We start from the raw sequence: 49,966 nt of genomic DNA, 5'->3' as shown, positions 1-49,966 counted from the left end.
TTTTTTTTGTATTTTCATTCACAGGATTTCCTCCTTGTCAATTAACGCTTCGATGATTGGGCATTCATGTATTGCCTTTTCATCCGGACAGCGGCCTTTTAAATCTTTCAGCATACATTCAATTCGCTCAAGGTCTCTAATTTTCAACCTAACATCTTCAAGTTTTTGAACAACAAAATCGTGCATATCCGCACATCTCACATCGTCTTTATCAACAACGCCAAGCAATTTATCAATTTCAGATAACGTAAAACCAAGCTCCTGAATGCGTTTAATGAACATGATTCGGTTTATTGTATCTTCCGGATACAGCCTGTAGCCAGTATCCGACCTTACAGGTTCAGCAATCAGACCTTTTCGTTCATAGTATCTAAGTGTTTCTTTATTCACATTACATAATTTGGATATGTCTCCCGAACGATACCTCATGATTCACCTCCCCGTTATAAGTGTAAACCCTGTACTATGATACATAGTCAAGCCATTTTTAATTATTTCCTTAAAGTTCCGATATTATTTCTGGCATTAGAACTTTGGAGTATTTTATTAGATTATTGCCTATTTTTCATAGGGGATATAAACTTAATCCAATAGTATTGTTCCGATACTGACCATTTTAGGAACTTTTCTCGGAGGGGATCATGTGAAGCGAAATTGGGAACTGGACGAGTTAATTGAGCATTTTACGTTTCTTCCAAACGAAATGCAGCAAGTCGGGAACAAATCGGGGGAGACTCGGTTGGGGTTTGCCGTATTGTTTAAGTTTTTCCAATACGAAGCGCGATTCCCCTCACATAAATTCGAAGTGCCCAAAGCCGTCATTCATTACATTGCAAAGCAGATCGAAACCCCAGCAGAGCTGTACGCACAATATGATTGGGCTGGGCGTTCCATTACCTACCATCGAACGCAAATCAGAGAGTTTTTCGGCTTTCGGGAGGATACTGTCCAAGATGCCGAAGAGGTGATCGATTGGCTATGCAAAAACGTACTGTTCCATGATCACGATTTCGAACACTTAGTCGAGACCGTATACCAACGATTCCGGGAAATGAAAATTGTACCGCCGACGGCAGATCGCATCGAGCGACTTATCAAAACCGCAATCCACACATACGAGGAACAATTTTTTCAAACTACTCTTGAAAAATTACCTACGGCATCTTTGTCTCAATTGGATACACTCGTGGAAAGTATCGCTTTTCTTGATGAAGACCAAGACGGCTCAAATGGCGATGATGGGCTTCTTTCATTTCAGGAATTAAAGGCTGATCCCGGCAAACCAGGTGTCGAGAGTGTACTAAGAGAAGCAAGCAAGCTGCGAACGATCCGAAATCTGGAGCTTCCGGATCATCTGTTTCGTGACATTCCTCTTAAAGTAATAACCAAGTACCGGCAGCGGACCGCGACAGAGGATCTCCGGGAACTGCGCCGCCATCCCGATCCGATTCGCTACACACTGTTATCTGCTTTCTTCTGGCTGCGAAGCATGGAGATAACGGACAATTTGATCGAGCTGCTTATTCAAATCGTTCATCGAATAGGGGTGCGGGCGGAACGCAAAGTCGAGAAGGAAATTCTGAATGACTTACGCAGGGTAAGCAATAAGTACGGGATTTTATTCAACTTGGCGCAATCTGCCGTCAATAATCCAGAAGGAATTATTCGTGATGTCATTTTCCCGGTCGTCAATGAGCAAACGTTACGGGATTTGGTAAAAGAATTTAAACACACAGGGCCGGCTTATCGAGAGAAAATACACACCATTATTCGGGCTTCCTATGGGAGCCATTACCGCCGTATGGTTCCCGAAATATTAGGCATACTGGATTTCCGATCAAACAATGAAGTTCATCAGCCAGTGATACGTGCGCTGGAACTGGTAAAGAAATATTCGGATACTGGCAATCACTATCTGCCGCTCTCTGAAGATATCCCGGTCGATGGAGTAATTCGGACCGTTAACAAAGAAATCATTGTCGAGAAAGACGAGAAAGGCCAAGAGCGGATTAATCGCATGAATTATGAGATAAGCGTCCTGCAAGCTTTACGGGACAAGCTTCGCTGCAAGGAAATATGGGTGATCGGTGCGAACCGGTACCGGAATCCAGACGATGACTTGCCGACAGATTTTGAGGAACGGCGGGAAGAAAACTACAAGGCTCTAAAGCAGCCGCTCGATGCGGAAGCATTCATTGCAACATTGAAGCAATCCATGAAAGAAGGATTGGAAAAGCTCGATACCGGACTCCCGAAAAGCCCCAAAGTTCGGATCACGGAGAAGGGGAATGGTTGGATAAGCTTGTCGCCGTTAGAACCACAAGCAGAGCCGGTCAATCTATCACGTGTAAAGTCAGAGATGCTTCGACGTTGGCCGATGACGAGCCTCTTGGATATTTTAAAAGAGACCGATCTCCGTGTCGGTTTTACGGATAAATTCAAGACCGTTGCTGTTCGCGAGGCGTTAGGACGGGATACGCTGCAAAAGAGACTCATCCTGTCCCTATATGGCCTCGGGACGAATACCGGCTTAAAACGTGTGAGTGCTGGTGAGCATGGAGAAAGCTACAAGGATTTGCTCTACGTCCGGAGGAAATTCATTCATAAAGACAATCTTCGAAACGCGATTTCCGAAGTGGTGAATACGATTTTTCGCGTTCGGATGCAAGATATTTGGGGCGACGCTACGACATCCTGCGCATCGGATTCTAAAAAGTTTGGCGCATGGGATCAAAATCTTATGACGGAATGGCACATCCGGTACCGCGGCCGCGGCGTTATGATTTATTGGCACGTTGAGAAGAACTCAACATGCATCTACTCGCAGCTCAAATCGTGCTCCTCATCCGAAGTCGCTGCCATGATGGAGGGATTACTCCGTCATTGTACCGAAATGGAAGTCGAGAAGAATTACGTGGATTCACACGGCCAGAGCGAGGTTGCGTTTGCATTTTGTTACCTTTTGGGCTATCAGCTCATGCCACGGCTCAAAGCGATTCATTCGCAAAAGCTTTACAGGCCAGAGCCAGGCATGACGGAGGCCTACCCGAATTTGCAGCCGGTTTTGACCCGCCCGATCAATTGGGAGTTGATTCGGCAGCAGTACGATCAAATGATGAAGTACGCTACGGCCTTGCGACTCGGAACCGCTGAAACGGAAGCAATCCTGAAACGTTTTACCCGCAATAATTTAAAGCATCCGACCTATCAAGCATTGGGTGAACTCGGCAAAGCGGTAAAAACGATATTCCTATGCGATTACCTTCACTCGGAGGAGCTGCGTCGCGAGATCAATGAAGGCTTAAATGTCGTGGAAAACTGGAACTCGGCCAATAGCTTTATTTTTTACGGCAAAGGCGGAGAAATAGCCACTAACCGGTTAGAGGATCAAGAGCTGGCCGTATTGTCTCTTCACCTCCTGCAAAACTGCTTGGTTTACATCAATACCATTATGCTGCAAAGCATTTTATCCGACCGGAAATGGTTCGATATAATGACCCCAGAAGACTTACGGGCACTTACACCGCTGATTTATACGCACGTAAACCCTTACGGCACATTCAGGTTGAATATGAGCGAACGCCTTCCGCTGGAAGAAGGTGTAATCGCATGAGTGAGAGGCGCATATCACCGAAACGTAAAGCTAAGGAGCTGGCCAAGTATCTCCGGGGAGAACGGCCAGATTATGCCTATCTCAAGAGTCTGTTCCAGCATCTTAGAGCGGAGCTGGAAGTCGAGATTCCAAAAGCAGCAAAAAAACTCCCTTATGTACCTACAGAAGAGGATCTTAAACGCTACTACAACGTGGTTTGGCAGGCGAAAAACTTTCAAGACATGATGATTGTCAAGGCACTGCTTTACACCGGCGTTCGGGTTAGCGAGCTTATCAATATCAAATTGTCCGATGTTGACTTTCATTACTGCCAAATCCGGATTAATAAGGGCAAAGGAAGCAAAGATCGTATTGTCCCTTTCCCTCAATCGTTCAAGGAAATGTTGGCCATGCATGCCGATTCAATGAGAAAAAAGCAGGCGGTCTATCTGTTTGAATCGTCCTGGAAAAAGAAATACACGGATCGGGGAATACGAAAGATTCTGGCTAAGTATTCTGAGGAAGCCGGTCTAGCACAAAACCTGTCGCCGCACAAGTTGCGACATTTCCTACTGACCTGGCTCAAAAAGCAAGGCATCGATGACGCGCTCATACAACCGTATTCCGGTCACGAGAGCCGAAAGTCGTTGGAAGTCTATTCAAAGCTTGCAATCACCGATGCCCAGCAGGAATATAACGAGGTCATCAATAAATTTCCCATTTAATTACTTCTACTTTGCGGGTGGTGTCAGCTTCGCTGGTACTACCCCGGTTTGGAAGGCATCGTTTTGAAAAAACGGGACAGCAAATATGAGTCACGAAGTCGTCCATGTGAGCCAGGCGGCAGGGCGACCCGTTCGGGGTCATGGCAGAAAGTTATCAATTACGCGCATTCCGATGTGATGATCACTGGTTATTCAAAAAAAGACCACAATTGGTTGATTGGAGTGCAGGAAGGAGAGCGTATCAAGCCACTAGGTACGATGGAGCTCGGTATCTCATCACAGCACCGGAAATCCGTTTGGCCGCGTCTTGGCGGATCCATCATTGGAGAGAACAAGCATTTCGTTTTTGTCGATCCGCTTGTTACCTGCAGGGTGAAGCACCGCGGCTACTATAAGTCAGGGCTTATGCGACTGCCGGTATTGGAAGAAGTAAATAGTTAAACCGCAGAGGGCACCCCTGCGGTTTTTTATCTAGAAACTTTTGAAATACTTCTGAACGAGATCACCGCCTACAACGGCGTATGGAATACAGAGTATCGCAAGCGCAGTCAAGGCGCCGTCATTATCCTCATTTCCGGTTACGGCAGCAAGGCTAAAGAATGCGATAATTTAGACTATAACTGGCCAGAATCACATAAAAAGCTTTCTTCTTGATACAGAACCAAGCGATTAACAGCGGCGCAATACAATTGCTGCAATATGAAGAAGAGGTGCGGAATATCTTGTTTTTATGTCTCCGAAAAGCTATACTATAGGGTATTCGGAGCGCACGAAGGAAGAAGAAGTCCTACAGTCGGTCTTTTTTTTGCGACTCTCTTAATTACGCATAACTCTAGTTAGACGAAATCATATAATAGGATCATACGTTCGTTTACTGTAAATCTTAATGCGTTAGATCGTTAATGGTATTAAATAATTACATAGTCATCTGATTATGCGTAATTATTATTATCTCTTCTTTCGGAGGTTCTTATGCACGTTGATGAACGGAAAAAATTATTCAAGAAAGTTGAATGTAAAATGATTGAATTGCCATGGTACGCCCAGGAATATATAGAGCGGAGCCGGAGGAAATTATCTCCCAATACGCTCCTGAATTACTGTCTTGATTATATCGCATTTTTCGACTGGTTGGTAGTTGAAGGATTCTTCAGAGGCACCCGCATTGACCTCCCAATCAGCGTCCTAGAGAATCTTCGGCCCGATGATATTCAGCGCTTTGGTGATTTTTTGGCGATCGAGAACACCAACTCTATCGATACAGTCGCCAGGAAGCTATCAGCAATCAAGTCATTGTTTCATTATCTATCTCAGGTGGCCGAAGATGAGTATAATTACCCCTATCTGAAGCGAAACGTCATGGTCAAGGTTGAAATCGAAAAAGAAAAAATAACGATCGAGAAAAAAGCGGCACGTATTGAGCAAAAAATATTGTTGGATGATGAGATTTTCGAATTTCGTCTATTCGTCGCTGAAGGATTCCAGGGTACTTGTTCCGGAAATAAACGAATCCTTCACTCTCATATGAAGAACCGGGAACGCGACTTGGCGCTTGTAAGCTTGATTCTCGGATCCGGGGTTCGTGTATCAGAAGCCTTGTCGCTGGATCTCGATGAAATCGACTCGCTGAAAGCAAAGATATCGGTTACACGAAAAGGAAATAAGAAAGACAGTGTGACGATCAGCGATATTGCCCTCCAGGATCTCCAAGCATATCTACAGGTCAGGAAAGAGCGTTATCGGGTTGGAGACTCGCAGCCGGCCGTCTTCCTTTCGCTCCCAACAGGTCCGCTAGGAACCGTCGGGCGGTTGACCGTGCGTGGCGCTCAAAAAATGCTCGATCGCTACGTCGATTCGTTTGGTAAGCCGGCGCTTACGATCCACAAGCTGCGGCATACTTTCGCCACGAAATTCCATAAGGAAAACAACGACTTAGCCATGTTGAAGGAACAATTGGGTCACGAAGACATGAATACGACAATGATATATACGCATATCGGTTCGGAGGATCGGAGAAATTCTGTCAATAAGGCCGACAGCTGATTCCATGATGATAAGTTCACAAATGTGGGATTAATTGTGTTCTGTTTTATATTGGGCATATTGCTGTTATAGGTGCATGGCGTACCGCGCATACTCCCCACTTACACAAAGCCCGCGGAATCACCTACTGGCAATCCCGAGGACTCAAAAGTTTATCCAAAAGATATTTCTATTTCGAATTTCGTCAAGGTTGGCGAACCGCCTGGTGTGTAGCGACACGAACTTACTTGAATATTGGACAAGAACTTACTGGAATAAATTTTGCGACATGAACATACTTGAATTGTACTCATATCTGACTGTTATTCTGACTGTTATCTTAATGACTGCCGAGGTCAAGCGAAAATTCTAATGAACAAGGCAACTCGTTCTTTGGCAACATCATAAATCTAATACTTTATTTTCACTGAAAGTTGTTATGTATAGCTGATCTATTTCCGACGAGGAGCTGCGCCGGCTTCCGGGAGTATAGCCTTAACGATCCGCTTCGTACTATCTGCATAGGCTTGATCGATAAAGGTTTTCATGACCCTAGAGGCAATGATCTCTGGTGTAAATACATATTCATCTTGTACTTCATTTAAATCATCAGCAATCATCTGTAACTTCTGAAAATCATTCCTCTTTAATCCAATAACAAGTGATCGATAACGCAAATAAGGATCAATGAAATTTCGAATTAAGCTCATTTCTCCTTCACCCTCCCCCTCTTACTTGAAAATACTCCACACGTCTGAATTTGAATTGTTTTTGCTAACTGGTAACGTTTTCTGGTAGTCAGAAAAAACAATACCTGGAGCAACCTTCTGCACAATTATCGGCTCTTTAAGTGCATATTCAAGCAATGCTTTAACCGCATGTGCGAAAAAATTAACTCCTAGTGCAATTTGGAATTCGGTTAGTCGCTCGGCCATATTTCGTGAAAATTTCAGCTTAAAGCGCCCGTGTCGATCGGTGCCCATATCCAGAAAAGAATATATGTTAGCCGGCTCAAACAATGGATACATGACGTGGTTTTCCTGAATCTGATAAGCCCGGCGGAAATACGTTCTAAAAAACGAAATACATTTCTCATCCTCCAGCGCAGCTATAACGAGTCGAGATCCTACTATACCTTCAGGTATTTCCAATCGGCGTGCAATTCGGTGAATCCATACTCGGTATTCATCACTTATGTTTGGGGCTACTGCCACCTTCTTATCTGATCTGGTCTTTCGATCTCGCTCGGCCCCTCCTCTGCTCTGCTTCAAATTCACAACCTCCCCCAACATTAGCCTAGGCACGGAGTGCCTGCGTCCCAATAATAAAATATGTGACGGAAGGGGTATAATATGCTTTATGTTTGTCCATACTAAGCACATAATCTTTGTTCTAGAAAGGGTGTATAGCCTTGCTATTTGCAAAATCGTTTGAAAAGTGGACTACTGAGGAAAAAAAGAATTTCGCTAAGGATGCTATTTCTTATGCGAAAGAGGCTGGATTACCACTTAAAAAGAAAAAAAAGAGCAAACAAAAATAAAAGCCCTCTCCGGTGAAGGAAGGCTTGCGATCAATTAATTGCCCATAACATTCAGATCTAATTCGTATCCTGTATCTATTCACCAATAAATTTAACGTTGCTTTATCGACTTCGACTTTTTCAGTGAAGTCTTTTTGGTTTTAAACGGTTAGGGTCACAAAAAAGTTCAAAATTTCTCCAAAAATTGATGAATAAAAATCAAAACAATCCACAAAATAACTTCACATCCAGCTAAGGAGTGAACATACATGAGCAGAAAAAGTTTAGTAGTTCCACAGGCACAAGCAGCACTTGACCAAATGAAATATGAGGTAGCACAACAGTTTGGAATTCAATGGTCTCCAGATGGTTACAATGGGAATATGACTACTCATGATGCAGGTATTATTGGTGGAAACATCACAAGAGCATTAATTCAAATTGCAGAACAATCCCTTGGCTCAGGAGCAAGAAGATTCTAAATTTAAAATAAGAAAAATAGCCCTCCAATCTCATAAAGAGACTAGGAGGGCTATTTTAATTTTCGATAGTCACCGAAAGGTGGCTTCTTTCATTGATCCAAAAGAGCCATGATACAATCAGCGATCGATACGCCGTTAGCAGGCGTAGGCTGTCGTTGCGTTCTAGGACACCGACCTGCCCAAGTCGCCTTTGCGCCAATTCTAGACCGTTTCCGAGCGCGTCAAATCTTCCCAAAAACCCATTACTTCTTCAATATACTCTACATCTAAAAAAGCATCGTATTTATTGATCGACACAGTAAGTTTTACTTCCCCATTTGAAATCTCATCTGTTTGCTTTGAGTCCAGTTCTTGCAGCAGGTCGTGTACCTGTTTGCAAATTTCTATTACAATCGATCTCCTGTCCCGCAAGCCCGCTTCGGGAAATACACCACCCGAAAGATTATTGGCCTCCTGAATAATGCTACGGATCCCCCAGTGTTCTCCTTCGAGCAATACCGCTTCAGCCTTTTTGTTGCCATTATTACTAGCCAATGCTAATAAAGCGTATGCCTTTGCCCCTGTATGACCCAGCCACAAGAATTCAGTATATTTCGTTCGGGTCGCAGATCCAAGTACATTACACGTAACTTCTACTGCAGAATCAATTAGCAAAGGGTACTTGCCCGCCGCCTCTTTCATATTCAACCACACCACTTCACAAGATCCGGTAACTTTCTCTACGTATTTCATCTTCATCTTCTCCTTTTGCCGGAAACAAAAAAGCACCGTGCCGAAAAAAAGGGATAACTCCCTAATTATTCGGACGGTGCTTCCGCCGGTCATGTTATTTGATTACTTTAATCTTATCAGATTCCGAAAGCGTTAGCTAGGGGTCCCTTCTTCTTCATCTGTTTTTGGCTTTCGCGCTTCCTGGAGTAGTCGTTCAAAATCCTTGCGTTGCGCCTCCATTCGTTCAAACAACTCTCTCACTTCCGCAGCCCCCCGAGTGCTCGCTTCGGTCAATTGATTCTGCAGCTCAGTCCGCATCCGTAACACTTCGCGTTCATGCTCCAAGTCTTTTCGGTCAGACACACGCTGAATCTCTTCTTCATGCCTTTTTTCTGCACTTTCCCTGGCTTTCTGTTTCAATGTCAGCTCCCGATCCAATTCAGCTATCCGTTGCCCGGCAGCCATCAACTCTGAACGCAGCTGATTGCTCACCTCATAACCTTCTTTATACTGGTTCACAAGACCAGTAAGCGTGTCGTTCTTCTCTCGATAGGACTCAACCAGCTTTTTATTCGTTTCGCTCGTCTCTTGCGCCTGTTGAGCGTATTTTTCGGATTCAAGTCGGAGTTCTCTCTCACGCTGCACATCTTCCTGTGCTGCTTTCAGATCGCGCGCAGCCGCCTGCAGTTCAAGGCTCTGTTTTGAAATTTGTAGGTTCAATTCCTCGATCTCTTCCACATGCTTACGCCGAACATCGTCCTTATCGAAATGAGTCCGTTGAGCGAGATTAACTAAGACGCTTCTGATGCGGTTTGTAAGGCCTTCTACTTCTTCTATCTCCAAACGGTATTCGGGAATTGTGGACTTCATTTCATGTAGAAGCCATACATCCGTTGCTCGATCAATCCACTCCTTATCGGTTAATCCCGACGCTGCAATCGCATTGTTAATCTTGGCTTTTGTTTCATCATCAATATTGTTAAAACCTTTTGCCCCCATGCCCTCGCCGCCCCTCTGCTAAACTACTAATAAAATGATGTTAACAAATAAACCCTTATAAATCAATGTGTTAACAGTGTTAATAGTGTTAACAATGTTAACACAATATAAACCCCTGATTTTGCGACAGGGGTCGGGAATGGGATCAAGTTCTTGTCATCATGCTCTGAGGTCACATCTACCGGGCTACATTCCTCTTTTTTTCGCCTCCAAAACAGCAGAAGGATCAACCATCTTTGTAATTGATCGGTATTTTCTCTTGGCAGCCTCACCGTTTTTCGCAGCGATCCGAGATCGTGATTTCAGGCCCTTCTCGCCCACCTCATATATGTATGATGTAAGTGGTTCGTCTCGGTATGTGCGCATAATTTCATCAGCGCTCTGAATATCTGTATAAATTCGCTCATTTCCTGCAATGTCGGTGAGTTTGACGCCTCCGTGATTTGGTAATTTTCTAATTGTAAAACCATAGCGGGCCGCGTACTCCCGAATTTCACTTTCCTTTCTCAAAACACATCGCTCCTTATTGATGGTTTCATATTCATTCCTCTATTTTCAGAGTTATTCACTTTGTTTCCTCGCGCAATTTGCGCATCTGTTCATTGCTACACGATAACCCCCCCGAAATATTTCAGTGAATTTTTGATTTAACTGGCTTCGTGCTGCCCCTCCCGTATGTTCTCGTAGGAAACAACCTTGTTCTTTCCCGTTTTTTTCGCATTGTACATGGCGTTATCAGAGTTCTTGATTATTTGATCGGTCGTTAAGCCTTCTTCATACGAGGCATAGCCAATACTGGCCGTGACGATCGTTTCGCTTTCTATCCGGTACCGGACTTTTTCCGCAACTTCCGCAACGTCTACATCCGGATCCTCGATCATCATCACCATCTCTTCGCCACCATATCGCCCGGCTATGCCGATTTCTTCCCCTTCCTCCTTCAGGATCGAGGCAACCGACTTGAGCGCTTTGTCACCCTCTTCATGACCACGAGTATCATTCAATTTCTTGAAGTTATCCAGATCAAAGAAAATTATAGATATGGGTGTCTTTTCACTCACCATGAATGATACCGTGGTGTAAAAATAGAATCTGTTGTAGAGACCTGTCAGGGCATCCCGAGTTGACTTCCGGTATATGTTTTCCATAAGCTCAATCACTCGATCAAACAGGATTACAAAAAGAACTGCGTAGAATCCTACCCGGAAGAGATTATCAATAGCATGAAGAAAAACTACCGGCTCCACTAGCACACTATTAATTAAGTGTGCTATCGTGGCTACTGTATAAAAGCTCAATCCGAAGAGGTACTTCCGACTCGGATTCAGTAGAGGATATACCACGTAGAAGGCAAGGCCCCCCAGTAGCAGCTGATAGATGCTCCCAACGATCGGAATAAGTGACAACAATACAGCAAGCCCCAGGAGCCAATAAACGCTTCTCGTGAGCTTTTTGCTTGTCTCTGCATAAAGCTGATAAACCCCCATGTTTGCCAATATGAATGAGGCCGCATTAAACAGGTTCCTGATGAAATCAAATCCAGGACTCTCACCGCTCCCAAGCAAACCTGCTCCGAGAAAAACAAATTGTTCAACCAGCATAATTGCCATACAAAGCCCGAGCGTCAAATACGCCCGCTTCTTCCTATGTATAAGTAGTTGGACGGCCAATAATAGCATGAGGGTCAAAACAAGGATGTTCAAGGATGCGTAGTAAACATCCCCCTGGTTGCCGATAAATATATTTGTCACTGTTACCTCTCCTTTTAGTTAGAACGGAAACGGGGATTCTCCATCCCATTCCATATAAGCATAACCTTTTTGTCCATAGGATTCCCGCTTCTCCTGCAGACGAGGAGACGTTGCCGTGTTGCGGCTGCCGGCGACTTCAATTATTGTTTTCGGATCCGTGTCATGAAGGACAATATCAGCGGCGAGCTCCGGGAATAGTTCTGTTATATTTCCGATCAATGGCTTTTCAAAATGACGCTTCTTATCATGCAAATTACGGATTATGGCCGCTTCATAAGACGATTCCACTGGTATCCTGGTCTTTTCTTCTGCCGGGATAAAGCATAGCTGACGATCCCAGATGTTTTTGTCTGATTTATTGGCCGGGCCACGAAACAGCATATAATAGCCATCATCGACATCGGTTTCGTTACTTACGCACTGATCGTAAATATTCTTAAGCACAGTCAAATCCGTCACTTTACGCGCCGGTTCGTCAATTGAATAGAGTGGCAGGCGAACGAATTTTGTGTTTGTGGGATATGGCGTTACGCCCTCTCTTCTTCTGCCCCATCCGATGATCAATTGGTGCTTGTCCTTGTTAGGCCAGCGTCCGGTCTTATCGGCTACATAGAGTATCTCGGACAACGGCATGCGGTTAACCTTGATGATTTCCGCTATTTTATAGAGACGACTCGCGATATTACGACGTCCACCCGGCCGGTACTCCGACACCTTATACTCCTGCAGCATGGTAAAAAAGAGTGAAGTCAGTTTTACCTTTCGTTCGGCCCGCTCCCGCTTCTCTTTAGGATCCGTAAATTTTGCGATAGCCGGTTGCTCCGGTTTCGATGGACGAGTAGGCCGCCGCCAGATCAACGTCAAGGGTGACATGAATTCCGTTCTCACCAACAACACGGATGCCCTTCTCTTCCAGAAGTGATCGATACCCATTTCGATTGTACCGGCACTTGAAAGTCGAATATCTTTTTTCGCATTGCTCGGATAGTTTGCCAAGAACAATCCATCATTTACTTGCTTGACGTACAATAACGGATTCACAGCATGCCTTTCGCCTTGACACAAGCACTCAACGGCAGCCGTTTGTGCCATTGTTTCAAAAGACCGTCTTGTATAGCATCATCCAGGTTGTCGAAGTCGTGAAGCGTTCCCTCCACCCTAAATTTCATACTTTCCACCCCATTTCGTTGAATCTGATTTAATTACGGTGATTCCATATTACACGGGCCGTATCCGGATGCTGATCCCAGAAGGCGACATCAACTGTGCTTCCTTCTTCGGGCTTTACTTCAAAATAAAATTCCCTGCCGTAACTGCTTCGATCTTCTTCCTTTCCCCTCCCACAAAATTTTCTTAGGCATAGTTCGTTCCTCCTTACAAAACTTATCCGTCTATCTTCCCATTAAAAATGAATTGAGAGATAATATACGTTGTCATAACTACGTTAAGTATCAGTAGGAGCGGGATTCCAATGACGAAAGACATATGCTTGGTTTTGTGACGATATACACGCATCCCTACCAATGTTCCAAGAGCACCGCCAACCGCGGCCATTGTAAACAACCGCTTTTCAGGAATTCGGCGACCGCCATTACGCGCTTGTGACTTGTCCGATCCCATCAAAACGAATGAAACTAGATTGATAATTAGGAGGTAAATAATTACTATATTCATTGGACGTTATTCCTCACTTTCATTGAAACGAGTCCATTCTTGGGGAAACACATACTTCCCATCCAAAACCGATATGTTTATTGCATCGTCATACATGACTTTAATCTCTTTATGTGAGTATTTGTTCAACTGGCAAAACTCGAAGATATCCTTTACTTCATCTAATTTAACCGGTGAACCATATTGTCCATGTTCGTCATAACAATAGATGTGAAACGTACCTTGCCTATCCCTTATTGAATCCACTGGATCTGTATTATCAATCGATCGATTTACTGTTCCTGTTATCGGCGGAAAGAGTATATTCGTTTTGGAATGATCCGGACCTTCCCAGTAATATTTGCACGAAGTACATTCACGTATTGCATACCAGCATCCAAGTTGTCTTTCGAAATGCCATTCCTCACTCTTCTCCAGACATGCGCAGTTTGTTTTCATGCTCGTTATCTCCTTCCTTGTTAACCCCCGAGTAATATTTGTATTTTCATTCGATTGCGTACGTCGGACTTCGCCAATTGGGTCTAAATGCTTTTCCAGTATTAAATCCGATCCTCCTTCTCTACAGCTTCGGAAACAGTGGATTCAAGCCATTCCTGAAGCGTTTTGTTGGCTTCTTCCGCTTTGCCGACCAATTTTGCCTTTTCCTTCTCAGGTAAATAGAACGTCACTGGCGATAGACCAGTATCGATGAGCGTTCCATCGAATTTAGGCGTGATCTCACCTGATCGTATGAATGTTTTTAGCTTGTCGATCATATCTGGATGCGTAGCTGGCAATATACCGGTTAGAACAGACTTCTTCACTTCAACCTGTATGAATTCACCGATCTGAATGCGAAGATTTGCAGGGCCAATCAGCTTAAAAAACTCATCAATAATCGCATAAATCACGGAATCCGGAGTAATCGGCAACGGAAATTCAAACACAGCATATCCGTAACTGGTAATGGCTTTACGATCCGTGATAGTGACGGCCGGCTTCCATCCTTCATCAATTGCTCGTTCGAGTGGAATTCGTTCATCCGTACTGACCTGGAGCATAACTTCTATCCGGTTTCGATTTAACCGCTTCATGCTGCAGACACGAGCCAGCCTATTACCCCAGCGGTAAGGTTGAAATAAATAGACCTTCGATTTTCGGTCGTAAATCGTATCATATTTGCCCGAATCCGGATTGTTAGTTGCAAATATTTCGAGATCGGACTTTTTGATAAAATAAGTTCGTTTCCCACGAAATTCTGCCTCATAATAAGGCAATCCCTTTTTAAATAGCTGATGGATATAGGTCGTAGATCGACCAATTCTTTTTGCTGCTTGTGCCGATGTTAAGTCTTCTTTCACGTATGCCGGTTTAATGCGCTCTATCTCTTCCCGCGTGAATCGGTAGCCGCCATCCCCTTTATGCGTCACCCGGTTTACGGGATCAAGGCGCTTTGCGGGATCCTCAAGGTTCACGATCTTATAGATCGATGCTACCGTTATATTCAATTCTTTTGCGGCCTGGGCCGTATCTAAATACTCGCTCATCATTCTCTGCCCTTTCTATGTAAACATCATTCATTTATCTTATTTATGCGAATGACAGTCGGGAAACGCTACAGATAATCCCCGTTGTCTTTCCATTCTCCGGTTTCATAGGGCTTCAAATTGCCATCAAGAACATCAATATTCATATGGTAGTAAATAGACAAGGCCCGGCTGCGGTCGAACCAAAAATCATGCACTCGCCGTATCGGATATCCAATAAAGGTTCTCTCCTCACGTGTGACGCGAAACTCCCAATCCATAGGATCTTCGGTATAAGCCCCCCTCCGTTCCTGTAACATTCCGGGCAAACACTTCACCTAAATAAATGCCATATGAAATAACCTTCCTCAACATGGGCTCATGACCAATCGGATAAACTCGGTTGATCGCTTTTTCTATTCGTCGAAGGCTGCCGGGAGAAAAATCTACTCGAACGTCCAGTGTCCCTTCCATTACTGTAGCCATCATTGGAGCCAGCTTTATCATCTGCTGAAGATTGTCCACCAACTGCTCGCCCTCCTGCGACTTTCAAATATATTCATATACTAATTAGTATATATACAACAATCATACCATAGGAAGCGATTTCTTCATATCATTTTGCTTAACAATACTTTTTGAATTCGCGGCTTGCCGGTTATCACTTTTCATGCTTATTCTTATATATTTAAGTGGATATGATAAACAGTTTATAGAAAAACTAATTATCTATTATTTTTTCTTCATATACATTATCGCAGATATTTTCAAGAACGACTATTTTTATAAATCTTCTTTGGTATACTATGTTTATGTGTTTTACTATAAAGGATGTGTATTATATGATTGCGTATTCACCATTACAGATATATACGAATACTGTCTTATCAAAACATGTATCTTTAACCGATCCACAACTCATACATACATTGACAGATGATCGCTTCTATTCAAATATTCATTCGACCATCATAGCTTCAGAAAATGAACGTGGCGATTATGACTACGAACCGCTATCAAATATCGGGATGGTCTACTTATATCTTCATCGGAGAAGTGGCAGCCGAAAACCAAGAACGAAAACTGAATATGCCCGAGAGCTAATTCAATTTTTGCGTCATCTCAATGAATACGATATATCCGATTTCCGCCATCTAAAGCGATCTCAGATCGAGGTATACCAGGAGTGGATTGAAAGTCAGTATCCGAAGAAAAAGACACAGGCAAAAAAGATCGCTATCCTCTCTTCCTTCCTCACATGGTGTTATGATGAGAAATACCTGAAGCGGGATTTGGCCCGTGGACTTGCTGGAATCATCCTAGACAAATCACAAATTCCCGATCGGGAAATATCGCCTGCTTCACTGCAGGCCGCTATTCATTATTATTCGAACGATCCCAAGTTCAAATGCCTGATGCTCCTTCTGGCCAGCACAGGATTGCGGATTAATGAGATCATTACACCGAAGTGGAAAGACCTCTACTTCGACTCCATCCGTAATAAATACTATGTCCAAACGAAGACAAAGAGGGATGGTGAACGGCATGCTCATATCAAGAAATATGTTCTGCAGGAGTTGTTGGAGTATCGCCGAAGACTTGGATTAAGCACAACGATCGACTCGCATGACGAGACCCCATTCTATCCAAACCGAAATGGGATGCATTACTTACTGACCAGCCTGTCCGCCATCGTTACGAAGAAGCTGGCTGCGGCCAATCTCAGGACGGAGCGGAATCAGAAAACGACCGCTCATTATTTCCGTCATTATTTCGCCCGCGCTGCCTATAACAGTGGTGCCCCCATCGATAAGATTGCCGAAACGCTTGATCACTCCACGAGCCGGACGACAGAGGACAATTATTTGTCACGTGACATTAAAAAAGAAAATGACGTCAGTGATTTCGTCGTGATTCCAGGTTTCGAGGTGCAAAATGACGATGGGATATGAATACGAGGATCGGGAGATAGTCATTCGCCATATAGTAGGCTCGACGCTGCCTTTGGTTCTAGCCCGTGATATCGAACCCATCAAGGAGGTTTGCTCCATGTGTCCGATATCTCGAAGGTATTCAAGAAAAACTTGAGGAAGAGCATAAACATGTACGCGCGCATTTGCGGCATCGACAAATCAAAATTCTTGAGCTTGTATTAAAGAACGGTATTCATTGCCGTTATGTCTCAAAAGGGTACGAACACCAGATAGATATGATGCCATCGGTCATTAAGTCCGCCTGTAATCGTCATCTGCAGGAGCTCAAGGGCTTGTCAGAGAAGTAACTAATAGGAAGGAATCGATACCATGCTTACAACTGTCTTTTTTACTTGCGCTGCCGCGATTGGATTCTGGGTGGGCGGTTGGATGAATTCATTCTCGATGCGCTATGCTCCAGAAGGAGTTCAAGTGGTAGCATCTGCCCTGACAGCCCGAGTCTCTACGGCGCTCGGTTTTGGCCTTATGGCGGCATCTATAGAATTATCTGAAGAATGGATTTTAGCCATCCCCTTCGTTGCGGCTCTGCTCACGATTTCCATTTGCGATTGGCGCCATATGATTATTCCGGATAAGATCACGATCCCTAGCATTATTTTGGCTGCCTCGCTCCGAGTATTTATTCACCCGCTTCCGTATTGGGATTATGTCGTTGCCGCACTACTTGGCGGTGGTGTTTTCTACTGCTTTAAGCTGATCGGCAAAGTTATCGCGAAGAGTGACGCTGTTGGAGATGGCGATATTAAACTCTTGCTTTTGACCGGCTTAGTACTGGGATTAAAGCTCACGCTTCTTTCATTCCTAGTTTTCTGTTTCGTTGGTACTCTCATGGGGATTTATCTCATAGTATCGCGCAGTGGGGGTCAGAACGTCACAGTACCATTCGGGCCGGTGATTGCCGGCGCTTCGTTTATCAGCTATATATATGGAAACGATATATTTAGGGGAGTTTACAGCCAGCTTCTATTGTGAGCAACAAGAGAGCGGATAAACCCTGTAAAGGATGGTTGATTTGGGGATTATTTATGGATTAATTATTCTAGTTGCCTTTACTATATTGCTTTGGAATATTGAAAACAAGATTTCTTCAAACAAACTACGTATTGGTTTAAAGATTTTGTTGATAGGAACGTGGCTTATCATAGTAATAGTAAATTATTTATATGAAGCTTTACTAATATTATATAGTAACAGGCGTGCGCTCTTGAACATTGTTCCACGGGAAATTGTTCCACGAAACATTATATTTTCACCTTATCATCACGCCTATTATTTAATTGTAACAATCACTATTAACAATTTTACTCAGCCGACTCAACATTCTCCACGCTTACTGTTTCCTCACTCAATCTATTCATCTCACTCACAACATCAGTTGTATACGGACTATGATTCAGAACCGATTCAATACTAATACCTTGAATCTCTCTCAACTTAGCAAGGTTATCTATAATATCCTTCTCAGATTGTGGCATAGCATATGAGAATACAATATCAAGCGTATCCCATTCATCATCCTTAAACGTTGTACCCTGCAACTGTAGCAATCCTCTAAACTTATTGAACCGTTGCTTCATGCCTTCTTTAATATGCTTCTCACCAATCATAGCCTTCAGATTAGCCATCGTATAAAGCAATTTAATACTAACCTCACTCAGATTCGAAATATCAACCTTACCCATAGCAACGCTTGGTGTCCCGCTAATATCCATCAATGACATCATCAAATGTTTATACAATGTTTCAAATGCTCTACATATTCATCACTCCAAAGTATTGAACCGGAAAGGGCCTTGATTCTCAAAGGAGAAAATCAAGACCCTTTCGGTTGTATCCTAATGCGTTAGATGCGTTTTCGTGACGTCCCAAATGCTGTCTTTAATCCGTACGGTTACGGTTGTCGTTTTCACGACGCCATTGGAATAGTAGGCCGTGAAGAGGAAATTGTAATTTCCGTCAGGCAGTTCATCGAAGTTGTTTCGCCACATCGTGCCTGTCCAGTTTATGCTACCGGATGGGGTATTAGAGAGATCGACCGTTACGCCCTGTCCTACCAACCCTACCGTTACCCGGTCGACCTTAACCAATGACGTTCCGGTATTCGTTGCATTTGATGCAAGGATGAATTCTTCACCTGCCCAGAACGTATCAACCGAGCGTGTTTTGGTCGGGTTCGCCGTATTGTATGCCACCCGGTTTTCCTCCCATTTCGTCGTATGCGTCACTGAACCGGTGATTCCCAGAGGCAGGACGTTGAAGCTGCCATTCGTGACAACCGGCGACGCCTTTCTGTCGCTCAATGTCTGCGTTACCATGTAGGTACCGACCTTCTGAGCAACGAGAGTCGGACCCCCGGCCGTCGGATAAGGGGTGTTCCAGACGTAATTCGTGTTTAGAACCACGACTCCATCAGGATCACGTACCGTATAATTTACATCCAGCGTATCGTTCTGATTATCGCCGATTCCGACTGGATCGATATGAACCGTGTCGCCTTCGAATTTGGGCATGGACGTATTGTTCGGGTCATAAGTGTACGTTTTAAATGTTCCGTATGGCGGTGTGTTATTGGTTACACGGAAAGCCACGTTTACGGATTCCGATTTCCCGCTCGGATTGGTCGAAGTAAAGCGAACGACATAGTTACCTACTGGCACATTTGGGAAAGATGAGTAAGAGTAGTTCCAAGTCTTTCCGGAAGCTGTGCTAGTCGGCGACAAACTTACGGTTCTTGCATACGCAGTTCCATAGAATAAGATGGCCGTCGTCGTCGATGGATACTTCGTGGTCGTAGCCGTCAGCGTAGCCGGGTACCCGACCACATACATGTCGTTTGCTATAGGTTTGGTCGGATTCAAATTGATCGGCGTAAATACATTAACGGAATATGAATGAGCTGCAGTTGATCCCGCAACTGAACCATTAGCTAATATCGAGAATGTATATAGGCCATCCGGCGTTGTGTTTGGAATGGTAAACTGTTCATCATTCCATGAAATATCGTTTCCGTTCTTTGTCCCCGTATAATAAGGAACCGATCGAGAAATGTAACTCCCCATTGAAAAGGCTAGTGAAATGGAATACGGGTACCTTGTCCATAAATCATGAGCAACTAAATTTTCACTTGCTGGTACACTTGCTAAAGAAAAACCACTGTCCTCCGTTTTTAGCTTGCTTTTAAACTGTACTGGAACCGTATCAGGCAAGACAAAAGTTCGTTGAATCGGATCGCTCCATACTCCTTCAATGTCCTGCGCTACATAATCTAGCACATAAGTACCGGGAGCCAATTCATTCGGTATTTTTGTAAATGCTTCGCCTGTTCCTTGATTAGTAAATTTGATGGAACGATCTTGAATGCCTCTATCGGTTGCAGCTCGGGTAATATTATGATCGAGATCGTAAGAGAGATCCACCCAAGTTGTCCGATAAGTATTTGATGCAGGCATGTAGTCAAAATCCAGTGTTACGTCTGCTATTGGTTTCCGATGAACAAAAACCTCTATCGCTGACTCATTTGACTTATAAGCATAATCAGCGAAATTAGGGTCTGTTGTCGGTAAATCTTTTACCCGACGGAAGAAAGTATATTTACCGGGCTTATTCAGAGTTAATGTCGATTGATATGCTGCCCAATTCGATTCGCTCTGTGTTGAGATTAATGTCTTCCCTGCAAAAGAATCATACCCAAGAGAATTATCATAATGATTTGGGTCTTGAACAATTTGCAATTGGTCCGCGCTTGAAGGAATAGGGTCACTTTCATAATCAAAAGTAGCCGTATGTGTCGTGATTTCTTCCCCAAGTAGTTTTAAGACCTTCGGTATCGCAGGATTGCTTTCTGCAATGTAATTAATGGTATCTGTTACGACTTGTTCAATAGCTTTGTTATTGGCAATGAATTTTTCATGTTCAATTTGTGCTTCAATTGCGCTTTGACCAACTAATAACAGCTTGGCAGAATGCTTACCCATAACGTACTGTAAGTCGGATAATTGGCTTACTGTATTATCAGATACATAGATGACATACTTGTTTTGAACCGAACGCATAAATGAAGTGTCATACGGCTGCCGCACATCCTTGTAAATGGTGCCGCTATAGTAGCCTGTATAGCTGTCATACCATACTATTTTCGGCTCCCAAACATCATGCGTCCAATAAACAGTACCGGAATAACTCGCAGTCCATGTATTCGAACAAGAACCGTTTTTTGGTCCTCCTGTAGTTGGACAACTTCCACTCGATGATTCTCCAGTCCGATATAATGTTCCGGAATATTGACCATCACTATATGATTTGCTAGAAGGACATACGCTAGTTGATGTTTGACTAGTCATATTACCTGTTGGACCATAATATGTTGTAACAGTGTTTGAACAAGAATCTGTTGCTGTTTTACTCTCCGTTACCGACTTATAAGATCCTTCGTCCCTTGAATAAGGAGAATTGGATACGCTTGTCCGAGATAACGTTCCTGAATATCCTTCGCTAGTATATGTCGTTGTGCTTGGTGGATAGGATGATCCGGTACTTTTACTTGTACTTGCCGATTGAGAATAGGTGTAAGTTTTCATATCCCATATTCCTACATTCGCAAGCATATTAGCCGTAGTAAAAGCGTTAGTGAGTGTAACTTTGTTGTTTTTGACGTAATCAGTAGATACCTGTGTTAAGTTGGAATCTAGCATGAAAAAGACATCCATATCCGGTTTAACGTTGGGTACTTCAAGATATAAATCGCTTGACGGTGCATAATTATCTACAAAGAAGTAACTGGTCATCGTATGTGTTTTATCGTCATCAGGAGAAATGAACTCCATTAATCGTTCTTCATTTGTTCCTTCTTTTGCATCAACTATGATCTGATACTGACCGAGTTTTGTAAATTCTGGCAACTCTTTTAGGTCATCTGTACTTTCAAATACTTTTGTCTCGAATGAATCGTTATTATCTGAATCATAGAATACTTTCAGATTCTTTGAAGCAATAAAATCTCCGTCCGTACTTTGTACATCGTAGAACAGTTGCAGTTTGTCTAAACGGCTCACTTCTGCCCCATAAGCATGAGCAATGATTGCAGGCTTGTGATCTGGCATAATCTCGTAATCTACAACATATGGATCGGAATACCGTGTGATAGAGTTGCCGTTCCCATAAGGAATAACACGCTTGGCTGCAATGCTCATTTGGTAGTTCCCTATATCCTTATACATGAACATTTTTTGTGAAAGATTTATTTCGCAGTACCCAGTTCGGCATTTCAAACTTGGATCATCTGCATTCACATAGCTAAAACTTGTTATTTCTAATGGGGCATTTTGTTCGACCCATTGATCATTACTAGCTGCCGAACGGTCGTAAGCGTTCATTGTTCGATTCTGCTTAAATGTTCCTTCGATTTGCAAGGAAACACGCGGCTTAGTTTCGTGAATGACTGCATGTTGAATCATGAAAGATTCAGTACCATCCGGAGCAGTCCATACTACTTTGACTTCACGCAATCCAATTTGATCTTCACCGAATATATATTCTCCGGCAAAAAACTGATCTACATCGATTTCGTTGCCATCAATAAAAGCACGTTTCGTAAATTCATCATACCCCGGTGGATCTTCACAGCTTGCAGCCGGAATATAATTAGGAACACCATCTGTCACAGGGAATGGTACTACATCATACCAATCTTGCGGCCAGCTTGATTCAGGCTGTATATACTGTGGTGGTTTTGGTCGTAATTTTACATCAGGATTTTCACATCCACCGATAATGTGAGCCGGAACGTCTTGAACGACAACAACCGTCTTCATTGCAATTGATTCGTTATTGGTAGCCGCGTCTCGATCTACGATTGTTTGTTTAATCTGAAATGTTTTCACTACGCGATCTGTTGAGGATTCCGAAAATTTACTCCCCATAAAATCATAAAGATATTTCCTAACAGCATCTTGATCCAAATACCCTGCCTTCGGTTTCTTCACTTCGGGAATCGCGGGATCAAAGGTTTTCGATATTTTCGTTCCGTCTTCATCGTTAGTAATCTCAAAACGGTAATAATCAACATCTTTACCGTAAGATAAGTCTTTATAACCCAACATCGAGGAAGTAAATTCAGATTTCTTTTCAAACATGATTTGTGGTATTGCATTGAAATCTGACAACATCGTTCCTTTTCCGTTTGATTGGAAAGTTATATCCAACTTACATGTAGGACTTGTCGATCTGGAGACATCCGAAGAAGCATCATTGACATATACAGCAGTTGCATTTGCGTTTGTAGAGTATTTCAACACTTTTGGATCTGATGTCTTGGTTAGTCTATCAGTATCAATAACTAAAGTGAAAATACCCTCACCATTATTGTCTTTTACAACAACACCTTGCGATTTATTGCTGGACGATAATTTAATATCAGAATTTTTTTGTATATCTGTCAATTCAAGATTCCAATAGTTGACTTCCCGTCTTGTATAAAAGATTGCTTCGGCAGCTAAATTACCAAAATAAGCGGTGTCTTGTAATGTCCCTTTTACTTTGACTTGTACCTTAATAGTACGTTCTTTGTTGATCTGTAGCGGTTGTTTTGACACAGGAGTTGCTACGCAAGCAGCAGGTGGTGGTGTTTTTTCCGGTCCTTTTACCTTCAACAGTGGGACTGTTTGATACCATAGAGAATGAGAATCCCAACTATAGTGGAACATGGTTCCAAATCCAGCTTCCCGCGCTGTAGCAGGCTGATTGACAGCCATATAGTTGCGCGGATCACGATTTTCAGTAGTATTTGTTAAAACTTTATAACGATTGCTGTACGAAACACCCTGCGTAATAGTAGTAAAGCCTAGCGAACGTTGAATGTTTCTTAATAAATTATTGAACTTGGGTAACGTTGTTCTGTCTTCATCACCTTGATATACAAACCCCGGACTTGACGGTTTATGTCGCCACGAACTGGGTAGATTATCCCACGGTTTGAACACCCAATGCTTTTTATCTAAGCTATTTCCCACATCATCATCAACAATAAAGTAATTATTGTGGTACAAAGATCCGTCTATTGTAAAACCAAGATAGCGGAATTCTCCATACGTATAACCACCGTACTTAATATCATAGGCATAGAAATGGCCCTCACCGTTTGGTTCCGGATCAATGATAACTCCTTGCTCATTTTGCCACCCTCGTTTATAATCTTGGCTTTTTGCTGGAACCGAATAATGATCTCCATAGACTATCATTTGAAGCGGAGCTGATACCTTCCCTGCCGCGTTCATTGTTATTGCCGTAGAGTATAGTCTGGAATTGAATTTGTACCCGTCTGAGTTACACGGGCGCACTCCACTAGGGATGGGACCATCAGATTGAACATTGTAACCACACGGGTTATCAAACCCATTAATTTTTTCTGCAGCATACGCAGTTTCTACGAATGATGTAGGCACAACGATAAGTTGCAAGAGTTGCAAGATCATCATAGCGGCAAGCCAAGTTGAAACATTCCGCTTTAAACGCTGCATACAATTCTCCTTCTAATTTTGATTTTAGTACAAGTAATCTACATTGAATGTATCGCCAACTTTTACCACTTTGTATTTCTTGTTGTTCAATGTAAATTGCATTTCTTTCCCGCTATAATTCTTCACAGTAGCGACAACTTTGTTCTTCAACTCAACTCCCTTACCGCTACCGGTAAGCAATTCGTATGCTGCATCAACAAAGTTTTTAGAATTCGCAAAAGTTTCGCCGTTTGGAAAGAACATCCGGATATATTTAGCTGATCCTTCTGCTACAGTTACACTAATTTCAGGAAGTGGAAGATTATCCCACTCACCAAAACGAATCAAAAAATCTCGCTTATCATGTGTATCTTTGCTATCAAAAACGGCAACACCTAGACTACCAACAGCCTTATATCCTTTTTGAACATGTTTATTAGCCAACTCAACGATTTTCTTATAAGTGTCAAGCTTATATTGGTCGCTGAACATGTAGGTTTTTCCGTCCAACTCGATATAATGCTGCCCTGTTAAATCAGGCTTATACGGATCTCTAAGCGAAGAATCACGCAAGCGTTGGATCATTGTAAGTGCTTCCGCTCGGGTAACGTAACGTTGAGGATAAAAATGATTATTCCAACCTCGAATTAAGCCCGCGATTAAGACTACGCTTCGATATTGTCGTACATCGGTATTGGAGAAACTATTCATATCAACCAATCCGCTTTTCGAAACAACATAATCTTTGTACGCACTATCGAAATCATCCTCGTAATTCGTAAACCATCTTCCGATCAGGTACGATGCCTTTTCCCTAGTAATCTGCTTCTTATAGACATCATACTTCTCAGGGAAAACCGAATCGAACGAATGTAGAAACTCCATATCGTACAAAATGTCGATAAATGGAGTCGCCCAATAACCCGATCTAGCATTATTGAATGTGAAATTCGTTTCTTTTACCGCCGAAAGAATGGTCGCTAAATGACCCGGTTGATAGGTTATTAAAGAATCCAACCAAGCTTGATCAAATTTCGTATTGCCATCGGAGAAAGCTCGGAGCATCATCGAAACAAACTGATCCCCCTTTACGACATCATCCGGTCTGAAAGTCCCATCCGGAAATCCGTCAATTAGCCCACTCTTCTTCGCCTTCATAATGTTATCCTTCGCCCAATGTGTCTGAATGTCGGTAAAAGGTACATCAGACGATGTAGCTGCTGCCGATCCTTTAGTCGAACCAACCATAGAAACCGATCCAATAAAGAAAGTAAATACAAGTACGTAGCTGATCATTTTTTTAAACATTGTTACTCCCCCTCAAATTTTGCCTTTTTATTATTTCAAGAATTCGATTAATCTCGATAGAACAATAACAGCCTCAGCCCTTGACACTTGATTCTCAGGCTTGAATGTGCCATCAGGATAACCACTAAAAACGCTGTAGTTGCTAACAAGATCAATCGCTTCCTGATACTGATCCGGTAAACTTTTTGTGTCCTGGAACATTGATGGTTTGAGTGAGCTAACCTTAACCATATTCATCACGTTAGCTACTAAAAGCGCGACATCCTTTCGCTTAAACGGAATAGCAAAACCTTCATCCTTCCAATTGGTGGTTATCCCTAGATCCCCAGCTGCCGTTAAATACGGCTTAGCCCAAGGCACCGATTTATCAGCGATGAAGCTGTATTCCAAGAAACCTAATTCCCTGCTCTTTTCCTCGTTCGCTACCTTCCATCGGAAAGTTTTCATCCACTGACGCTTGCCGTTAGGTTGTTCTTCTGTTAATCCCAGTACAGCCATCTTTATAAGAGCTTCGCCGGTCACAAGATCATTCGGACCAAATCGACCGTCGCCGTAACCGGAAATAATACCTTTTTCCACGAACGTATTGATCGAGTTCTGCGCCCAATGATTCGGAATATCCGAGAACAAGGGAACGTTTACTTTGAGGTTGTAGTAAGCCTGTTTCGGGGCATTGATCTTAAAGGTGTACTTCCCCTTTGGCGCAGACTTTACGGAATATGCATTTGTCCAATACGGCTTAGTCGAATCATTGATTTTCGTACTTTTGGTCATGGTAATGACTCGTCCGTTCGGCATGGTCATTGAAGATGTATAAGCACCGTCATATCCCTCCAGAATGAATTCCACGAATTCTTCTTCCTCAGTGAGCTCGTAGTTTTTTATTACCGTCGATGGCGCCTCCATAGCTGAAACAACCGAAGCTGTCATCACTATCATTAAGACTGCTACTAATGTGCATATTGATTTCTTCATATTAATTCTTCCCTTTCCTCTCCCCCAGCTGTAATTTTCGTAACGAAGTAGTCCAGAATATTCGGATCAAATTTTTCCTTATCATGCAACATAATTTCAATAGCTTCATCCTTATTCAATGCCTTAGAATAGAGGCGGTTTGATGTAAGCGCAGAGTATGTATCCGTTATCGCAGCTATTCGGCCTGCAAGTGGAATAGAGCTCCGCCATATGTAGCGAATGGAATGCTGTTAACGGATGTCGGACTTTCAGGCAACGGTAGAGAGCTTAAACCACAATAAGCGTCTTTGCTTCTCCGATCGTGCTACCCCATTTAGTGCTCACATCATCACCCTCTTTTCTCTCATTTTTTCGTTTTCTAAATTGCCTGCTCTCCATCGAAAGGGGAATGTCGAAGAATAGTAGTATATTAGTTAATATATATACTATAATCGATATCTCTTAATTCTCCTAGCATTTCGATTATCTTTTCCTAAAATAAACTTCTTGAATTGCTGGTATTAAAAGCGGTTCATTCGCCATTGGACCGACCCCATCATGATACGTATTTATGATTGCTACAACAGACGGGCCGATTACTGTTTGATTGATCGTTCGCGTAATTTGAGTTGCAGATCCACCGTTCAATGTCACCGCGCAAGACACCTGAGAGGTCGTAGAATTTAGCGTACAACTTGTTGGCGTAGAATTCATGTTGACTAGAACCTTTGACTCCCAATCGACGTATATCAGCTCGCTAATATTGACCGTTGCATTTAATGGAATGACACTGGATGCCAGTGCATGATTCGTATTATCAAGTCCCATGTTTAATCGGAGATACCGATAAAACATATCTTGCGCCCGTGTGCCGGGAGTCGTCGTATCCAGACGGTAGAATCCTTGCGAGAGCTGCACTTCGTCAATCGATAGAGACGCAGCATGTACCGCTCTGTTAAGATCATTTTTTAGTTTGTTCTGATCCTTGTAGAGCATTATGTAATCAAGGACAACGACAAATACGATGATGCAAAATAGCATTGCGATCAAACTCATTAACATGATCGCGATTCCACCACGCTCGTTGCCAAGAATTTTTGGCTTAGTCATATTTTTCACTTCTTCCATTTGCCTCGAGGTAGTAGTAACCAGGATCTTCAACCGTGGTGACACCAAAGAATGCCATTAGCCTTGATAGATCGGAAGCGGGGTACTGAATCACTAATCGAACAGTAGGATCAGCGTCGTCTTTTAAAACTTTTGTCGTCGTGCTGCCTGTAAAAGAAGGATAGGTGACTCCTTCCTTCGTAACAGTAGGGAATCCGATAATTGACAATTTTGTTCGGGTATCGTTTATTATGGTCGTGGTCAGATACCCCTCTGTTTGAGCCATCTGTAGAGCGCGAGCCTTTATATCGTCGATCTTAGCTTGTCGTAATAAGAATGTCGCAAAGATAATCACCATCAAAGTTACACACAGGAACGTAGGCAATAGGATTAGAAGTACCAGCATATCGGTTATTCCCTTTTGATTTCCCGACCGTTTCCTTAATCGTTCCATGATTTCCTGCACTATGTTTCCTCCTCGGTTAAAAAATATGGGGGGCGGGCGCCCCCCATTTCGATATAATCCTTTATGGTTCCGGCTTGTACCCATACGAACGAACATCTGCTTTGAGCCTGTCGTAACCATCGCCTACTGATTTGTTCAAACCATTATTTCCAAGAAAGACCCATGAACATAATCCAATTACAATGAGACTGACAACGATCATCAAAGGCAGTTTTTCCACAGCGTTTAGCCCGCTGGGAGCGTTTGGCTGGATCCCGGTCCTACCGTTCCCGAATAGTCGAATGTGCTTGATTTCGTGTTTACACGCTGCGTTCCATCGTTGACACCATCGTTAATTCCATTCGGGTTGTTATACATGAAGAAGGCTGCTGCAAAGAGAATAATGCAGATTACTACTGGGATGATCAATTTATCCATGTTTGGCTTGCTCCTTTTATTTATTGAGTATTTGTTGGATAAGTCTGTTAAGTATTTTAGCCGGTTGGCATTGATTGCCCGGCGCCTGGTGCTACATTACCGCGATAATCGAAAGTACTTGATTTTGTGTTTACCCGTGTTGTCCCGTCGTTAACACCATCGTTAATTCCGTTCGGGTTGTTATACATAAAGAACGCCGCAGCGAAAAGAATTATGCAAATGACAACGGGAATGATCAGTTTATCCATGAGGGGTGTCCTCCTTTCCTAGAATAGAATCATTAGCGAATTGGCTGTTAACCGGTTGGCATCGATTGTCCCGCACCCGGGGCAACGTTGCCGCGGTAATCAAAAGTGCTTGTTTTCGTGTTTACGCGGGAGGTCCCGTCGTTAATGCCATCGTTGATGCCATTCGTATTGTTGTACATAAAGAAAGCAGCGGCGAATAAAATGATGCAGATGACCACAGGAATTATTAACTTATCCAATTTGATTCTCTCCTTAGCTCGTAGCCTGTTCGATTTTGGTTTTTACATTTGTCCCGCCGTTTTCAACGCCTTTGCCGATCCCGTTCGGATTATTGAAGGTCCAAAACGCTACCCCGAAAAGAATGATACATATCACGATCGGCAGTATCAGCTTGTCCACATAGCCTCTCTCCTCTCCTAGAATGTTTGTCGCAAGGTTTCCATGAAGCTGTTATACCAAGGCAGTACAACAAGTGCGCCGGCAGCTAAGAAGGGTATCAAGATAATAAAGGTTACTCGAAGTGGTCCCGCTTCGATCTTCTTCTTGATTTGAAAATCGCGCATAGTATCAATGTTTCGGATTTGCTGATGGAATAGATCGATAATCTTATCCTGTGAAGCGTTCCAACTGGCGAGTAATGTGTTCGTTACTGGAAGGACCTCATTTATGCCCACCTGGTCTCCGAAGTGATTTATAGCAGCACGCGGATTATCCATCCAGTCGATCAGCATATCGTCTATATAGGGCTTCAAGACCTTACAGGTACGACCGGCACGGCGGATTGCATAATACAATGGGATTTTATCCGTTATGCAAACTACAAGCCGATGAGAAAATTTTACGATTTCCTCGGCCAAAACCTCCCTTCGCTTATTCGCATAGTACAGGAGTAATATGGATGGTCCGGTATATCCGATCACTACCAAAAAGATGAACGTAAAGATTGGGAATGAGGCTGGATAATCACTGATTGTGTTCTTTATCATATACAAGGTCATGCAAAACACTGCAATGAAGATCGGTGCCATGAGCTGCGTTAAGCGAAAATGGAATGCCTGCATTCCGAATGGATAGCCAGCCGTTTTCAGTCTCCGCAGAAGTTTGTAATTTGATTTTTTCGTGTTCTGATTCTTGATTGTTCTTTCTAGATACTCCTGAAAAGTTTGCCGCCGTTTATTCCTCGCTGATGGAAGTCTTAAACGGTTCCGAAACTTAATCGACAGCGCTATAGGCATGAAGACCATTGCAGACCCGAGAGTAAAGGCGGCAAGGAGCAGCCACATCATCAGTTGCATACGGTAACCTCCTTTCTATAATTTTTTCCTTCCCATCTGCATTGCTCCAAGGAATGAGATAAACAGCACCGCAACGGACAGAGTGACTATTTGAATTCCGGTACGATCTTCGAAGTAATAATATGCATTGTTCGGATCCATCCGGATGTTGAAATAAACAACAAATACCGATAGAGCAATCATGAGGAAGGTTCCCCATTTATAAGCCGTAAGAAGGGTTATCCGTTTTTCCTCGTTATACATCGTGTTCTGCATTTCATTAATTAACTTGAACAGGGAAGGAGTTATGTCCCCCCCGTTATCCAAATGGGTAATCAGAATGTCCGCGAAGTAATGTGCCCAATCATTACCGACCCTCTCAGCAAACTGCAGGATCGATTGTTCAGGATTTTCTCCTGTCTGCAGATCCATAATCAATCGGTTCCATTCACTGGCGATTTCAAACGGAACGGTGCGAGATGCTTTATAGATAGCCCCTTCAAGGTTTTCTGCTTCCGTGAAATATCCAATAAAGTTTTGGATAGTTGGAATCATTACCGATGCCATCGAGAGATTTTTCCGCTGGTACCTTGACCACGACCATAGAAGCGGGATCGAGCCGAACAGAAAACCAATAATGGCGTCGTACAGGGGTGCCGGCATGATTCTATAACAGATTAGAAAAACTGCAACTGCGATCAACAAGCACATTGTAAATAGATAATTAGCCGGCATCTTTATCTCAGCTACGTTCAAGTACTCATTAAATTTGATCATGAGGGGATAATCGGTCCAGCTCTTTACCGGTTTATCATCCCCCGCACGTCCTTGAGCCCGACGTTTCTCGTAAAATCGATTCCGGCTGAATAACATCAAGCCAACAGCGAGACGGCCGATAATGGGCGTTACAATGAAAAGCGTGCCGATCACAAAAATTGCAAGAAACGCTATTTTTATGGTTGTCATTTAATAGGCTCCTATTTTTGTGAATTCTTCGGTCGTTCCACCGTATGACATCATGTGGTCCATCAATCCATCGCTGATTTTATGCTCCGTTCTTTCCCATACCATATTCTTAGGATTCCAGACAAAGAGCGGGCGTTCTTCAATAGCACCATTTTCTAAAGGGACGAGCTCCGTTATTTCTGACATAACTCGGCGGTTCTTATATTCGTTTACTTTTACAAATCGCTGGTAGATTACGATATTGAACGCCCGCCCGATCCGCATTCTAAGCATATCGTTATCGTGCATTCGACCATCTTGCTTAACCATGTCCATGACGTCAGATACTAACATGTTCCGGTATTTCGAGTGTAACGAAACCATTGTGTCGTGACCCCTGAGTGCAGCTTGAACCGCCTGCGATGCTTCAGATCCCCTAATCTCACCAACAATGATCCGGTCAGGGCTTAACCGGAGAAGCGGTTTAAATGCATCCTCCATCGTTAAGCCTAGATTAGCGATGGCTTGAAATGGGATAATATTTCTGCCCAAAAGTCGTTCGTGAAGCATCATTTCAAATTCCGTTTCAAGGGTCAGTATTCGTTCGAGAACAGGTATTTCTTTTGCTAGTGCATAAAGGGTTGTTGTCTTCCCTGTTTTGGTTCCTCCTGCAACGATAATTGAAGCGTGATAGCGGACAAGGAGAGATAAGAGAAGCACCATATCTTCATTCAAGGTACCGCGTTCCACCAGAGTCATCAGGCTTGGATCTTTCAAAATAAAGTTCCGTATCGCGATGGCTGGAAATGGTGAGAAAGGTGCTTGTGTCATCGTTAGCCGTGCCTTATTGTGCATGAATGTGTGACAGATAGGATGCTGTTCATTGATCCTTGCCCGGCCGTATAAGGCAAGTCGCTCTTGTAAACGGATCACTTGCTCTGTCGAGTCAAATCGCCTTGGATACCTAGTCGATACACCATCTTTCATGACAAAGATTTCTGTATCGTTTACCTGAACTTCTTCTATATCCTTGGCCTTATATAAGTCTTCGATGTAGCCGGCACCTACCGTAAGAGCGAATACAGCGTCGGACAAACTCATTCTCTCTTGCAGCTGGCCAGTTGTTGCATACAGCATTTTCTCGTTAATTATTTGCTTTATTAGAGCTTTAATCTTTTCTTGCGCGATCGGGTTGCCTAGACCGGCTTGATGAATCGTTTCTTTATGCTCATCTTGTTCTTCCGGAGTGCCGTCGATGTTTTTAAGTTTCTCTTGGACGATTTTGACGACTTCTTCGAGCGTACGATGAAGATAGCCTTTCGTGACTTGCTGTTCTCGTTTGCTCTCTTTCTTTTCCTTTTGTAGATGCTCAAAAATGCTGAAGTTATCCCTTTTCTTTCGAATAGACGTCCCGTTCATTTCGTTCTCCCCTTTACCACGGCATTAAGCGGCGGAAGCCAATAGCTTGTTTGCCGCGCAAAGCCGATTTCTTATCCCTGTTCACTGCCGTCAACTCGAACTTTGCTCTATTCGCCAACCAGCCGGATAAAGATAGGATGTTCGTGCGGAATTCATTCGATTCCGGACCCTCATTTAGATATAATGGCTGTCCGAAGTTGATTGCTTTCAGTCCCGCTCCCTTGTCAACATTCCGAATACGGGTAACGATTTTCGTTCCTATCCCCTTCTCAATCTGGAGGCCTTCCAATGTACCGTTGAGATCACGGTTCATAACAAGGTGGAAATCTTTTTCTGTCAGACCGTAGTGCTGCCATACACTGTTGAACCAGTCATTCCATGATGATTGATAGCTTGTAATAACTGATTGCACGACTACGATCCTTTCATCTGCATCTTTTACGCATTTTAACGTGGCAGCCTGATCGGGATATGTATGCACATCCGCGATGGTAAAGTCGAAGGTTTTTCTGGCGACGAAAAGTAAGTGACCGATTTCTCCAACTGTTATCTTCTCAGCCCACTCACGTCTTTGAATGCCGGTAAGGATATAGAGATTGTCGATGCCTTTGATTTGATCGCAGGCTTTTACTAATGCGGTTTGTTCAAGGGTTCCTGAATCACAATCTGCTTGAATCAGAGGATATCCCTTATCGGTTGTGATATGCAAATGATCCCTAATCTCTGGACTTTTTAGGTTTAAATCGACGAGAAAGACGTTTTTCCCTGGCATCCGTTGTGCCATGCAGATGGCCGTCGATATTGCCACAGTTGTCGCTCCGTCTTTTGGTGAAGCCGACATTACCGCCGTTACCCGCCCCGTTTCAGGAAGATCATGTGAGCTCGATTTATTGAAGATTCGACCATTCAGTTCTTCGGCAATTTCTTGTCCGGTCAATGCACCTTGAATGAGAGAAATTTGAAGATCAAGACTGATTCGCTTAATGATTTCCCGATATAAAGAATCAGTTTGCGTCGAGAGTATGACAAGGACCTTTGTTTTCTCCGGTACTGAAGACTTTATATAGCTCAACCATGTCCATGGATACTTTTCCTCAAATATGTCCTCGTGCACGACTAAGTAATCTAATTGTTGACCGATCCTTGAAAATGCCTTGCTTAATTCGTTCTCATTAAATGCGAATTCAGCTTCTTCCGTCTTTGGGATGATTTCGCCGATCGTCTCCGCCATCTGCGGCCGTGTAAGAGCAATCAGTAATTTCATTGTCCAACTCCTTCTTCGGTATTAGCCGGATTAGTGTTTGCCGATGCCTTATCTACTGCAGCTTGAGAATTTTGCGTTACTGCTTGTTCAAGTTTATTTGCTTCAGGCTTATTTGCTTCAACCGGTTTATCTTCACTTTCCGTATCTTTTACCGGGTCGGCCGTGTCAGTTTGCTTGTCAGGTATGATCGTGCCGATCGGCTTGGAGGTAAGCGGAAGACCTAATTTTATTACGCCTTCCTTCTGCCCTTCTGCTAATTTCGCGTACTGTTCTTCGCTAATTATGAAAGTAATGAAAGCAGGCTGAGCCGTTGCTCCTTGACGATAACGCTCCATGTTCACCTCGTCTCTTTGGCTGCCGGTTGATGGAATCCCAAGAGTTGTCGCCGGCGCACTGTCTACAATTTCTTTTCCATCTTGATCTTTCACGTATGCGACGGTTAGGCCAGGAATAAGTTTTTCGTTATAAATCTTCTCGGCTACCTGGGGCATGGCCGAAGCAGAAGGATCAGCAGTCATAGTCGGGTCAATTACTTGTCCAGCAGCATCCAGGAGTTTAGGCGTGTTATATTCCACGTAGACGTCGACTTTATCGCCGCGGCGTATCATGTTGTTGACGGCGCCTACAAAATCAACCTTGAATCCGATATATGTTTCGCCTTTCTTCGGGTAAAGCGTATCCGGACCGATTTTCCATGAAAGAAATTCTTCCATTTCTCCGATCGGGACGACAGCGCGTTTTCCGACAATCTCATTTCCATCGACTATGGCATTATCCATGTGCTGTACGGTTGGGATGGATACTTCCCTCAACATATCCGCTGTTATTAACTCCCCTGCTTGAATCATTACCGCAGGTTTGATCGTTTTCATCATCGTTACGTCAAGCTCATACCCTTTCATATACTTGGCAAATCCGATCGCCGCACCTACAACTATCAGCAGCCCGACAATCATTGAAATCCATTTACTCATGACTATCTCCTTCCAAGGTTCTAATATTTTCTGGTTTTGGCTTCATCATCGAGCGATTTTATTTCTCTGAATATGCTTTTCAGCTTGGCACCAAGACCGTATTGCTTCTTGATTAAGTGATACATTTCTTTTGCCACTACTGATCGAGCCATAGGTTTAAAGGGAAGAGAGAGAATATTTTTGAGATTCGTATCATCCCATGCCATCTTGCCGGCCCATAATTGTTTCAGCACTATAGTCCCGAGATCCGGTATGTGGGTGAGAAGCGGGAGTAAAACTGCCTCTTTCCATTCAGAGTTTTTGATATATCGATTCCATCTATTGCCGATTATGCGAATTGTTTTACTTTCGAATTCCTGCTTTAGCTTGTCGATGGTCTTATAGTGGTGGTTTAACGCGATAGGATCCCCATCTGCCACAATCCAAATTTCATCAGACATAGCCATGATTTTTTTGCAATGCGCGTCATCGTGCCGGGAAGAAATATCGCAAAGCGTCACGGGATATCTATTTGCTGAAAGAAGAAGCTTCATATTGTCTTCTTCGCTCCATCCTTTAATCGGGTCTAAGCTTGACGGTATCCAGGTTACTCCATGACTGCTCCAGGAGTTGTCTTGTTTTACCGATCCAGAGTCCTTAATCTGTTCAGCCCATGATTTCCAGTTCTTCGGTGCATTCACTTCTCCGTGCATCAATTCGTAGTATGTTGATCCGGTATTCTCGAATACTGGTTCCAACACCGCAACAGGCACTTTGTTTTCCCCTAGCATCCGTGCGAAATTTGATGTGATAAATGTTGCTCCCGCACGCGGATAAAGACTTACCACAGATATGAGCATCGAGTTGAAGTGTACTGGGACGTGAATAGTTACAATCTTCTCTTCTATGATGATTCGTTCTTTTATTCGATCAAGCTTTTCCTTCTGCTCTGCAGTTGAGCGCTTTTTCCGAGGTTTCGGTACCTCGACCGCCGACTCGTCGGGCGGAGTTCTATGTGGAGCCGTTACTACTTGTTCGGCTGGTGTTCGATCTGACAATTTCTCGTCTTTGTCGGATTGGGGCGTAAAAGCTGGTTCTTTGGGTAAATCCTGAATTATCTTCGATTCCTCTTTGATAAATGGCCGCTGTTTCGTGATAGGTTCCGGGATGGGTTCAATTTGTAAAACTGGTTTTGTGGCTTCCTTTGTTTCTTCTTGAGGCAGTGTGGTTATAATTTTCTCCGGAACCTCGTTTTTCAAAGTCGATATTTTCGTTTCTTCAGGAATAGGCTGTTGCTGTTCTACCGACAGGGCTTTTGGTGCACCATCCTTACGAATCAGACTTTCCAACAAACCGGTATCGAGATCATTGTAGCTAACGCAGATATTCCCGTCGTTTAGGAATGAATTGGTCAGATCGTCTTCATCTCGGTGATAAATAAATAAAAAGACGGTATCGGGTGACTCCGTATGTACTGTCCGGTATATCTTCAATAAGTTTTCATCCGATGGGATAACTGTTTCAGGGAATATGATGACGTCTGCCCCTCCAGCAGCGTTCCATTGGGGAAAGAAAAAATCGAATGAATCCAGGCTTCGGATAAATCTGCCTGTCTCGGATAACTCTTCTTCGATCCATTCCGCGAAGTCCTTATCGTCAGATATTAAAAACAGTCTTTTCATGAATTCACCCCCGCTTCAATATCACTGTATATATATTAACTAATATACAAGTATCATTTCATGAAACTACATCTGCAAACTCTAATGTCGTAATACTTGGTACTTCAGGCAAATCCACTAATAGGAGGAGATAAAATGTTCCATCTTCCATAATTAAATCAGCTAGGCCGCTTACCCGGTTGTCATAAGAGCCGCGGCGATATCCTGCCACTCTAAAAGGCACTTCTATACGACCATTAAATGTAGCAATCGAAACAGCTTGCATCCATTTAAACTTTATTAGTCGAGTATCGTAAACGACGGAGGTAGATTCCCCAAACTTTACAGTAGAGCCTACTCCCGCTCTGTATGCTTCTACTACTTTACCAACCGCTCTTACAACCATCTGCGCCGGAAGATTATAAGTATTTCTTACTTGGTGGTAACATTCCTTTGAGAGCTTTACTTTACTACGGTAAGTCTTTGTGAGAAATCCAACTTCGCTGATATGATTGCACACTTGACTAAAGCGTTTTGTAACGTCTGTCAACTGCTCATGCTGCGTTGCATCCGTCAGGAGTTGGATTTTCATCGTATAGATCAAAGCATATTTCCCTCCATTCTGGCACAGGACGACTTACTGTAGGTCATAATAAAACTTCACTCCGTTTTGATAAGCAAAAAAAGCTTTACTCAATTTGATGTTTGGATCATAGAGGTCATTATCCGTTAGAAACCAGGTAATCGGATCGGCTCCTTCTTGTTCAATAATCTTGCTTGCCAAGTTCGCTTTATCCTCGGATGAAACGAGGACTACCAGTGTTGCTTCCGGATCGATCTCCGCAAAATACTCTTTGAAAAATTTTGCTTGATAACGTATTGTCTTCACCCATTTTTCATCTTCTCTGTGACAAATCAAGTAAAATGGCATTTCACGTCCTTTAGGATTTCTTAAAACGAATTTTGCTGTTGGAACCTGTTGCTCCTCTTTAAGAGCCAAGGTCGGATGAAATTCGAAATGGACAAGATCAAATGTTTCACGCAACTGAATATAAAGTTCATTCGTTGCGATATAACGCATCCGAAATAGCATAGTTGTTGGTTTCGGACTACGCGGATCACGATGACCGAGATATGTGCCATATTGAAATTTAAGAATATCTGCCCCGCTTGCTCCCAATTCATAAAAGCTCGGTTTGTTTTCCTTCGGCTTAGAATAGCTTGACCATTGAAGTCTGCGAATCAAACCGTATTTCAATAACCGGTTAATTCGCTTCCTTACCGTTTCGTCCCTCTCGACTTCAGGGAAGAAAAGTCGTGTAATTTGTGAAAGGGTAATCCAACGATGAACGTGTGCGAATTTCACGAGCTCAACGTCCCGATCCGTAATCCACCCTTGTTCGATTTTTTGGGAAATATAGTAGAATTCATGACGAGTAAGATCATCGATTTTTGCTACATAAGCATACGGATCATCCAAGAGTGGTTTTTCAGCAACCACTGTATGCTCAGCCTTAATCAGTGGAGATACGAGATTTTCCATGCTTCATCGCCCATCTCCTTCTTAAATTTCATGCGGGAAATCAATGATTTTTGTCCCGATCCGTCTACTCTTCGGGTTTACGTTTTTTATTCGAACCGTGCATGTTTTACCAACCAGAACGCCGTCCTTCGGCATTTTTCTTTCATCAGGATACCAGGCTAATGCTTCAATGCCGGGTGCCAGTTTGACGAAAACTCCAACATTTTCGACAACGCTTATAATCTGACCGCGATAGAAGTTATCCACGCCGAATTTTTCCTGCACACGATTCCATGGATCTTCCAGCAATTCCTTGCGGGAAACACGGACTTGTCGTTTAGTGCGATCAATGAAAGTGATTTTAACGGTAAGTTCAGTACCGAGCGCGATGAGATTCCGTCCAGATACCGTCCAGTCATATTCATAGTCATGGATCGGAAGAACACAGATAACGCCTTTCACACGAACGTAGAGCCGCTCATCCTCAAAACCGGATACTACGCCAGTGACAACATGATCAATTTCTGCTGTTTCCCAAAACTCTTCCTGCAGCTCCTCAAGAGCTTGGACTCGGGAGAGTAGTACAATCCCTTTTTCCTCGTCGAATACATTGAGATTTTCAGCGTCCTTGCCAAGTCGTGTTACATCGAGCACCATAAAGTCGACAGTGTGATCGATAAATCCAACAAGAGACCTGTAATTTTGCTTGTCGAATTGGGTCTCGTAGATCAATCCTTTTAAGTCATTGTTTAACTCGACGAGCGCTACTTGCATCTTCTGCCCGAACGGAGCATGATTTTCGACTCCAATAACAGTTCCCTGATGAATAGTTTTGCGGCGAAGTGACGTTCTATACTCCTTTATCGGATGTACTGCTAATGCTTCATTCATGATTAATTCCTCCTCTTTTTAATGTAAAGATTGTACATATTTTCATCGATAAGACTTAATCCCATCAGGTCTACAATTCCGTCTAACCTATCGGATACGATAATTGACTTTTTTTTGAAGTGATATTTTATTGTTGCATCGGGTATATTCGTTGACCATGCGACTTGGTACATGCCCTTGTCAGTTGCCGTCTGTTTGGAGAGGTCAATAGTAACTGTTATGAAGTGGGATTGGCCTTTATTGTTCGTTTCCCCAGGTTCCAGATCCGCAAGTAGATTCCGGACCATTACATTTGTACTAGACCATTCCATCAATAAGTGAGGACTCGATCTTTTCATATGCCCGATGATGCTTAATAAGGGAACCGAGTCATAGACGTACAAACAGGTATTGTAAAAATGTTCTAAATTCAATACACTGCAAGCTGGATGGGTAAGCACAAAATCTAGCTCCTCAATGATCTTTGCCTCTTGTCCCATTACATACTCCTTTCTCCAGAATAAATATCGTATATTGATTAATAATCTAATATATATACTAATATACTACTATACTACTATTGAAAAATGAAGAACTATTTTACTCTCTGCAGATAACTTACTTTTCTCTCTTTGTGCGTTTTGGCCTTCTTTTTTACAACATCAAAAATCTTGTCGAGATGGATTTGAACAACCGTACTCCCGAAACGATCACTAGTTAAATGGATAAGATAAAGATTCTCCTCAAACGTAATGTTTGTATCCTGGTCATATACCTCTCCATTTTTCACTTGATCCATCAAGTATCCAAGAATCTCACGTCCGTAAAGGACATCTCCCTCTACTTCCGCTTCTGGATGGTTAAATAAATCCTCCAGTCCTTTGGATTTATGTTTAGCTGGAACACCAGTTACCGGGTTCAAAATAGTGAGAATTCTGGCCTCATCCACTTCCGTAAATACAATATGAGCTAAGCCATCAGAACCGATTTCCAGTTTGAACAATTTCCCGTTGTAGTTCCACATGGCTGCAATATTAAAATCGAGACTAAAAATACGATCCAGGATATCGAGAATCAGCTGCTCCCCATCTTCTATTCCCTGGTCCAGCATAAGATCAGGGTATCCGTAGTAATGTAAGCCATTTGTGCGGATGTAGAGTATATTCCCGTCAATATCAGTTGTTGTAACTGGAAGTACAGAAGGATCAAAGAATAGATGCATCGTGATTCACTTCCTTTCATGTATCTTAATTTCGATTATATACCCCTTTCTGAATTTCACAAAATTTTATTGATTACTTACTTGAATAATTTCGTGTTTTTACTCAATAAGCATTTCCAATAAAAAATGGAGAAGGTGGTTCTACCCTCTCCATTCGGTTGATCGAAAAATTAAAGTTCCATTTCGAATGTATCATAAATTAGTTCATTTTTGATCTTCAGGTTTTTGCGAAGACGAACTTTTTGCATGGATGCAAGAGAAATATTGTTTATGGCTTCTTCAGCGGTTTCGCCAACTGCTCCAAGTCGCAGTTCTGAAATGTATGCCGTATAGTTATTGTCACCTTGTCCCCTTCAATCATGATGTGTAATGTTGCTTTCGGTGTTTGTGCGGTTTGCATACTTAAACTTCCCCTCAATAAAGTATTTCCATCTAGTCGCTGAAGTCTAAATTCTTGTTTATAAGCCTGTAAATTTGGTTAAAATGATATAACTGACCAAAAAATTAATGTCAGTTTTTTTCATTTCATTATGAAATTTGACCCTCCTATTTTCATTAAAAGACGCCTAAGATAAGCATTTCTCGTTTCAATACCCATATGTTAATAAGTTAATAAATGTGATAGTATACTAATTAACATACCAATAAATAATGAAAGGCGCGATCCATAATGGCTATCGAGTTTGATTTGAATACAACACTACAACCTTATCTGAAAGAAATGATTAAAAAGCTTCCAAATGGAGCAAAATTGGTTATGAAATCTCTCTCTAATGGAGATTGGAATAAAGAAGACTTATCATTGAATAGCCAAGTTCGCCGCGGCGAGTTAAATTTTGCTGTTTGTTGGCTTGAAGCTCTTGGATTAGCTCGTTATATTTCATCTGGAAGGCAAAAACTTTATACGCTGACTCCACTTGGCCGTATCGCATATCAAGAATTTAGTATCGAGTTCCATGAATTAAGAGAAGAAAGGGACTAAGCTAGGGCGGGTTTTACTCCGCCTCACTGGTTCCTTTGCTTTCACGAGCTCCTCTTGCTTCATTGCGCATTCTCTCGGCAAGCTGCTGAACTGTTTGGTCTACGGTTGCTGGCTGAAACACAATATTTGTACCATGCCCGGCCTCTTCGGCTTCGGGAATTATTTCTTTTATAACTTCTTTTTCGGGTTCAATCACCGAATCAATCGCCGACTCTGTTGCTTCGGCTGGCTTGTCCCAAACAGAACTACGTCGAACTGGTATCCCTCTATCTTCCTCTTGCTCCTTCGTGCTTGTTTCTTTCTCGGCTACAGCAACATTTCCTACAGGCTTCGACTTCCCTCCATTTTTCTGCTCCCTCCTTTCTTTAGCTTTCTGTTTAACTTGAGTTAAAATATCTTTTTTTTCCTGGACGACTAATTGGTGGTTATCAATGGAATTGCCATCCTCGTTACCCGGATCCACATCTTCACCCGTCTCCCCTACGAGCTCGATAACTTCCGCACTCTCTGTTGTCAATGGCGAAAATAGCCTTCTCGATAACGGCAAAACAATTCCAATTACCGGATCTTGGCGGACGTTATTATGAACACCACGGAATAAGCATTCTCCATACTCGCCGGTCTCCGGATTGTAACCTTTCAAATTCAAAATCTCTTTCGGTAATACTGTATATCTTTTCTCTTCCTTCAGTTGAGTTTTGAATCCCGTTGCTTCCATTTCATCTGTACCTGTACTTTGACCGATTTTGTAGTCCTCACCGATCATATCAGCGTAATATTGGGCATCCTCAACATCTAAGCCAGCAAGGATAAATTTTTGAACAGCATTCTGCTTAACCATCGTTCCAAGTCTTTCGCTTACATCATCCAGCTGTACGTTGCCCTGGTGAATTACATTTACAAATACTTCAAACTCACGGGCCATTTCCATGAATGTTGAAAATTCTTCATCCGCAAACATTTCGATCTCATCGACAGTCAATTGATGCGGCCTTACCTTCTCCTTCAGGTTACGTCTAAAGGTACTCGCCCGGAGCAGATTCAGATACAGTCGCCCGACGGTATAAGTAAGCGTCTGAAGCGTACCATAAGCACCATTTACCAGTACAACTTCACCGTTTTTCAAGGCATCATCAATATTGAAGGTGGATGGTCCACAAAAGATTTTCTGGATGTGCCTATTGGCCGTCAATTCACTCAGATAATCATACAGATTTGAGTAAGTCTGCATCGCGTGCTCTTGCGTTTTTTGAGATCCAGCCATGTTCCTTGTATATTCGATAAGCAGCGGGACCAAGTTTTCTTGTCCTCTTAATTCAGAAAGGACTTCTGCGCGATAATCATCATTTATCGGTTGAACCAAACGATCCAGCTCGTTATAAGTAACATCATTGCCGTAAGCAAGTTTCAAAGCTTTAATTCCAACCCTCAACAGGTTTGTGGCACGAGATTTAAAGTATTGAACGGCATCTGGTCCCAGGTATCCATGAAAAGCCGATACGTTTGCTTCGATCATAGGTTCAATATCCTCTTTCTCGGGAACGTATAACGGATTTAAACAGTCGGAAAATTCATATTCTGGATCAAGCCGGCGGAATGGTCTGCCTGTCCTCTCCATGAAATTTGATAAACGATTGATCAGTGATCCCTTCGGTTCAATAATGGTTGAACCAATATAATCGTTCAACAAGTCCTGCGATATTAGATTTGTTGCCAAGAGGGTTTTACCTGCTCCAGTTCCCCCGATAATCTGAGCATGCTGCGCCCGGTCTGTCCGGTTTAATACCACGAGTTCACTTTGCCTTTCCTTAGTCGGTACAGTTTGGAAAAGTTCAAGTTTACATTCCTCAGAATAATACCGTAGGTGCGATAGGCAGCCTTTTTCATTCAAATCGACTGTCTCAAGATCGGATAAATTTGCTGTGTTCGAATTATTTTGGAGCGCAACTGTCCCATTGCCAATACCGGCTTCTTGGCTTTCTACTTCTTCAACCACTTTATTTAGTTTATTCCATACAGTGTTCTTAATACTCAAATGAAGTGTGTAGTATAAAGTGAGTGCGACAGTTCCTAAAAGTAACACGAATGCCAGTGGAACACCGTATGTTACTGGAATAAATCGCATAAGGATTTGTCCCAAAGCGAGTATACTAAAAGCATTTAGGAATGTTTGAATGATTGGCTTGGAGTAAGAGTTTTTGAAAAGTGCAGGAGATGAATAAATCATATGCCCCAGGAAGCACGGCAACAATAAAGGAATCGCCCTTAAAAATACTGGATCTTTTAAACCAAAGATAATATCCTGATACCGACCTACTAGCCACAAGAAGAGAAGAATCAAAACACATAACATTGAAAATGCCTGCAGGTTCCATATCGCATTCTTGTTCGCCGGATCCATAGAGAACCTTCGAATCGCTATGAATACATTTTTAAATATAAAAGCTACCATGTGCCCTATTGCCGACAATATTCCACCTAACACCATGCCTGCGTACTTCAAAGTGGACCACCCCCATAGTTGTATGTTTATTAATATATATATTAGTATATTACAGTCATAGGTTTCTTTGCTATGTAAATTAAGCCTCTGATTGGCAGTGTTTATTAACTGTCAATTAGAGGCTTTTTCACTTTGGTGCTCTATCGATTTAAAAAGGACCAGAATCCTTTTTTCTTCCTCTCTTTGCCAGCTGTCGATAACCAAAAACGTATGTCATAGTTTAAATCATGATTATCATTTGCTAATTTCTGAAGTTGGATACGGATCCCCTCTCGTTCCGAATCATCTTTAGCCGCTTCAAAGGCCTCATAGCAGCTCAGGACCGCTTCTTTGATGGTTTGTACTTGAAGTTCCCTCTCCGCTTGTTTGAACCTTGTTATGCGATCCTCAGCGGCATTTGAATACATATTTATAGTAAACGCATGAGTTGGGTGTTTGTCTGCTAATTTTGCAAATTCGCTTTGAAGAGATTCCTTTTCACTGATCGATACTTCAGGAGAAATAATTTTTTCATAAAGTTCAGCTATTTTAATGTTCAATTCATTTATATCCTGATTTGATTCCATAAGGCGTTCCGTGGCTTTTGTTAGACGCTTTTCAATTTCTTCAAAAAACTCGCCACTTTCAACCATACCTTGGAACTGCTCAAACTGTTCCATTTTTCTCATTAAACGAATAAGAATTTCATTATCCTGATCTTGAGTTTTATTGGTTTTTGATAGGCTAGTTTGACCACTTATGAGCTCTTTGAGCTGCGGCAACGTAAACTCTGATGCTTCGCCGGTCAAACCATGAATCATTTTCATCTTAAAAACGGAAATATAATTATGTTTATATGTTTTTGCATTACCTTCTCCGTATTCAACTGGATTGATGTACTCAAGTAAAACACGCCTCTTGTTCTTCACAACATGCGGTTCTGTTTCAATAATCTCAGCTACTTGATTTGATATGTAAAGAGCATCTTTATCCATTGAAAGAATTCGTTCTGTAAATAGACGCTCCAACCAGCCGCGTTTTTTATAAATTTCGTACAGCATTGAATTCCCGTCGAATGCTTTGATTAATATCTCTCTCATTTCATCACGTCTTACCTCTTCTAACTCTTCTTTTGTCATAACTACAGGTTGATCGTTCATATGAAGCACCCTCTCCTTACAAGAAATTCCGGAAATACTCTATAAGGCTATTTTACTAGAGTCTAGAATGAATAAAAAGAGTTAATCCATAGTTATTCACTTTATTTTTTATCCGATTAAATTCGGCACTAAACCGTATATAACCGTTTATATTCGAATTAATACGAATAAATTTTATCATGAATAACAACGAATAACCATCTTTTATTCAGTTGAACCATCCTAATGATATCTTTATTAGATGTGTATCGTATTTTAATAGTATTCATCCTTTATTATAATGATTCATATAAAACCGCATATAACCGGATATATCCGTATTAATCCACTAATGAGTAAGGCTGATTAACTAGGTTTTATTCAGCTGTTGGTCTATCTCCAAAGACGATGATTGCTTCATCCGAATCGTAGTGCATACAGCCAGCGATAAGGATAGGTTCGGTAAGCTAGAACATCAGGATGGTGGAAGAGCGGTTCATGGACGTTCAAGCTCAAAATGATTTATAAAAGCTTCAGGCGCCACTCAAACGGCGGCAACGGCCGGCAAGCGATTAAAGCAATGCACGCTCCGGTTTGTTAACTCTGTTAACACTGTTAATACACTGATTTATAAGGGTTTATGTGTTAACAAAAGATCCTCTGAACAATCTTCGATTTAACGGTTACATAGACACTGAAAGAAGTGAACAAAATAAGTAATCTCTTAAATCTCCCGACAGCCATCGACGAATAGAAAGGTGAGGAGGAAATGGCAGCTATTCATTCCATATCGATTTACGTAGCATACAAATAATATTATAATATCGTTTTAATATTATTATGATGCTTTCTATGTTAAAGGAAATGAATAGATTTAATAGGGATTGATTCTATCAAATTTGGCAATAATATAAATTAACGTGTTGATGCTTCGACACAGAATCTGTAGGGCTTCTGGCTGTTCGTGATGCTTTCAATGTATAACAAAAGTCGCGAACCCACGTGCGAAGAGTCGAAGATGATGATGCCAAGCCTGTTGGCATTACCATTGCGGCATCAAAGACACCCATCTGTCGATTGATCTGCTTTCTGACCATATCTGGATCAGTAGCGGCATCGTTTATATATGGCTCTTCGCCACTAGCGATATTATGAGCAAAAATCGCTCTATCAACCATCAGTAAATCTTTGAAAATCGGACAAGGGAATTGGTATAGATGCTTCGCTCTGCGTTCACCATCTGTAGCAGCATAAACATGTCAGCAAATGGGCAGACTGGTTGCTGGACAAGGGAATTGGTTCAGGTGCGAGCGATGCGTGGCTCCAAGCTGTAGCCAGTTCTTTTCTTATTTCAAGGCGAAGTTCAGTTTACCCGCCAGAACGTATACCATGGCGATGATATTTTTCTCGGAGCGGTAACCACGAGCCTTCCGTTTGGCGGCCTGGAACAAGCTATTTACGCCCTCCAGCAGACCATTGGTTAGTTTTGATGAGAACCAGCGAACAACGCCATCGTAATGATTTTGCAGCATCTTGGCGACATCGACCATAGGAGCCAACTGGCAACGCAGTCCCCACCCAATCCAGTCTTTAAGCACCATCGGTGCGATCGCCGCAGGATAACGGTAGATCTCTTGCAGAATGAGACGCATACGGTATGCTTTGGCTGTGTCTAAATCACAGTCCTTCAGTTTCGCCATCGTTTCTTGTTGAGCTGCCGTCAGGTTTTCCGGATTCTTTAGCCACATATAACGTGTATCTTTCAGTTCAGCACAGCTCTTCCGTTCAGTGCGGCGGACTTCATCAACGGCTTCGTTGGCTGCCTGAATGACATGAAACTTATCAAAGGTAATGGATGCTTTCGGGAAGTTATCTTTCGCGCCTTTGATAAAGGCGGGGGACATATCCATGCAGACTTCGGTAATATTCTCTGCTTTACCACCATGGGTTTCGAGTTGCATTTTGCATTCGTTCCATGTGCCGGAGTCCTTGCCCTTGGTCACGCAAATGTGACGTTCTTCTGCTCCGGATCCATGAAGATGGTGATGAAGTTATGTCCGCGTTTGGCTGACGTTTCGTCCGTATTAATCTTCGTCACGTATGACAGATCCTGTGCGGCAATCGCGTTATCGACGTAGTAATGGAGAATCCGCCATAGGCGTGTGTCGTGCTCGTCTACAAAGCGACTGACGGCATTCATTGGCATATCCTTGGCCAGTGCGATGACGAGTGCATCGAAGTGAAGTGTGAAGTAGTGCTTCGGTTTGTCTAACGCCCATGGAACGTTAACCCGCATCATTCTGTTACACTGCCCACAGTTGGTACGAGGCAACTCGGCGTGGACATAACAGGGATACTCGAAAAATTCAGATGCCGCCATGTGCGGTCCTTTGCTGCAATATCTTTTACCGGTTGGTCTGGCGCTCCGAAATCCGAGCAAGGAAACAGCGCGCGCTTACGGAACTTGACATAGACGTCTAATTGCTTCGCTTCCACATTGAATTCAACTTGGTCAATGTACCACGGTTCCGGGATATGCAATAACTCCTCGAATCCATCGATTTTAGCAGCAAACATATGAAAACACCGTCCTCAACTGATTCTTTTAAATCCAGTTTTGACGGTTCAATCTGACTTTAAACATTCATAAGAGCGAAGAAGCTTATATATGCAGAGACACCGCATTCATCATCGTAATACTGATTGCAATAGAATTCTCTTATCACTCAAGACAGGGAAAAAAGTTACCATCTTCAAAAAAAAATATACCTGATTTTGCACGTATGCAGTCTAACAGAGACGTCCTTCGCCTAACAGATGATAACGAAAGGGGAGGGGGGACAAAATGCAGATAAAGCCCTTATAAGGAGACTGCTGCAAAAGTCTATTTTTCAGTACAAGAACAAAAAAGAAAAACGAGCCTATAGAATCGCTTCCAAGGCTCGTTTCAAATATAAGGAGTCATAATTGACCATATTTTTTTGTTTATATCCAACAAAACACTACTTTTGCGTGCTCTCAAACAGGATTAACTCCGGAATTATCTATAAGAATCGACTACATCATCACCAAAATTTTTACCGGCTTTTCTAGGCATTATTGGTTCGGATTCAGGATTTGGAATATTTGAATCTTTTTCGATTGCGTGGTTGCTTTCCACCATATTTTTAAAATTATCCCTGTTCACGTGCATTTGTTCGCTTTCTTGCGAGCTTTTGTTGATAGTATTCCGACTTATATCCGCTTCTGCAGAAGCTGAGAAAAATGGGGCAGCTTCATGATTAGAGAAGTTAGTTCGCTCTGAATAATTTGACGGTGTTGAAAGTGCGGATCCGAAATGTATTTGTTCTTTCATCGCTTGAATATTACGTTTACTCGGGATGAAGTGTTGGAGATTGCGTAATCCGTTTTCCGCAATCTCTTTTTCGATCAAATACCGAATCGAATCACTATATATTCCTTGCATATTGAGCCATTGGAATATGAGGGGATCTTCATCTCTTTTCATTTTTAATACATACGGTTTACCGGGTACCGCATCAGTCGGTTTCAAGCTGTTTCACCCCCAGGACTCGTATTTTTCTTCACAATTATTCACCGGCAGCTGCAATCCTTTTATGAGTTTCCTTATAAACTTTCTTTAATTTGGAGTAAAGGGAGCTCCGTACAAACCAGTCCAACCCCTCTGCATTTAAGGTTACAGCATATTTCGCAGGAATGTAAAAGAGTTGAATGCGGGAATTATCCGCCAGCAATTTGATTCTTGGATGGATGCTTTCTCTCATGAGAATACTTCCTCCGCCATAGACGGCAATAATATCAATCTCATTTGCACCAATTTTCAATACTTGATCGCTAATATGCTGCATAATTTGATTTACTTGATTGTCCAAGTGCGGTCTAAATGCCTGTTTTGCTTCTTGCAGGAATTTGTGTTTGCGATCGGAGAATTCACTAATCAAAATATCGCTATACTGTTGGCGTGAAATGGAGTTAAAGGCATAAGGCGCCAAAACGAGCAAATCATCTACAGCTTCTACAATAGCGTGACCAACTCCGTGGTTTACACCATGGCAAAAGTCCTTATCTACTGCATCACCACGTGTAAACGGGAAATCGGTAGTGCCATCGCCGAGATCGACATGAAGTATGTTCTTACCGTCCAGGTAGCTTCCATCGATATCACCAAGTTTGTACTCGATAGCGAATTCTTCAAATAGATCAACATTTTTACCTTTATCTTTGGCTTTAGCAGCTAATTGGGGCTTCTCGTAACTACCGGTTCTCCAGTTGCTTTCACGATCCATCTGCAATGCAAAGACAGGTGGGGTACCCTCTTGCAAGACTTGTACATAATCAAATTCAATCTTCACATCCACTTTTTTAGTCAATCCTAGATGCACGGTCACGTTATGACTACCGCTCATAAATTTACTTTGAAGTGTTTCTACATTTCTAGGGGTGTGCTGTTTAACCGGCATCGCAATTGCTTGATCGCTATTTACCGTAATGGAATCAGGCAAGGAACCTCTCTCATAAGCTACTTCAACAGCTCGAGCAGCAATTGTTCCGAGCGTGTTTATGTATGGGATCATTTGATCCGATTTTGCGTTGTTTCCCTTGACGTAAAGGCTCGTAACATTTTCCCCCACCGTCTTCAACGCATGTCGGCCAATGAGGTATGTACCCGTAGGGACAGCGGATGAGATGATCGAAACAACCAAGTTGTCATAAATGTTTTTGAGGTTCTTTGGAACATCCGTATCGTCGTCCGTCCATGGGATAGATACAGCTCCAGCATATACGTTTGGTTGCCGTATCAACTTTCCATCAATGTAAATTGACTGTTCACTATTCCCAATATCGTTGCCTACAACTAATTCAAGTTTCATAGTCGTTCCTCCCAATATATTCTATCAACCTACCAAGATTGTAGACTCTTTTATAATACTAGTCAAATAAAATAACAATCTTATTTGAATACTATTATAATACTGTCTAAATCGACAAATGATGGTTTAATTCAACCGAATAAAGCTGATTATAATCATCTTAATTCAGTTAGAACCACAGTCTTATTCGTATTTATCCGTACAAATCCGTAGTCAAACGGTCATATTCTGAAATTGATGATTGCTCTATTGCTCATTCTTGTATTACTATTTTGCTATTGAAGGATCCGCAGCAACCAGATCCGTCAGTCATCTTAGTATTAAGGCTAGGAAGAGAGGAGAGATGGGACAAGGATGAGAGGGTCGTTTTTTTT

The 49,966-nt window shown here is 42.5% G+C and carries 48 protein-coding genes and 1 pseudogene; 9 read left to right on the top strand and 40 right to left on the bottom strand.

Translation table 11 applies throughout. The features are described 5' to 3' along the window. Positions 1 to 18 precede the first annotated feature (18 nt). Positions 19 to 429, bottom strand: coding sequence for an Hg(II)-responsive transcriptional regulator (merR, locus tag L1N85_RS19580; protein WP_235240737.1), 411 nt, complete (start codon positions 427 to 429; stop codon positions 19 to 21). A gap of 214 nt (positions 430 to 643) precedes the next feature. Here merR and L1N85_RS19575 point away from each other — a divergent pair, with 214 nt between their 5' ends. The 4 genes from L1N85_RS19575 (at position 644) to xerS (ending at position 6,360) form a co-directional block, all read left to right on the top strand. After that, positions 644 to 3,613: a Tn3 family transposase gene (locus tag L1N85_RS19575; RefSeq protein ID WP_235240736.1), complete on the top strand. Its 2,970-nt coding sequence runs from the start codon at positions 644 to 646 to the stop codon at positions 3,611 to 3,613. Continuing rightward, positions 3,610 to 4,317, top strand: coding sequence for a tyrosine-type recombinase/integrase (locus tag L1N85_RS19570; RefSeq protein WP_235240735.1), 708 nt, complete (start codon positions 3,610 to 3,612; stop codon positions 4,315 to 4,317). Before L1N85_RS19575 ends, L1N85_RS19570 begins: the two co-directional genes overlap by 4 nt. Before the next feature lie 63 nt (positions 4,318 to 4,380). After that, complete coding sequence (locus L1N85_RS19565) at positions 4,381 to 4,758, top strand: hypothetical protein (protein ID WP_235240734.1); 378 nt, start codon at positions 4,381 to 4,383, stop codon at positions 4,756 to 4,758. Between the two features lie 531 nt (positions 4,759 to 5,289). Beyond that, positions 5,290 to 6,360, top strand: coding sequence for a tyrosine recombinase XerS (gene xerS, locus L1N85_RS19560; protein ID WP_235240733.1), 1,071 nt, complete (start codon positions 5,290 to 5,292; stop codon positions 6,358 to 6,360). Between the two features lie 431 nt (positions 6,361 to 6,791). On the opposite strand, the gene L1N85_RS19555 is transcribed toward xerS, so the two are convergent. Both L1N85_RS19555 and L1N85_RS19550 read right to left on the bottom strand, forming a co-directional pair. After that, positions 6,792 to 7,049, bottom strand: coding sequence for a hypothetical protein (locus L1N85_RS19555; RefSeq protein ID WP_235240732.1), 258 nt, complete (start codon positions 7,047 to 7,049; stop codon positions 6,792 to 6,794). A gap of 21 nt (positions 7,050 to 7,070) precedes the next feature. Next, on the bottom strand, positions 7,071 to 7,610 hold the full coding sequence (locus L1N85_RS19550) for a hypothetical protein (RefSeq protein ID WP_235240731.1): 540 nt from the start codon (positions 7,608 to 7,610) through the stop codon (positions 7,071 to 7,073). Between the two features lie 140 nt (positions 7,611 to 7,750). On the opposite strand from L1N85_RS19550, the gene L1N85_RS27300 reads away from it, so the two are divergent. Next, positions 7,751 to 7,879, top strand: coding sequence for a hypothetical protein (locus tag L1N85_RS27300; RefSeq protein WP_268818372.1), 129 nt, complete (start codon positions 7,751 to 7,753; stop codon positions 7,877 to 7,879). 248 nt (positions 7,880 to 8,127) lie between these two features. Continuing rightward, positions 8,128 to 8,340 carry an alpha/beta-type small acid-soluble spore protein gene (locus L1N85_RS19545; RefSeq protein ID WP_235240730.1) on the top strand — a complete coding sequence of 71 codons (213 nt, stop codon included), beginning with the start codon at positions 8,128 to 8,130 and terminating at the stop codon, positions 8,338 to 8,340. Positions 8,341 to 8,541: 201 nt separating this feature from the next. Here L1N85_RS19545 and L1N85_RS19540 read toward each other — a convergent pair whose 3' ends face one another. The 10 genes from L1N85_RS19540 to L1N85_RS19500 all read right to left on the bottom strand — a co-directional run bounded on the left by L1N85_RS19540 (position 8,542) and on the right by L1N85_RS19500 (position 15,508). Then, entirely contained in the window at positions 8,542 to 9,072 is a 531-nt protein-coding gene (locus L1N85_RS19540; protein WP_235240729.1) for a hypothetical protein, read from the bottom strand. Positions 9,073 to 9,204: 132 nt separating this feature from the next. After that, the gene (locus L1N85_RS19535) at positions 9,205 to 10,050 is read right to left on the bottom strand and encodes a hypothetical protein (protein ID WP_235240728.1); all 846 of its coding nucleotides are present in this window, start codon (positions 10,048 to 10,050) and stop codon (positions 9,205 to 9,207) included. A gap of 186 nt (positions 10,051 to 10,236) precedes the next feature. Further along, positions 10,237 to 10,560 carry a hypothetical protein gene (locus L1N85_RS19530; RefSeq protein ID WP_235240727.1) on the bottom strand — a complete coding sequence of 108 codons (324 nt, stop codon included), beginning with the start codon at positions 10,558 to 10,560 and terminating at the stop codon, positions 10,237 to 10,239. Between the two features lie 137 nt (positions 10,561 to 10,697). Then, a complete protein-coding gene (locus tag L1N85_RS27680) occupies positions 10,698 to 11,801 on the bottom strand; it encodes a GGDEF domain-containing protein (RefSeq protein ID WP_235240726.1) in 1,104 nt (367 codons plus the stop codon). Between the two features lie 18 nt (positions 11,802 to 11,819). Further along, a complete protein-coding gene (locus tag L1N85_RS19520; RefSeq protein ID WP_235240725.1) occupies positions 11,820 to 12,842 on the bottom strand; it encodes a hypothetical protein in 1,023 nt (340 codons plus the stop codon). Next, complete coding sequence (locus tag L1N85_RS27290; protein ID WP_268818371.1) at positions 12,839 to 12,970, bottom strand: hypothetical protein; 132 nt, start codon at positions 12,968 to 12,970, stop codon at positions 12,839 to 12,841. Before L1N85_RS27290 ends, L1N85_RS19520 begins: the two co-directional genes overlap by 4 nt. 214 nt (positions 12,971 to 13,184) lie before the next feature. After that, positions 13,185 to 13,475, bottom strand: coding sequence for a DUF1294 domain-containing protein (locus L1N85_RS19515; RefSeq protein ID WP_235240724.1), 291 nt, complete (start codon positions 13,473 to 13,475; stop codon positions 13,185 to 13,187). A 6-nt stretch (positions 13,476 to 13,481) separates the two neighbouring features. Further along, positions 13,482 to 13,913 (bottom strand): hypothetical protein, encoded by a 432-nt coding sequence (locus L1N85_RS19510; protein ID WP_235240723.1) that lies wholly within the window; start codon positions 13,911 to 13,913, stop codon positions 13,482 to 13,484. A gap of 101 nt (positions 13,914 to 14,014) precedes the next feature. Continuing rightward, complete coding sequence (locus tag L1N85_RS19505) at positions 14,015 to 15,004, bottom strand: helix-turn-helix domain-containing protein (protein WP_235240722.1); 990 nt, start codon at positions 15,002 to 15,004, stop codon at positions 14,015 to 14,017. Positions 15,005 to 15,232: 228 nt separating this feature from the next. After that, positions 15,233 to 15,508, bottom strand: coding sequence for a hypothetical protein (locus L1N85_RS19500; protein ID WP_235240721.1), 276 nt, complete (start codon positions 15,506 to 15,508; stop codon positions 15,233 to 15,235). A 278-nt stretch (positions 15,509 to 15,786) separates the two neighbouring features. Between L1N85_RS19500 and L1N85_RS19495 the strand changes: the two genes are divergently transcribed. Together L1N85_RS19495 and L1N85_RS19490 are read left to right on the top strand one after the other, a co-directional pair. Further along, the gene (locus L1N85_RS19495) at positions 15,787 to 16,932 is read left to right on the top strand and encodes a tyrosine-type recombinase/integrase (protein ID WP_328285247.1); all 1,146 of its coding nucleotides are present in this window, start codon (positions 15,787 to 15,789) and stop codon (positions 16,930 to 16,932) included. A 411-nt stretch (positions 16,933 to 17,343) separates the two neighbouring features. Next, a complete protein-coding gene (locus L1N85_RS19490) occupies positions 17,344 to 17,946 on the top strand; it encodes a prepilin peptidase (protein ID WP_235240719.1) in 603 nt (200 codons plus the stop codon). Positions 17,947 to 18,275: 329 nt separating this feature from the next. Here L1N85_RS19490 and L1N85_RS19485 read toward each other — a convergent pair whose 3' ends face one another. The 22 genes from L1N85_RS19485 to L1N85_RS19385 all read right to left on the bottom strand — a co-directional run bounded on the left by L1N85_RS19485 (position 18,276) and on the right by L1N85_RS19385 (position 40,097). Further along, positions 18,276 to 18,713 carry a phage portal protein gene (locus tag L1N85_RS19485; protein ID WP_235240718.1) on the bottom strand — a complete coding sequence of 146 codons (438 nt, stop codon included), beginning with the start codon at positions 18,711 to 18,713 and terminating at the stop codon, positions 18,276 to 18,278. A 96-nt stretch (positions 18,714 to 18,809) separates the two neighbouring features. Then, on the bottom strand, positions 18,810 to 24,488 hold the full coding sequence (locus L1N85_RS19480) for an Athe_2463 domain-containing protein (RefSeq protein ID WP_235240717.1): 5,679 nt from the start codon (positions 24,486 to 24,488) through the stop codon (positions 18,810 to 18,812). 24 nt (positions 24,489 to 24,512) lie between these two features. Then, a complete protein-coding gene (locus L1N85_RS19475) occupies positions 24,513 to 25,775 on the bottom strand; it encodes an S-layer homology domain-containing protein (protein ID WP_235240716.1) in 1,263 nt (420 codons plus the stop codon). 30 nt (positions 25,776 to 25,805) lie between these two features. Further along, positions 25,806 to 26,750 carry an S-layer homology domain-containing protein gene (locus L1N85_RS19470; RefSeq protein WP_235240715.1) on the bottom strand — a complete coding sequence of 315 codons (945 nt, stop codon included), beginning with the start codon at positions 26,748 to 26,750 and terminating at the stop codon, positions 25,806 to 25,808. Further along, a complete protein-coding gene (locus L1N85_RS28020; protein ID WP_407946520.1) occupies positions 26,747 to 26,947 on the bottom strand; it encodes an HD domain-containing phosphohydrolase in 201 nt (66 codons plus the stop codon). Before L1N85_RS28020 ends, L1N85_RS19470 begins: the two co-directional genes overlap by 4 nt. A gap of 265 nt (positions 26,948 to 27,212) precedes the next feature. Next, positions 27,213 to 27,839, bottom strand: a complete 627-nt coding sequence (locus L1N85_RS19465) for a hypothetical protein (RefSeq protein ID WP_235240714.1) — start codon at positions 27,837 to 27,839, stop codon at positions 27,213 to 27,215. Next, entirely contained in the window at positions 27,832 to 28,302 is a 471-nt protein-coding gene (locus L1N85_RS19460) for a hypothetical protein (protein ID WP_235240713.1), read from the bottom strand. The genes L1N85_RS19465 and L1N85_RS19460 overlap by 8 nt, the downstream gene beginning before the upstream one ends. A gap of 225 nt (positions 28,303 to 28,527) precedes the next feature. After that, positions 28,528 to 28,719 (bottom strand): hypothetical protein, encoded by a 192-nt coding sequence (locus L1N85_RS19455; RefSeq protein ID WP_235240712.1) that lies wholly within the window; start codon positions 28,717 to 28,719, stop codon positions 28,528 to 28,530. 56 nt (positions 28,720 to 28,775) lie between these two features. Further along, positions 28,776 to 28,967: a hypothetical protein gene (locus L1N85_RS19450; protein ID WP_235240711.1), complete on the bottom strand. Its 192-nt coding sequence runs from the start codon at positions 28,965 to 28,967 to the stop codon at positions 28,776 to 28,778. Positions 28,968 to 29,014: 47 nt separating this feature from the next. Then, positions 29,015 to 29,206 (bottom strand): hypothetical protein, encoded by a 192-nt coding sequence (locus L1N85_RS19445; protein WP_235240710.1) that lies wholly within the window; start codon positions 29,204 to 29,206, stop codon positions 29,015 to 29,017. A 13-nt stretch (positions 29,207 to 29,219) separates the two neighbouring features. Next, complete coding sequence (locus L1N85_RS19440; RefSeq protein WP_235240709.1) at positions 29,220 to 29,366, bottom strand: hypothetical protein; 147 nt, start codon at positions 29,364 to 29,366, stop codon at positions 29,220 to 29,222. Positions 29,367 to 29,383: 17 nt separating this feature from the next. Next, positions 29,384 to 30,262, bottom strand: a complete 879-nt coding sequence (locus tag L1N85_RS19435; RefSeq protein WP_235240708.1) for a hypothetical protein — start codon at positions 30,260 to 30,262, stop codon at positions 29,384 to 29,386. Between the two features lie 15 nt (positions 30,263 to 30,277). Beyond that, positions 30,278 to 31,207: a type II secretion system F family protein gene (locus L1N85_RS19430; RefSeq protein WP_235240707.1), complete on the bottom strand. Its 930-nt coding sequence runs from the start codon at positions 31,205 to 31,207 to the stop codon at positions 30,278 to 30,280. Further along, positions 31,208 to 32,605 (bottom strand): ATPase, T2SS/T4P/T4SS family, encoded by a 1,398-nt coding sequence (locus L1N85_RS19425; RefSeq protein ID WP_235240706.1) that lies wholly within the window; start codon positions 32,603 to 32,605, stop codon positions 31,208 to 31,210. It abuts the gene before it with no gap. Between the two features lie 13 nt (positions 32,606 to 32,618). Continuing rightward, positions 32,619 to 33,869: an AAA family ATPase gene (locus tag L1N85_RS19420; RefSeq protein WP_235240705.1), complete on the bottom strand. Its 1,251-nt coding sequence runs from the start codon at positions 33,867 to 33,869 to the stop codon at positions 32,619 to 32,621. Continuing rightward, positions 33,866 to 34,843 (bottom strand): SAF domain-containing protein, encoded by a 978-nt coding sequence (locus L1N85_RS19415; RefSeq protein ID WP_235240704.1) that lies wholly within the window; start codon positions 34,841 to 34,843, stop codon positions 33,866 to 33,868. Before L1N85_RS19415 ends, L1N85_RS19420 begins: the two co-directional genes overlap by 4 nt. 20 nt (positions 34,844 to 34,863) lie before the next feature. Further along, positions 34,864 to 36,504, bottom strand: coding sequence for a P-loop NTPase family protein (locus L1N85_RS19410; protein ID WP_235240703.1), 1,641 nt, complete (start codon positions 36,502 to 36,504; stop codon positions 34,864 to 34,866). A 58-nt stretch (positions 36,505 to 36,562) separates the two neighbouring features. Continuing rightward, on the bottom strand, positions 36,563 to 37,087 hold the full coding sequence (locus L1N85_RS19405; protein WP_235240702.1) for a hypothetical protein: 525 nt from the start codon (positions 37,085 to 37,087) through the stop codon (positions 36,563 to 36,565). Positions 37,088 to 37,120: 33 nt separating this feature from the next. After that, entirely contained in the window at positions 37,121 to 38,026 is a 906-nt protein-coding gene (locus L1N85_RS19400) for a replication-relaxation family protein (protein WP_235240701.1), read from the bottom strand. A 21-nt stretch (positions 38,027 to 38,047) separates the two neighbouring features. Continuing rightward, positions 38,048 to 38,896, bottom strand: a complete 849-nt coding sequence (locus L1N85_RS19395; protein WP_235240700.1) for a S1 RNA-binding domain-containing protein — start codon at positions 38,894 to 38,896, stop codon at positions 38,048 to 38,050. A 2-nt stretch (positions 38,897 to 38,898) separates the two neighbouring features. Beyond that, a complete protein-coding gene (locus L1N85_RS19390) occupies positions 38,899 to 39,375 on the bottom strand; it encodes a hypothetical protein (protein WP_235240699.1) in 477 nt (158 codons plus the stop codon). Positions 39,376 to 39,470: 95 nt separating this feature from the next. Continuing rightward, complete coding sequence (locus L1N85_RS19385; RefSeq protein WP_235240698.1) at positions 39,471 to 40,097, bottom strand: hypothetical protein; 627 nt, start codon at positions 40,095 to 40,097, stop codon at positions 39,471 to 39,473. 670 nt (positions 40,098 to 40,767) lie between these two features. On the opposite strand from L1N85_RS19385, the gene L1N85_RS19380 reads away from it, so the two are divergent. Continuing rightward, the gene (locus tag L1N85_RS19380; RefSeq protein ID WP_235240697.1) at positions 40,768 to 41,079 is read left to right on the top strand and encodes a hypothetical protein; all 312 of its coding nucleotides are present in this window, start codon (positions 40,768 to 40,770) and stop codon (positions 41,077 to 41,079) included. Positions 41,080 to 41,092: 13 nt separating this feature from the next. On the opposite strand, the gene L1N85_RS19375 is transcribed toward L1N85_RS19380, so the two are convergent. The 5 genes and pseudogenes from L1N85_RS19375 to L1N85_RS19345 all read right to left on the bottom strand — a co-directional run bounded on the left by L1N85_RS19375 (position 41,093) and on the right by L1N85_RS19345 (position 49,592). Beyond that, on the bottom strand, positions 41,093 to 43,582 hold the full coding sequence (locus tag L1N85_RS19375; protein WP_235240696.1) for a type IV secretory system conjugative DNA transfer family protein: 2,490 nt from the start codon (positions 43,580 to 43,582) through the stop codon (positions 41,093 to 41,095). A 140-nt stretch (positions 43,583 to 43,722) separates the two neighbouring features. After that, positions 43,723 to 44,721 (bottom strand): hypothetical protein, encoded by a 999-nt coding sequence (locus L1N85_RS19370; protein ID WP_235240695.1) that lies wholly within the window; start codon positions 44,719 to 44,721, stop codon positions 43,723 to 43,725. A gap of 1,325 nt (positions 44,722 to 46,046) precedes the next feature. Beyond that, a pseudogene (locus L1N85_RS28190) lies at positions 46,047 to 47,277 on the bottom strand (ISL3 family transposase). A 463-nt stretch (positions 47,278 to 47,740) separates the two neighbouring features. Then, entirely contained in the window at positions 47,741 to 48,253 is a 513-nt protein-coding gene (locus tag L1N85_RS19350) for a hypothetical protein (protein ID WP_235240691.1), read from the bottom strand. A gap of 37 nt (positions 48,254 to 48,290) precedes the next feature. After that, entirely contained in the window at positions 48,291 to 49,592 is a 1,302-nt protein-coding gene (locus L1N85_RS19345) for a ParM/StbA family protein (protein WP_235240690.1), read from the bottom strand. Positions 49,593 to 49,966: the final 374 nt, after the last annotated feature.

This window comes from Paenibacillus alkaliterrae, assembly GCF_021532375.1.
Taxonomy (GTDB): Bacteria; Bacillota; Bacilli; order Paenibacillales; family Paenibacillaceae; genus Pristimantibacillus; species Pristimantibacillus alkaliterrae.
The sequence above is the reverse complement of the archived record's forward strand: the minus strand, read 5'-3'. Positions and strand labels throughout refer to the sequence as shown.

Excerpts from the sequence above, each read along its gene's own strand:
- merR (WP_235240737.1), bottom strand. The coding sequence starts at position 429 with ATGAGGTATCGTTCGGGAGACATATCCAAATTATGTAATGTGAATAAA.
- L1N85_RS19570 (WP_235240735.1), top strand. The coding sequence starts at position 3,610 with ATGAGTGAGAGGCGCATATCACCGAAACGTAAAGCTAAGGAGCTGGCC.
- xerS (WP_235240733.1), top strand. The coding sequence starts at position 5,290 with ATGCACGTTGATGAACGGAAAAAATTATTCAAGAAAGTTGAATGTAAA.
- L1N85_RS19555 (WP_235240732.1), bottom strand. The coding sequence starts at position 7,049 with ATGAGCTTAATTCGAAATTTCATTGATCCTTATTTGCGTTATCGATCA.
- L1N85_RS19545 (WP_235240730.1), top strand. The coding sequence starts at position 8,128 with ATGAGCAGAAAAAGTTTAGTAGTTCCACAGGCACAAGCAGCACTTGAC.
- L1N85_RS19540 (WP_235240729.1), bottom strand. The coding sequence starts at position 9,072 with ATGAAATACGTAGAGAAAGTTACCGGATCTTGTGAAGTGGTGTGGTTG.
- L1N85_RS19535 (WP_235240728.1), bottom strand. The coding sequence starts at position 10,050 with ATGGGGGCAAAAGGTTTTAACAATATTGATGATGAAACAAAAGCCAAG.
- L1N85_RS27290 (WP_268818371.1), bottom strand. The coding sequence starts at position 12,970 with ATGAAATTTAGGGTGGAGGGAACGCTTCACGACTTCGACAACCTGGAT.
- L1N85_RS19515 (WP_235240724.1), bottom strand. The coding sequence starts at position 13,475 with ATGAATATAGTAATTATTTACCTCCTAATTATCAATCTAGTTTCATTC.
- L1N85_RS19510 (WP_235240723.1), bottom strand. The coding sequence starts at position 13,913 with ATGAAAACAAACTGCGCATGTCTGGAGAAGAGTGAGGAATGGCATTTC.
- L1N85_RS19505 (WP_235240722.1), bottom strand. The coding sequence starts at position 15,004 with ATGATGAGCGAGTATTTAGATACGGCCCAGGCCGCAAAAGAATTGAAT.
- L1N85_RS19495 (WP_328285247.1), top strand. The coding sequence starts at position 15,787 with ATGTTTATGTGTTTTACTATAAAGGATGTGTATTATATGATTGCGTAT.
- L1N85_RS19490 (WP_235240719.1), top strand. The coding sequence starts at position 17,344 with ATGAATTCATTCTCGATGCGCTATGCTCCAGAAGGAGTTCAAGTGGTA.
- L1N85_RS19480 (WP_235240717.1), bottom strand. The coding sequence starts at position 24,488 with ATGCAGCGTTTAAAGCGGAATGTTTCAACTTGGCTTGCCGCTATGATG.
- L1N85_RS19475 (WP_235240716.1), bottom strand. The coding sequence starts at position 25,775 with ATGTTTAAAAAAATGATCAGCTACGTACTTGTATTTACTTTCTTTATT.
- L1N85_RS19470 (WP_235240715.1), bottom strand. The coding sequence starts at position 26,750 with ATGAAGAAATCAATATGCACATTAGTAGCAGTCTTAATGATAGTGATG.
- L1N85_RS19465 (WP_235240714.1), bottom strand. The coding sequence starts at position 27,839 with ATGACTAAGCCAAAAATTCTTGGCAACGAGCGTGGTGGAATCGCGATC.
- L1N85_RS19455 (WP_235240712.1), bottom strand. The coding sequence starts at position 28,719 with ATGGATAAATTGATCATCCCAGTAGTAATCTGCATTATTCTCTTTGCA.
- L1N85_RS19450 (WP_235240711.1), bottom strand. The coding sequence starts at position 28,967 with ATGGATAAACTGATCATTCCCGTTGTCATTTGCATAATTCTTTTCGCT.
- L1N85_RS19435 (WP_235240708.1), bottom strand. The coding sequence starts at position 30,262 with ATGCAACTGATGATGTGGCTGCTCCTTGCCGCCTTTACTCTCGGGTCT.
- L1N85_RS19430 (WP_235240707.1), bottom strand. The coding sequence starts at position 31,207 with ATGACAACCATAAAAATAGCGTTTCTTGCAATTTTTGTGATCGGCACG.
- L1N85_RS19425 (WP_235240706.1), bottom strand. The coding sequence starts at position 32,605 with ATGAACGGGACGTCTATTCGAAAGAAAAGGGATAACTTCAGCATTTTT.
- L1N85_RS19420 (WP_235240705.1), bottom strand. The coding sequence starts at position 33,869 with ATGAAATTACTGATTGCTCTTACACGGCCGCAGATGGCGGAGACGATC.
- L1N85_RS19415 (WP_235240704.1), bottom strand. The coding sequence starts at position 34,843 with ATGAGTAAATGGATTTCAATGATTGTCGGGCTGCTGATAGTTGTAGGT.
- L1N85_RS19410 (WP_235240703.1), bottom strand. The coding sequence starts at position 36,504 with ATGAAAAGACTGTTTTTAATATCTGACGATAAGGACTTCGCGGAATGG.
- L1N85_RS19400 (WP_235240701.1), bottom strand. The coding sequence starts at position 38,026 with ATGGAAAATCTCGTATCTCCACTGATTAAGGCTGAGCATACAGTGGTT.
- L1N85_RS19395 (WP_235240700.1), bottom strand. The coding sequence starts at position 38,896 with ATGAATGAAGCATTAGCAGTACATCCGATAAAGGAGTATAGAACGTCA.
- L1N85_RS19390 (WP_235240699.1), bottom strand. The coding sequence starts at position 39,375 with ATGGGACAAGAGGCAAAGATCATTGAGGAGCTAGATTTTGTGCTTACC.
- L1N85_RS19385 (WP_235240698.1), bottom strand. The coding sequence starts at position 40,097 with ATGCATCTATTCTTTGATCCTTCTGTACTTCCAGTTACAACAACTGAT.
- L1N85_RS19380 (WP_235240697.1), top strand. The coding sequence starts at position 40,768 with ATGGCTATCGAGTTTGATTTGAATACAACACTACAACCTTATCTGAAA.
- L1N85_RS19370 (WP_235240695.1), bottom strand. The coding sequence starts at position 44,721 with ATGAACGATCAACCTGTAGTTATGACAAAAGAAGAGTTAGAAGAGGTA.
- L1N85_RS19345 (WP_235240690.1), bottom strand. The coding sequence starts at position 49,592 with ATGAAACTTGAATTAGTTGTAGGCAACGATATTGGGAATAGTGAACAG.